The 57,671-nt window shown below is 33.3% G+C and carries 31 protein-coding genes (1 of these 31 running past the window's edge); 18 read left to right on the top strand and 13 right to left on the bottom strand.

What is annotated here, in order from left to right:
- Positions 1-294, bottom strand: the 5' portion of a protein-coding gene (locus RINTHH_RS09365) for an RluA family pseudouridine synthase (RefSeq protein ID WP_008235796.1). Its footprint begins 642 nt before the window's first position; only the first 294 of its 936 coding nucleotides appear in the window; its start codon is at positions 292-294; the stop codon falls past the left edge of the window.
- Positions 295-1,048: 754 nt separating this feature from the next.
- Between RINTHH_RS09365 and kdpA the strand changes: the two genes are divergently transcribed.
- From kdpA to RINTHH_RS09340, 5 genes are all read left to right on the top strand, one after another.
- Positions 1,049-2,740, top strand: a complete 1,692-nt coding sequence (gene kdpA, locus RINTHH_RS09360) for a potassium-transporting ATPase subunit KdpA (protein WP_044304982.1) — start codon at positions 1,049-1,051, stop codon at positions 2,738-2,740.
- Positions 2,741-2,802: 62 nt separating this feature from the next.
- Entirely contained in the window at positions 2,803-4,836 is a 2,034-nt protein-coding gene (gene kdpB, locus RINTHH_RS09355; protein WP_008235793.1) for a potassium-transporting ATPase subunit KdpB, read from the top strand.
- Between the two features lie 90 nt (positions 4,837-4,926).
- Positions 4,927-5,529: a K(+)-transporting ATPase subunit C gene (kdpC, locus tag RINTHH_RS09350; RefSeq protein WP_008235792.1), complete on the top strand. Its 603-nt coding sequence runs from the start codon at positions 4,927-4,929 to the stop codon at positions 5,527-5,529.
- A gap of 2,436 nt (positions 5,530-7,965) precedes the next feature.
- Positions 7,966-8,511, top strand: a complete 546-nt coding sequence (locus RINTHH_RS09345) for a LabA-like NYN domain-containing protein (protein ID WP_008235784.1) — start codon at positions 7,966-7,968, stop codon at positions 8,509-8,511.
- 84 nt (positions 8,512-8,595) lie between these two features.
- A complete protein-coding gene (locus RINTHH_RS09340) occupies positions 8,596-10,179 on the top strand; it encodes a 2-isopropylmalate synthase (protein ID WP_008235779.1) in 1,584 nt (527 codons plus the stop codon).
- 658 nt (positions 10,180-10,837) lie between these two features.
- Here the strand turns inward: RINTHH_RS09340 and RINTHH_RS09335 are convergent.
- On the bottom strand, positions 10,838-12,868 hold the full coding sequence (locus RINTHH_RS09335; RefSeq protein WP_008235777.1) for an NAD(P)/FAD-dependent oxidoreductase: 2,031 nt from the start codon (positions 12,866-12,868) through the stop codon (positions 10,838-10,840).
- 170 nt (positions 12,869-13,038) lie between these two features.
- Between RINTHH_RS09335 and RINTHH_RS09330 the strand changes: the two genes are divergently transcribed.
- Together RINTHH_RS09330 and clpS are read left to right on the top strand one after the other, a co-directional pair.
- Positions 13,039-13,272, top strand: coding sequence for a hypothetical protein (locus RINTHH_RS09330; RefSeq protein WP_008235774.1), 234 nt, complete (start codon positions 13,039-13,041; stop codon positions 13,270-13,272).
- A 254-nt stretch (positions 13,273-13,526) separates the two neighbouring features.
- Positions 13,527-13,853: an ATP-dependent Clp protease adapter ClpS gene (clpS, locus tag RINTHH_RS09325; protein ID WP_044304981.1), complete on the top strand. Its 327-nt coding sequence runs from the start codon at positions 13,527-13,529 to the stop codon at positions 13,851-13,853.
- A 1,531-nt stretch (positions 13,854-15,384) separates the two neighbouring features.
- Here the strand turns inward: clpS and RINTHH_RS09320 are convergent.
- On the bottom strand, positions 15,385-16,365 hold the full coding sequence (locus tag RINTHH_RS09320; protein ID WP_008235772.1) for a sucrase ferredoxin: 981 nt from the start codon (positions 16,363-16,365) through the stop codon (positions 15,385-15,387).
- Between the two features lie 2,920 nt (positions 16,366-19,285).
- Positions 19,286-22,543 (bottom strand): DNA polymerase III subunit gamma/tau, encoded by a 3,258-nt coding sequence (gene dnaX / locus RINTHH_RS09315; RefSeq protein ID WP_008235771.1) that lies wholly within the window; start codon positions 22,541-22,543, stop codon positions 19,286-19,288.
- A gap of 258 nt (positions 22,544-22,801) precedes the next feature.
- Between dnaX and RINTHH_RS09310 the strand changes: the two genes are divergently transcribed.
- The 3 genes from RINTHH_RS09310 to RINTHH_RS10910 all read left to right on the top strand — a co-directional run bounded on the left by RINTHH_RS09310 (position 22,802) and on the right by RINTHH_RS10910 (position 25,840).
- On the top strand, positions 22,802-23,518 hold the full coding sequence (locus RINTHH_RS09310) for a hypothetical protein (RefSeq protein WP_008235770.1): 717 nt from the start codon (positions 22,802-22,804) through the stop codon (positions 23,516-23,518).
- Between the two features lie 598 nt (positions 23,519-24,116).
- Complete coding sequence (locus tag RINTHH_RS10240; RefSeq protein ID WP_008235758.1) at positions 24,117-24,491, top strand: hypothetical protein; 375 nt, start codon at positions 24,117-24,119, stop codon at positions 24,489-24,491.
- A 1,181-nt stretch (positions 24,492-25,672) separates the two neighbouring features.
- Positions 25,673-25,840: a hypothetical protein gene (locus RINTHH_RS10910; protein WP_008235757.1), complete on the top strand. Its 168-nt coding sequence runs from the start codon at positions 25,673-25,675 to the stop codon at positions 25,838-25,840.
- A 1,007-nt stretch (positions 25,841-26,847) separates the two neighbouring features.
- On the opposite strand, the gene minE is transcribed toward RINTHH_RS10910, so the two are convergent.
- The 4 genes from minE to RINTHH_RS09285 all read right to left on the bottom strand — a co-directional run bounded on the left by minE (position 26,848) and on the right by RINTHH_RS09285 (position 30,699).
- The gene (minE, locus tag RINTHH_RS09300; RefSeq protein WP_008235755.1) at positions 26,848-27,183 is read right to left on the bottom strand and encodes a cell division topological specificity factor MinE; all 336 of its coding nucleotides are present in this window, start codon (positions 27,181-27,183) and stop codon (positions 26,848-26,850) included.
- Between the two features lie 33 nt (positions 27,184-27,216).
- Positions 27,217-28,029, bottom strand: coding sequence for a septum site-determining protein MinD (gene minD, locus RINTHH_RS09295; RefSeq protein ID WP_008235754.1), 813 nt, complete (start codon positions 28,027-28,029; stop codon positions 27,217-27,219).
- A 144-nt stretch (positions 28,030-28,173) separates the two neighbouring features.
- The gene (gene minC, locus RINTHH_RS09290) at positions 28,174-29,325 is read right to left on the bottom strand and encodes a septum site-determining protein MinC (RefSeq protein ID WP_008235753.1); all 1,152 of its coding nucleotides are present in this window, start codon (positions 29,323-29,325) and stop codon (positions 28,174-28,176) included.
- Positions 29,326-29,379: 54 nt separating this feature from the next.
- A complete protein-coding gene (locus tag RINTHH_RS09285) occupies positions 29,380-30,699 on the bottom strand; it encodes a four-carbon acid sugar kinase family protein (protein ID WP_044304997.1) in 1,320 nt (439 codons plus the stop codon).
- Positions 30,700-33,532: 2,833 nt separating this feature from the next.
- On the opposite strand from RINTHH_RS09285, the gene RINTHH_RS09280 reads away from it, so the two are divergent.
- Positions 33,533-34,285, top strand: coding sequence for a DUF3153 domain-containing protein (locus RINTHH_RS09280; RefSeq protein ID WP_231291185.1), 753 nt, complete (start codon positions 33,533-33,535; stop codon positions 34,283-34,285).
- A gap of 449 nt (positions 34,286-34,734) precedes the next feature.
- The gene (locus RINTHH_RS09275) at positions 34,735-35,670 is read left to right on the top strand and encodes a cation diffusion facilitator family transporter (RefSeq protein ID WP_008235746.1); all 936 of its coding nucleotides are present in this window, start codon (positions 34,735-34,737) and stop codon (positions 35,668-35,670) included.
- 265 nt (positions 35,671-35,935) lie between these two features.
- Here RINTHH_RS09275 and guaA read toward each other — a convergent pair whose 3' ends face one another.
- Positions 35,936-37,561, bottom strand: coding sequence for a glutamine-hydrolyzing GMP synthase (gene guaA / locus RINTHH_RS09270; protein WP_008235744.1), 1,626 nt, complete (start codon positions 37,559-37,561; stop codon positions 35,936-35,938).
- Between the two features lie 1,297 nt (positions 37,562-38,858).
- Between guaA and dapF the strand changes: the two genes are divergently transcribed.
- From dapF to rph, 3 genes are all read left to right on the top strand, one after another.
- Positions 38,859-39,701: a diaminopimelate epimerase gene (dapF, locus tag RINTHH_RS09265; RefSeq protein ID WP_008235743.1), complete on the top strand. Its 843-nt coding sequence runs from the start codon at positions 38,859-38,861 to the stop codon at positions 39,699-39,701.
- 1,122 nt (positions 39,702-40,823) lie between these two features.
- Positions 40,824-42,026, top strand: a complete 1,203-nt coding sequence (locus tag RINTHH_RS09260; protein ID WP_008235741.1) for an HhoA/HhoB/HtrA family serine endopeptidase — start codon at positions 40,824-40,826, stop codon at positions 42,024-42,026.
- Positions 42,027-42,579: 553 nt separating this feature from the next.
- Positions 42,580-43,329 (top strand): ribonuclease PH, encoded by a 750-nt coding sequence (rph, locus tag RINTHH_RS09255; RefSeq protein WP_008235739.1) that lies wholly within the window; start codon positions 42,580-42,582, stop codon positions 43,327-43,329.
- A 710-nt stretch (positions 43,330-44,039) separates the two neighbouring features.
- On the opposite strand, the gene RINTHH_RS11400 is transcribed toward rph, so the two are convergent.
- The 3 genes from RINTHH_RS11400 to topA all read right to left on the bottom strand — a co-directional run bounded on the left by RINTHH_RS11400 (position 44,040) and on the right by topA (position 49,286).
- On the bottom strand, positions 44,040-44,171 hold the full coding sequence (locus tag RINTHH_RS11400; RefSeq protein WP_008235738.1) for a hypothetical protein: 132 nt from the start codon (positions 44,169-44,171) through the stop codon (positions 44,040-44,042).
- Between the two features lie 4 nt (positions 44,172-44,175).
- On the bottom strand, positions 44,176-44,262 hold the full coding sequence (gene petN, locus RINTHH_RS10550) for a cytochrome b6-f complex subunit PetN (RefSeq protein ID WP_081606249.1): 87 nt from the start codon (positions 44,260-44,262) through the stop codon (positions 44,176-44,178).
- A gap of 2,366 nt (positions 44,263-46,628) precedes the next feature.
- Positions 46,629-49,286: a type I DNA topoisomerase gene (gene topA, locus RINTHH_RS09245; RefSeq protein WP_044304979.1), complete on the bottom strand. Its 2,658-nt coding sequence runs from the start codon at positions 49,284-49,286 to the stop codon at positions 46,629-46,631.
- A gap of 681 nt (positions 49,287-49,967) precedes the next feature.
- On the opposite strand from topA, the gene RINTHH_RS09240 reads away from it, so the two are divergent.
- Positions 49,968-50,282: an RNA recognition motif domain-containing protein gene (locus RINTHH_RS09240; protein ID WP_008235736.1), complete on the top strand. Its 315-nt coding sequence runs from the start codon at positions 49,968-49,970 to the stop codon at positions 50,280-50,282.
- Between the two features lie 357 nt (positions 50,283-50,639).
- Complete coding sequence (locus RINTHH_RS09235; protein WP_044304978.1) at positions 50,640-52,202, top strand: NAD(P)H-quinone oxidoreductase subunit N; 1,563 nt, start codon at positions 50,640-50,642, stop codon at positions 52,200-52,202.
- A gap of 1,102 nt (positions 52,203-53,304) precedes the next feature.
- Here RINTHH_RS09235 and RINTHH_RS09230 read toward each other — a convergent pair.
- Positions 53,305-54,828, bottom strand: a complete 1,524-nt coding sequence (locus RINTHH_RS09230) for a serine/threonine-protein kinase (protein ID WP_008235734.1) — start codon at positions 54,826-54,828, stop codon at positions 53,305-53,307.
- A gap of 854 nt (positions 54,829-55,682) precedes the next feature.
- Between RINTHH_RS09230 and RINTHH_RS09225 the strand changes: the two genes are divergently transcribed.
- The gene (locus tag RINTHH_RS09225; RefSeq protein WP_044304995.1) at positions 55,683-56,657 is read left to right on the top strand and encodes a ribose-phosphate pyrophosphokinase; all 975 of its coding nucleotides are present in this window, start codon (positions 55,683-55,685) and stop codon (positions 56,655-56,657) included.
- Positions 56,658-57,671: the final 1,014 nt, after the last annotated feature.

The following is a 57,671-nucleotide window of genomic DNA, read 5'->3' as shown; positions in this document are numbered from 1 at the left end:
CACCATATTTGCTGGTTTGTTAATAATGATTAGTTGTTTATCTTCATACAGGATATCTAAAGGTATATCCTGCGGCTCCAGTAACATGGCTGTAGGTGATGGAACTTCTATGGCAATTTGATCACCTACTTTGACAGTAATTTTTTTGGAAGTGCAAATCCAACCATTTAACTTGACTCTGCCTTGTTTAATTAACTGTTGAATGCGAGAACGAGATAAAAAACACAACTCTTGTGAAAGATAACGATCTAAACGTTCCCCTGTAATTTTGACTTTTAAGCTAATTGCATCCACTACATTTAGAATTAAGTATTATCAAATTTGCCATTGCATGGTGAATGTTAGATTAATCTCATGTTCAAATCTAAAAACTTTACTTTGGATATGTTTTAGAAAGAATAATTATTTAGCTGCAGATTAATAAATTCCTGTAGTCTTAAATATCTTTGCTTATTATACCATATAAAATCAGCCTCTGTAGTCATTGTAGTTAGTGTGAGAGGGTTATATTCATTAGATGAGAATATTACCGTTTGGAAGCTATGCGAAAAATAAAACCAAGCACTGTATACTTTTAGCACCCACATTGTAAATCTATATAATGACGTTTGCTAGCGCTATGGATTATTTGCTTTATATTATGGTAGGTCAAACCAGTAGGAAGTCTCTTAGCTCAACTATCAAGAAAGTTAGTTTTGATTTCTTTCCGAACTTACTAAATTAGTTGTTAAGACTTTAACTTCTAAGTGGTTAGTTGTAATAATTAAGTAATAACTAGGATATTAAGCAATAATTAAGATAAATTTGTATAATTCGAATTGTATTAATACTGTACTCAAAGCACAATAATAGACCAAAGAATTCATACTAAATATACAGATGTACTGAATAAGTTTATTGAAAACCAACTAAAACCAACTTAGCTAATGACATGATGAATTAAAAATCACAGATTAACTAAATACAATTAATATATTTATTGTTTTACAAATTTAATAGTTTTTAGCCATATTTGGCTGGAATAAAATCCTACAATAATTATTCATATATGGGACAGGGCTTCTTTCAAATTGGAATAACTATTTCTCTCATTATTGCCATTTCTCCTTTTTTAGGAAGATATATATTTGATGTATTCACCAAAAGTAAAAACATACTTCAATCATTCTTGAAGCCTCTAGAACAAGCAATATATCTTTTAGGGGGAATTTCTCCTGAATACAACATGACTGCTTGGCAATATATTAGAGCTTTAATAGGTATGAATTTATGCATGGCTGTTGCTGTGTATTTTATACTTGCTAATCAAAAAAATTTGCCTTGTAATCCCACAAACTTAGGGCCCCCCAGTTGGGATTTAACTTTACATACAACAATTTCATTTCTAACTAGTACAAATATCCAACACTATGCAGGTGAAAATACATTTAGCTATTTTAGTCAAATAGCTGGGTTGGGTTTCTTAATGTTTAGCTCTGCAGCTACAGGCTTAGCTGCAGGAATTGCTGTCATACGGGGGTTCACTGGTAGGCCTCTAGGCAATTTCTATGTGGACATTACTAAAGGTATTACCTATATATTCTTGCCAATATCGATAATAGGAGCGATTGCTTTAATAATTACTGGTGTTCCTCAAACTCTATCTCCTCCTGTAGTAGTCAGTACTTTAGAGGGGGAAACCCAATATATTGCTGTTGGACCTGTAGCCACATTTGAAATAATCAAAATGTTGGGAAATAATGGGGCAGGATTTTTTACAGCTAACTCTGCTCATCCTTTCGAGAACCCCAATGGGGCGTCAAATTTAATAGAAATACTAGCAATGGCGGCCATACCGAATGCCCTTATTCACACTTATGGCTTTTTTGCTAGAAATATTAAGCTAGCTTGGTTTTTATTCTGGATGATATTTATTATTTTTGTCGTAATGTTGGGAATCTCTTTAGTAGGTGAATATGAAGGTAATCCTCTCATTAATAATATTTTGGGAGGAAATGGAGGGACTCCAAATTTAGAAGGGAAAGAAGTCCGCTTTGGTATCAGTCAAACAATATTGTGGGCTATGCTCAGTACTGCAACTATGTGTGGTGCTATGAATGGCATACATAATTCTTTGTTACCAAATGGAGGTTTTGCTACTCTATTTAACTTGCTTTTGCAGAGTCCCTGGGGGGGAATTGGCACTGGGATTATTCATATGTTCATGTATCTAATTTTGGCAGCATTTTTAGCGGAATTACTGGTGGGTAACACTCCCACCTTTGCAGGTAAAAAAATTGAGTACAAGGAAATTTTATTAGTTGGCTTAGTTTTACTAATTCATCCTATGGCAATTTTGATTCCCAGTGCTATTACATTATTAAACCACATATCATTAATAGGAATTCCTAATCCTGATTTCCATATTTTTTCACAGGTGATTTATGAATATGCATCTGCTAGTAGTAACAACGCCAATACCTTTACTGAATTAAATAATAATAGTCTATGGTGGAATTTAAGTACTAGTTTAAGTATGATTATTGGACATTATGTACCAATTATTGCAATGCTTATAGTCGCTGCAAGTATGACAAATAAGCCAATCCTATCTCCAAGTTTTGACAATATCAAAATAGATTCCCTACTTTTTACTGGTTGGACTGCAGGATTAATGTTGGTCTTAACAACCTTAATTTTTTTACCAGTAATTCTCTTGGGTTCAATTGCTGAAGGAGTTAAATTAACTTCTGGTGGATAGAGCATAGTAATCACTGTCTAATGTATTTAAATTGATTTCATCCTCATGTTCTCCTTTTGCTTATGAAGCAGTCAAAACTCAATTCCCAGAAAATTTATTCCCAAGCTCTAATAGACGCTTTTTTACAACTCAATCCTCGTTCGGCAATTCAAAATCCAACATTCTTAATTGTATGGTTAGGAACAATTATTACTTTTTTGATAACAATCTTTCCTAATTTATTTGGAGAGCTTAATAACTCAAATTCTCATACTTTTAATGGTTTGGTAACACTGCTATTATTGTTGAATATTTATGGGGGTAATTTAGGGAAAGCGCTAGCCCAAGCTAAGTTAAAAGCAAAAGCAAAACGATTGCAATTACTACAATCGGGAACTATAAGCAAAAAGTTATCAGCAGATGGTGTAATTACAGAGGTACCATCTGCTAGTTTGCGTAGGGGTGATACAATATATGTTGTTGCTGGAGATATTATCCCTGCTGATGGGGAAGTAGTTTTAGGTGTAGGTTCAGTCGATGAATCCTTTATTACAGGAGAATCTACATTAGTAATTAAAGAATTGGGTTCTGAAGTGGCAAGTTCTGTAACTGAGGGTACACGAATCATTTCGGATGAATTGATAATTCGTGTGACAGCCAATCCTGGACAAGGACTTGTTGCCAGGATGATTAATGTAATGATAGGAAAGCGAGAATGTAAAAACTCCAACGAAATTGCCTTACAAATATTACTGTCAATCCTGACAATAATTTTCCTATGTGTGGTCATTACATTATCTTCATTTACTACTTATCTTGGAATGCCAATCAGTGTAACTTTCTTAGTTTCACTACTTGTATCCTTAATACCCGTTAATGTTGTAACATCACTGAGTACTATGAGCATTGCTACAATAGATAACATCACTAACGCAAATGTTATTGCAAGTAGTGACGATTTGGAACAATGTATTGGTGTTAATACATTAGTAGTAGATAAAACCGGCACAATTACCTTAGGTAACCGTCTGGCAGAAGACTTTATCCCTATTTGCAACCACTTAGGTTCCGAGGTGGCAGCAATGGCTATGGCGGCAAGTTTATTCGATGACACGTTGGAGGGTAAATCTATTTTTCGTCTAGCAGAACAATGGGGAGCAAAAATTGATTTTGAGCCCCAGCAGTGCGGAGCAGTTTATTTTTCTACCACCACCCGGATAAGCGGAACAAACCTACCCAACAATAGCAAAGTAAGAAAAGGTTCGTTAAGTGCAATTAGAGAATTTGTCGGTGCTCAATATCACAAATTCTCTTCAGAATTAAATACAGCTTGTGAACGTATTGCTCTCCAAGGTGGTACACCCTTGGTAGTTTGTCGTGACAATGAGATTTATGGGGTTATTTATCTTAAGGATGTTGTTAAACCAGGAATACGTGATCGCTTTTATAAATTAAAAAAGTTGGGTATTTATACCATTATGGTCACTGGAGATAATCAGATAACAGCTGGTGTCATTTCTAGGGAAGCAGGCATTGATGACTTTATTGCTGAAGCTACTCCAAACGACAAAATTGCTGTAATCCGCCAGCAACAATCACAAGGTAAGTTAGTAGCAATGACAGGAGAAGGCAATAATGATGTACCTGCATTATCACAAGCAGACATTAGTCTAGCAATGAATGCAGGTACTCAAGCAGCAAGACTTACTGCCAGGATTGTAGATTTAGACTCCGATCCTACTAAATTAATTGAAATAGTTGCTATTGGTAAGCAATTACTGATGACCAGTGGAGCACTAACTCTATTTTCCCTGACCAACAACATTGGTAAATACTTAGCAGTGTTACCAATGTTATTTACTCCATTAAATCTGGGAAGATTTAACTTCATACAACTTAGCAATACCAATTCTGCGGTGTTATCACTGCTTATTTATAATGTGATTGCCGTATTTGCATTTATACCCTTAGTTTTAAGGGGTATAAAGTTCCGCTCAATTGCAACCAATGAAATTTTTCAAATTAATATGTTGATTTATGGTTTAGGAGGATTATTTATACCACTTGTGACAATAAAATTGCTAGATATGGCAATAAAAAACATCGGGTTTGTATAAGAAAACAGAATCATAAAATAAGGGTAATCTGTAATAATTACCCCAGAAATAGATAAGTAGAACAAGTAATTTATTTTTTGGCAAGAAGTAATGATTTATATTCGAGAGACAAGCAGGATAATACGTATAGTATTAATCCTATGGTTGTTGTTGGCAATTATCTATCCTTTTGCTATTTTTGGTATAGGTCAAACTGTATTTAATTTCCAGGCTAATGGCAGCATAAGAACTAGCAATTTTAATGGTAAACCCATTGGTTCAGTTTTAATCGGTCAGCAATTTATTACAGATAAGTATTTTCATAGCCGTCCTAGTGTAATAAATTATGCCCAAGGTAATGCTGGAGAACCGAGAGGTATATCTGGGGGAAGTAACTTATCTCCTGGCGATAATAAATTAATACAGAGGATTAAAGAAGAATTGGAACTTCTACAAGAAGAGGACACAGCAATACTACCTGAATTAATTTATGCCTCCGGCTCTGGATTGGACCCTCATATTTCCCTTAATGCTGCTATAAAACAATTACCCAGAGTAGCTAGTAGTCGTAATATTAGGCCAGATGAAATATTTGTTTTACTTCAAAAGTATACAGACAAAAAGTTCTTAGGCATTTTTGGAGAGCCAGGAATAAATATCCTAAGGCTGAATTATGCTCTGGATGTACAAGATTTTAGCCGCCAACAAAATTAAGAGACATTAACCAGAAAAGTAATTATTTCAATTTTTTTAGTAGGGGCTACCTAACCTAACCAGAACTTAGAAAAAGGGTATTGGCCGTTTGTGTTGGTAATTACATTATAAAGTTACCTATAATATTCAAATTGGTTAACCAATACCATCTCTTATTAATTTTCATGGTCAAACTATTTACCATAAAAAACTTTTAAAGACAAGGTTTCCCTTATTTACAGATCCAGTGATAATATCGCAGATGAAGACTATATTATAGAGTTCACATAGTTACTCATAGTAAATAAAACTCTGCTTTCTCATATCAACTAACCAGATGTATTCAAAATATGGGTGTTAATTAGTAAATGGTTTTTATATACCACCCAAAAGTGAAAATAGGGTGATAGTAATTATGGCTAGGTATGTAGATCTGGATAATAGTTTATTAGATTTAGCAATACAACACTTAAGTTGAGGATATGGAGGTTAAGATAATAATGGAGCCTGGTGTACCAGTGATACTTTTTAAAAATCCCTAGTTATCTAATGATTAAAACAATAGTATTTTCAGTTGCTACTACCAAAACCTACTGGTAGGTAGTTGTTTGTTTATAATTATTGGGAAAAACTCATTCAGGATAGTTTATCTTATAAGCTTTTATTAGTAGATTTATTAGTTACTAACCCTAACCAAATGAACTGCAGTTACTATTTGTAATAACCAAAAATTTTTAACTCAAATATCTTAAGAAGTATTTTTAAGTTGGAACGGTAATCATAATCTTTACTTGACAAGTATATTATAAGCCTTGCTACTATTCACTCATACCCCATAAACAGATGAGATAGGGCTGAGTATGGTATTCAAAGAAATAAATACTTTATTACTATACTGGCAAAGATAAGAGATTCTTATAAACTTATATAGTGTTAAAACCATCAAAAGAATAAACCCTTTCAGGAATCCTGAGCGTGTACATTAGTACACTAGGTACTAATATACTAATAGTATCTTTGACTTTCAACTATATTTTTGCATCTGTCATGAGATAAAAATAATCTTTACTACCAATTAGATAATTTCTGATATGGATAAGATGATAATAAGTAGTAATTAACTTACAACCAATATAAAGTATGATTGCTACTGATAAAAGAATATTCTATGGTATGTATTGAATAGAAAAACTGGGTTCATCCAGATGATAAGATACAGAATTGTTAACTACTGATAGGGTATCGGCAAAAAAAACACCAGAAATTATAATATTTAGTAACAGATATTCATTAACTATAGAAGCATTAATATATTTCAGAGTGTTTGAATTTTGCTAATTTAACCACATAATACTAGAGTATACAATTTGAAACTTGCTAATTATTGATTCTAATAGGAAAAAGTTAGTATTGCTTGAGTAGTTTGTCTTCTTCTTTTATGATAAATACGAAGTATAAGCATATATAAAATAAAAATAAATAGCACTAATTTTCAACATATTATGGTTTCGGATTGAATGATGTTTTAAGTACTGCTTGGAGATACTAACTTGCTAAAATAAATTATTTCCTACAGATTGCCCTTTTAAATATCAGCATCCCAATATACTGCTACAATTAATTCATTTGCTTTGTAGTAATTTCTGTTAAAGCAAAATTATTAAGATAGCAATATTAACTTGCCAATTATTCATAAACCTATTACCTAAAAAAATCACTAAGTGATAAATCTTAAATAATTTGCTAGTTAATAATTATCCTATTTAGGAAACCAAGATGATACTAGAATTTAGGATATAGAAGAATACACAACTTATAATTGTGGACTAACTATAATCAAAAAATTAATTAATTTCTAAAAAGCAGTTTATCTGATATTTTCATATGAGAGTTAATTTCCTTATATGGATATTTAATTTAATATATGCATATATTTATGGCTGTATCTTAAAATATTTGACCCAAACATAATTTAAACTTAGATATAAATATGGAACGAAAAAATACCTGAGTTAATGATTAATAGTCAGAACAGTAAAGATTATCTTTGGCAAGTATATCTTTTACATTGAATAATAACATGTGAGATAATGAGATTTCTCATTGGCATATGTATTCATATTATATAAGGCTTGCTTATTTTATATAGTTTGAATATATTGCCACATTTTCTCTTAGAAATACATCATTAACTAAAAAGATACCATACCCCTTTCAGAACAAAAAAATTTGTTAAAAATAATGATTTTTATAGTCAATGAATAACAATGATTCATGTAAATTACTAATAACTATTGTCATATCCTTAATATAACTTAGATGCTTAAGTGTATCCTTTGACTTATGAATAGCAAACTGATATTCATAACCACGGCAATGGGAGTATTATATCACAACTTATAATTGCTATAATCTAGCACTAATCTAAAAAATATTTATTTATAGGTGTAAATTTATATGACTATTACCACCAACCGCCTGTCTATTTTTGTGGATGGGAATAATATGTTCTACGCTCAACAGAAAAATGGCTGGTTTTTTGACCCTAGAAGAGTCTTAGAATATTTTGCTTATGAACAGGCAGCGACAACATTAATTAATGCATTTTGGTATACTGGTTTAAAAGATCAACAAGACCAAAGAGGATTTAGGGATGCTCTTATTAGTTTAGGGTATACCGTTAGAACAAAAGTTCTAAAAGAATATTATGATGACTCATCTGGTCGTTATTCACAAAAAGCTAATTTAGACATAGAAATTGTCGTAGATATGTTTAATACAGTCGATCAATATGACAGGGTTATTTTATTTAGCGGAGATGGAGATTTTGAAAGGGCTATTGAATTATTACGTTCTAAAAATACTCATATCACTGTAGTATCAACAGAAGGGATGATAGCTAGGGAGTTGCGCAATGCTACTGATAGATATATTGATTTGACGAACATTAGAGAAAAAATAGAAAAATCAGAATCATCAACACCTTCTGAATGTCAAGCATAATATTATTTATATTAACTGGATATTATAAGAAAACCAGGCGATATTATCAACAGATAGTGACAGCAAGGAAGGCAAATTTTGGCAATGAATCAAGACTCCGAGTGCATCATTATTTTTGACACTACCCTGCGAGATGGGGAGCAATGTCCAGGAGCAACACTAAATATGGATGAAAAGTTGGCTATTGCTAAACAACTTGCACGTTTAGGAGTTGATGTCATCGAAGCTGGTTTTGCATTTGCCAGTCCTGGGGATTTTGAAGCAGTTAATATAATTGCCCAGACTGTGGGAACAGTAGATGGTCCGACAATTTGTAGTTTGGCAAGAGCCAGGAAGGAAGACATTAAGGCAGCTGCAGATGCAATTGCTCCGGCTGTTAAAGGGAGAATTCATACTTTTATTGCAACTTCTGATATTCACCTACAATATAAACTGCAGAAAACTAGGAATGAGGTGATTGCAATAGCAGAGGAAATGGTAGCTTATGCTAAGACTTTTACTAAGGATGTGGAGTTCTCTCCGGAAGATGCAGGGCGTTCCGACCCAGAATTTTTGTACCAGATATTAGAAAAAGTTATTGAAGCTGGGGCAACAACAGTAAATATTCCTGATACTGTTGGTTATACTACTCCCCTAGAATTTGGGGCTTTAATTAAAGGGATTAGTAATAATGTACCCAATATAAACCAAGCAATTATTTCTGTACACGGACATAACGATTTGGGCTTGGCTGTGGCTAACTTTCTGGAGGCAGTGAAAAATGGTGCTAGGCAGTTGGAATGTACTATTAATGGTATTGGGGAAAGAGCAGGTAATGCTGCATTGGAAGAATTAGTAATGGCTTTATATGTCCGTAAACAGTATTTTAATCCCTTTCTAGGGAGATCTGCAGATTCAGAGAAGCCCCTCACAAATGTTGATACCAGGCAAATTTATAAAACCTCCCGGTTAGTATCTAATTTAACGGGTTTATTGGTACAACCTAACAAAGCAATTGTTGGTACAAATGCTTTTGCCCACGAATCAGGAATTCACCAAGATGGGGTACTTAAAAATAAGCTCACCTATGAAATTATGGATGCCCAGTCAATTGGGTTAACAGATAATCAAATTGTTTTAGGTAAGCACTCTGGTAGAAATGCTTTTCGTACTAGGTTAGGTGAATTGGGTTATGAGTTAAAAGATAATGAGTTAAATAAAGCTTTTGTCCGTTTTAAAGATGTAGCTGACAAGAAAAAAGAAATTTCCGATTGGGATTTGGAAGCAATCGTTAATGATGAAATTCAACAAGCGCCAGATTTATTTAGATTAAATTTAGTGCAAGTTGTCTGTGGTTGCAATTCTAGAGCTACAGCAACTATTACTATTTACACACCTGAAGGCAAAGAACTGACGGATGCTGCTATTGGTACTGGCCCTGTAGACGCTGTGTACAAAGCAATTAATCGAGTTGTTAATGTACCCAATCAACTAGTTGAGTTCTCCGTAAAATCAGTAACAGCAGGAATTGATGCTATTGGGGAAGTTACAATCCGCCTGCGGTATGAAGACATGGTATTTTCAGGTCACTCTGCCAATACTGACATTATTGTGGCATCAGCGCAAGCATATATAAATTCACTAAATAGGTTGTATTCACATTTGTCAAATCAACGGAAACAAAGATAAACTACTGTGTATCCTAAATTGAAGCTGGAATATAGTTATTAAAACAAACAGAGAAAATAATACAAACTCCCAAGATAAGTTTTGAGCATATTACTCCTTTTGTAAAAAGCTGAGAAGCCAACTAATATTTAATTTGTAATTGATGTAACCTTATTTTTTTATGAGGTGTATTTTACGAAGCGATTAATATAAAGATTATATAATCTACTGGTTTTTACCATTAAAATGTTTACAGTAATTGCGTTATTTCCAAGCAATTTCCTTTTATCTATAGACTTTGACCTTACCCTAACCTCTTTAAGGAAAGAGCACAGAAACTTTGCAATGAAATCCGATAACCAATGAGAGTTAAATAGCACCATACAATCAATACCTGGCTAAACTAATCAAAATACATATATGCCATAAAATAATTTGTTGTTATATAGCGACCTCTATATATTTTTTATTGATGATTTATGTTATCTTCCATTTGCGTAAAATATCTGGAAAGTCTAGTGGGTTTTACTTCTCATTATTAAAACTTCAAGTTCTAGTTATTGCCGATAAATAAAATCTTATTCGAATAAACTTTCGGAGTTTGACCCTAATTATTTTTTCCATTCACTGGAATATTAGAGTAGTGGTTATAACTTCAAATTTTTGCCTTAAATTTCCGCTATCTCTTTGGTTTATTTGCATAAATAACATAGTTAATTGCCAATAATCGTAGCCATAAACCTGGGTTGTGTGGTTTTATTCTGGATTCTATATGTTTTAAGAATTGGGAAAACCAGCTATTTAATAAACCACTTATTATGGTATTACAAGTGAAATTAATATAATTGCGGCCCCAGCATAACATATCTTTTAGCCCTGCCATCTGATAAATCCACAGTAATAGAGCGGGATTCTTAAAAGCTGCCTTCAGTGCCAAACGGTTAAAAGTTAACCAACTAAATTTATCCTTAATAAAATCATCTGCTACTTCTGGAGGTTCATCTGCTAGTAGGCCAAAAAAGTTGTTTAATATAACATTAATTCTCTGGGGGGGCAAAAATTTTCCTGTCGGAACCATCATCCCTTTAGAAAATATCCAGGTAACAGCAGCGTTGCTTTGAAAAGCATGAATTTTATTTAAATGAGAAGCAGACAATAAATCATGTTTGAGGGCAACATTTAATAGAGTTGTTAGCCTTTCTAAATTACGCACTAAAGAGCCAAAGCCGGTGAAAACCAAGGGAGATTGCAGAGAGGCTGCATCACCAATCGTTAACAAACGCTCAGAAGCTACTATACGATCACTATCACTGGTACTAAAATGGCCAGGTATATAACCAAATGTTGGCTTCTTCCAAACTAATTTTTCCAAATTACACCTTCGATACTCTGGTAAAATAGTGAAAAAGTCTTCATACATTTCTAATAAAGAGCCAGGGTTATGGTAATTTACTTGATGATAATGGAATAGGTAAACTGTTAATTCTTCATTCTTTCCAGGGAATAGCTCCCAAATTAGCTGTCGTCCCCGAGATATATCGCCATGGCTGTTGAGAACGTCACCATATTGGGAATCCCATACTCCTGGCTCAAAGCCTCCATCAATAACTGCTCCTACTGTTGGACAAACGCTATCAAAAGTCCGGATACCATTTAGTTGCCACGCAATGGGGGAAGCCGTTCCCATAGCATCTACTAAAACCCTTCCACTTACGACTTTTTCTTGTTGACTAGGTATACCTTTTAAGGTCACGTCTACTTGTAATTTATCTATCTCTGCATGTATAAACTCTGTTTCATCTAGAATATCTCCTCCTGCCGCTTTGAGCTTAGCTCCACATAGTTGCAATAATTTTTCTGAGTCAAGAGCAATATTTAGAACCCTAGGTGTATATAAAATAGGCGCCCGCAAGTGGTTGGGATTATTCCCATCGAAGAACTTATTGAATCCATCTTTATATTCCCGGACAATAATGGACTCAACCTCTTGATTAGTAAGTAAACCCAGATTAATTAAACTTTGAATTTCATCACGGGAAATATTCCATTCCCTATTCATTCTCCCAAATGATAAACGTTCTACCAATAGAACCTTATAACCTAATCTTGCCATAACAGCAGCATGGATAACTCCTAGTGCCCCACCAATATAAATTAGGTCGTAGGATATCTGAGAATTAGGGCCTATTGATTGTTTACGCTCAAAAACCACTTGTTTGGGGTTTTGTGGATTCTTTACGCCTTTGCGCCACTGTTGTTCCCACCAATAGACCCGTTGTAGATCATACTCACCCCTAGGCATCTGCTGAAAATACTTGACTGTTAATGGATAGTAAGGTGATAATGCCTCAAAAATTGATTGTTTTGATAGTTCAATAACTGGTGGTTCTGAGTATTCATGGGGAAAGTGATTGTTTATTTCTGTAGTGAGCTGTCTAATAATTTCCTTTGCTCTAGGAAAGCGTATATGACCCCATTGAAATACTTTCAGATAAGTTGTACGCTGTACATACCAGACAAATATTGAGAGCTCGACTGGTAAACTTTCTGTAACGCCTATTTTTATATCTTTGAACTTAGCTGAAACCAAGCGAATACCTGAAGGAGTAGGTTTCTTTGTTAATTTGTCTATTTTGAAATCTTCTTGCAACCAATTAATAACACTTGTTATGTCCGAAGTAGGAATTTCTAAGTAAAGAAGTTCTTCCATAGTCCCCCCAACATATAATTACAATACCTGTGAAATATACTCACTGAGATAGGCTTAAATAACCATTAGGATAAGCTGGCTTCTGCAAGCAATCTAAAAATTGACGAACATTTATCCTCTCGTATTGTCTCACACTTCATGATCAATTACATTTGCTCTGAACACACACTATGAATTATCCTATTCCAAAAGAACCTCAGGAAATATTTGCTTTGCAGGATCAGCCAATAGATGAGGAACTAGTAGCTACGGCAATTGCAGGAGTAATTAAAATTGTTCGTTCACAAGGAAAATCCTTAGATGAATTAATATCTCAGGTGCTTGCAGAAGATAGCTTCTTAGATAAGCAGCAACGATACTGGCTTAGTCAAGTCATATCTCAAGCCTGGAAGAATTTATCTTAGGTAATATTAGGAATAGGGAATAGATTTTAACTTCTAAACCTATTCTCTATTCTATAAATAAATAATGTCAGCATAGTATTTAAAAAGTCCAGATGGCTTATAAAATGGAGGTTATACTTTTGTAGATTTTAGTTAGGGTTCGTCGTTGCCATATTTGTTTTTTATTTTCTTCCAAATTAACCACATACTGCCAACCATGAACTAAACTTATTATTTGTAGTACTATTGATGCAATTTTGCTTGTTAAATATTCTATGGTTACTAGGCTTACAGCCTCAGTTTATGGCATGGCAACGGCACCAACCGTAACTCCAAATGAAAAAAGTCAATTTAATCGCAAACTTTATCCCAACTACAAGGTGATTGTCTTAAATGATGATTTAAATACCTTTAAACATGTTGCTGAGTGTTTGATGAAATATATACCAGGGATGAACAGTGATCGTGCTTGGGATTTAACCAACCAGGTACATTATGAAGGTCAAGCAGTTGTTTGGATTGGGCCCCAGGAGCAAGCAGAACTTTATCACCAGCAATTATATCGGGCTGGTTTAACTATGGCTCCCCTAGAAGTTGCATAAAAATATAATTAAACCCTCAGCAGATATCCAGGTCAAATATGTTCGAAAGTGGTAAAAATTTTAGAATTATTCTATTCACCTCCCCAGCCTAATAAAACCTTTAGAGGTTATTTTCAAGCTAGAGGGGATTACCAAACTGTAAGACCAAGGTAATCAGACAGGTACAGAATTATTCTCCTCACTTAGAATTATGGATATCTGTTTTTTATCTAGGGGAATTAAGATAATTGCTGTTTTGGGTAAGATTTTATGGAGTTTACTTATAATAAAATTGTGGAACCGAAATTAAATACGAAATTGCAAAAATTGATTGAATGATTATAAAAAAATCAAATTGAAAATTCCACTGTATCAATCATAAACTTGCTTTATTAAATTGGAAGTCTTAGTGAGTTATTGAGCATTTAATTTGTTTGTAAATATAGGGTTGCTAGAAAATTTCTGACTAGGTAGAAAATATACTAAACGCCAATTAAAGTATTAGTAGAGTAAGAGTAACTTATTCTGATAATCAATAACAACTTAATTGAGTACGAAGGCATTTAAGTTCTTATGAATCATAATATTTTCTGTTAATAACTAACATGAGTTGATAATAAGAGAAAAAATTATATCCTGAAATTAGAATGTAAGGATTATTGTCCATTTTACCCATATCCAAATGTTGCTCTAAATTATAAATAGGAGATAATTTTACTTAAGCTTATTATTGTACACATTAACTCTGAGGACTTTTAAAATATAATATGGGTATATAAGATAGTACCATTCTTTCAAGACTCTAACATTTAGAAAAATAAAAATTGAGTTTTGCTATAATAAATTGAAGACATACTAGTAATCTATTTACAGCATCATATAAAAGCAAAATAATTTTGCTTTAAATAAGAATAAACTCGGAAAATACCCATAATATTTTCCATAACTCAGACAATGAAACTAGTATACTTAGTTATATTCTTATTTAAATAAATTTCAATTTTGCAGAATTACACAATTCAAGTAATAGCATTCTATCTAAATCTCTAACTGATTATAATAGTAATTCTTCTATGCTTACTACTACCAGATTGCCAAATATTTTTATGGTGGTATATAAAATTCTCATAAAGGCACAAGGTTAAAACATTTCAAATTAAATCTGATTGCCTCAGGGATAACTAATATAATATTTATATATTAGTTGAACCATTAGTAATCTGAGTTATCAACTATAAACAGAATTATTAGTAGAAGCATAATTGCTTACATCATCAAGTCGGGGGTTAAGCTTTACATAAGCTGATAATAAATAAACCTGTATAAATGTGAGAATATTCAGTTATGCAACCGACTGATCCCGAAATACTATTAGAAATATAGATTATAATACCTTCTGTTTAGGAATGTAAATTTCTTTTGAAGAATTAGACAATTTAACTAGAAAATATTTATCCATATTTTCAAAAATACAGAATAAGAGTGTGATCACTAATTAGGATTTATTAAAATTATATTTGCTTGAATAGAAAGCAAATTTATATTCTTATAATTAGGCTGTATGGTTGATTACTAATTGAGATTTAAGGTATAGATTTTCCACAATATATTTGTGGCAGATAAGCTCCTCTTTTGCATTACAAGAACTTTTGAGTTTAATAGATTTATACTCACTTCTAACTATAGAAGCATGATAATTATAAACATAGCCATAAGGCTCTTCTACGACAAATTCTACTTGTAACTTACTATTATCAGTATTTTTTTCAATAATCTTAGTTGCAACCTTATTGTCAAACCACTTCCAACCATGTTGAACCATCAATTCACTTTCTAAAACTTGTATAGGGGTTGATAAAATTCCCCATCCCCGATACATTTGACGCAAAACTTTAATATCACCTTTACGGGTTAAAATTGATGGGCATAATTCAGCAGAAATGTTACCATAGTAACGACCTTCTGGTAAATCAATCATAGTTGGTGCAAAGCGATGTCCACCAAAATGACTAGAACGCCAAAGGCGAATATTTTCTAGCCCTAAATTTGGAATCAATTTATCTTGAAGGTAGAAGTAAAGACGATTACCATACCTAGCACAGCATTGATCATGACTACCATGAGTACAAATCAATATGTCTCTTTTTCTTGGTATTTCTGGCTCAACATCACTGAGCTTAGACCATAACAATTTTCTTACAGTAGTTGCTACTTGTTCAATATTATCAAGCCTAAATTCTTGCTGACGAAAACCATTACTGATTCCTGACTTCTTTTGATAAATCAGAAGAGTTGTCTCATACTTTTTGTGAGAAATATCATTAGCAATTAGTAAGAAAGTTACTGATATCCTTGTACTTTTTATATCGGCAATTAATTGCCTTAAATTATCTGGTATTAAACGAGAATTAAGTGCCTGATTATGCCAGGGTGGTGAACATTCTATGAGAATATAAGTTTCACAGTTGCTTGCAGTACCAATGATTTCTTCTCCCAATTTACGAGAATTATCAGAACAAAAAAAAGTACTCATCTTAATTCAATCCACCACTCAATGACAATTACTAAATGATAATAATTTGCTTCTATTATTATCTAGATTAACTTAGTCAGTTATGACAACAATGCTGTTAGTTATACAATAAGGTTTTCATATGAATGAATAAAAAATTACTAAACAGAGTTTGATTAGAATCCTATCATATTAGTAAATATTCCTAATAAAATTTTTATAAACAGATCCCTCTCACATAAATATTTAATGTTTTATTTTATACAAAACTAAAAATATACATTATTTCCACTCGTAAGTTACTGTTGTAGATGGTTAATTACTAAATATTCTTAAATAAACTTATTCTGAAAATAATTACTTTACACGTATGTATTAACAGTAGCAACAATGTATTCAAAATTACTTTATATCAGTATTGTAGGACTCTTTTCAAGAGTAACGGAACTTGAAGTAAAATTCAAGTAATTGAGAATAATTATGATCTGAATATAAGTTAATAATCGCATTATTTTGAGAGACTAACAAGGTGGACTTATAAAAGTTAGAACTAGCTTTTCACATCAGGACCTGGTAGAGAAATAATAAATTATCTTAGCAAACAGAAAAGTTCATATCAACTAATACGAAACTGAAAAATAACAATTTCTATAAGGATCTAAATGAATATGATGCTAGCTGTAGCTTTTTTATGTCTTACGCTACTTCATATACGATATAAGTTTTCCTAATGAACTGTTGAAATAATATTATCCGTATGTATATTAAAATGAATGGCAAAATAGTTTTCTAAGGTTATTGTTATGAAACATATTCAATCATCAACTAATCAATCGTTTTAAGATATCTTGGTGAATCTAAACTATTAAAGTTCAAACCAAATAACTAATTATTTTTTAACTTCCCATTGTCTTCTTGCGTGCAGATATTGCTAGTATTACCCAATTTCCAGGATTGTTTGAACATCTTAGACGTATAGTTAGTAACTCATACTTGATGGAAAATGCAGAATGTACAACATTCCTTAAATATATAACTTCTCTAATAAACTTTTTGTAGAGCTTTCAATTCCTCACTACTTTTGCTTAGGCTTCTTTAGACCCTGAATTTTAAATTAAAATCTAGTTTTTAAACTACCCTTTATCTTTTTAATAATCAAAATATGCTGCTATTAATACTTAAAATTTGTTAGATTAAATACCTTATTAACTGCCTCATATAAGATATATATTTAGCCTTATATGGACGGTAAAGTATCAATCTGTAAAATATTAAATAGCAATAATAGACCTTGTTTTAACCTTAAATCTTTATTCACTGAATTTTATCTGAAGTTGGCATACTACAGTACAATTTTAAGTTTTAACTAAACTTATTCTAAATTAGTTAAGGATTAAAATACAGATATTACAACTCCAGAATATTATAAAACTTGATATTGTCACTCAAGGTATTTCTTCAGGAATCATACTAGCCTGCATCTGATGTATACAGGGTGATAGTACATTTGAAGTGATAGATAAAATAGAACAGCCAATAGTATATCAGATTTATAGTTATTCCTACAATTTTGTTTTAAATAGCACATTATCTATAAGATATCTGTAAATTAGGTAAACATAAAAATATGACACTTTGCGATAATGGAACTCTTAACACAAAGAAACTGCCTATTATCTGGGATATATAGGTTTTGTGTATTACGATATTTTTTAATGGGAATATACTTGACTAACAAGAAACTATACAACAGTAAAACACAAGCAATCATAGTTTTGTTTATTCAAAGTAAGTAATATCAATATGATCCAGAATGGTAATTAGGTGATTTTGATATTATAGGTTTATATTTGGATTCAAACTAATGTATGGCAAGATAAACATCAAGTAGTAGGTTTATATTGAAAGTTCACAGTATTACATTTGAAATCACAAATAAATTTGCTTTAATTAGTTATAAGAAATGATATAAATAGACTACCTAGAATAGGGAAAGTAAAAACTCTGGTAATATGCTAATAGATCTTGTTTACCTGAATGATTGAAATATAAAATAGTATCAGATAATTAGGGGCAATATAGTTTATTCTTATTGGTGAATTTATATACCCTTTCAATACAAGGATCTTGTAAGAAGATATTACAATTTATAATTAATGTCTTTTTAATTTATTTTTTCAGTAAATCAGTACATTAAATATCAATAAATAACTTAGTATTAGAATACTACAATTATGAATACATGCTCCTATAAATAACTATTTTTATTAGTAATAACTTATGTTAAGTTTAGTCTTTAGAAAATCATATTAATTCGTGTATAGTTTCAGCTTTGCAAGTGATTTATACGCCTGCGACAGATTTGAAAATAGGAGGAGAGCCGTTTACTAAGAAATGTTGTCAGAGTTTAAAGACTAACATGAGTAAATAACCCAAGTTAATTTAAATACTTTCTTGATTTAATATTCATTATAATTGACATGAAGTTATTATTTTTGTAACTTTCTATATTTTTTATATGGAACAATATCTGAGGGTGAGAATAGCTGTTAGCCTTTCACAGGAACTAAAACTATTTCCAACATAGAAGCAGCTATTCTCTATAGAGAATAGCTAGTAATACATGCAATTTGCTAATACATTAATGATTTTTATCATAATTAATATTTACAAAAATTAAGAGATTATTATCATTAAAATGTTAATGTGATTTTTTATGTAACTATTAATTACTTGGTAACTAATAGTATAAGTATCTTCATAAAAAAAGAGCTGTATAAATTATAACTAATTATAGATGTTTAGCATAAGTGAAAGATCAAATTTATGAATAAGCTAGAAGATTACAAAAGTACATATTATTATATATATAACTATGACAATATTCATCTAAATTTGATTACAATTATTCCTAATTTCTATTAAGAAGGAAAAACAGTTTTCAATCAAGTGAAATATTATTGTTATCTGTAATATCTTCGATAATTTCTAATTCTGTAAGTGTATCAGTTGATTGATTTAATTCATCTGTAAAACTTATTACCTGACCACCAAAAAAATGTGCCAGGCGTTGGGCTGCAACCCCTACTTCATGAGCATCCCAACTCTTTTTCTGCTCGCAATTATTTGATGTTTTAAAATAAGCTTGAGAATTAGATTTGAGGAGAACATCGTTGGTTTTGTTTAAGGATAACTTATTTCCATCGCCATTACTATTAACATTACTAGTCTTTGTCTTAGCAGTAATAATTTGTTGTGATTTTACCACTGACTGATTAGTGGTTGGTATTTCTGATTTGGGAAAACCTGGCTGTAATTTATTTATATTTGCTGATATTGGTGAAAATCTTGAGCTGTTTTTTGTAATTTCACTTTTCTCTTTCATCCAAATATATTGTGATTTTTGAGAAACCAATTTGACTTTTTGTTTTTCTTGGTAAACTTGGGAAAATGCCTTTTCCAGATCAGCCAATTTACCCTGAGTAAGTTTTACTAGTTTTGGTGTTATGCCAACAACCGCTTTTTCTTGGTCAATACTTAATAAATGCCCATGCTGCCTAAGTAAGGCTTGAGTTGGCTTAGGCATATTTGCTAATACTTGCTTCCATATTGCCCATAGAGATTCATCAGGTAATTGATGTACAGTAACTTGAGGATTTGTTTGTATTGGGAAGTCGTTATTTTTTGGAGTATCTAGGGTATTTTGTTGATTTGGTGTAGTTTGAAGTTCTTGAGGAGTAATATCTTTGTCGAGCTGTGAATTTGGTAGAGTTGTAAGTACTGGGTAAATATATGTACTATTATCAGTGTTTATTGGTAAAGCATTTTTGGGAGTTGAAATATGACGCTGTTGTAGTATACTTGCATCATATTTATTCTCTTGTATAGCATAATTATCTTTTTTTGCTTTTTTTTCGGTTTGATAAGGGTTTAAATCCTTTTCTTGTAAATCTTTGTGGGCTGAAGGCAATAGCCCAAGTAAAGTAACTTCTAACCATAGATGAGGTTGAAAAGTATTTTTTATTTGAACTTCGGCAGTACGGAGATATTGCTGTCCTTGTAAAATTTCATTTATATCTAATTGTTGGCTAATATTAGTTAGCAATTGCCATGTTTCTTGGGTATAAGCAACTAAGTCATGGCGATTAGGCGCTGCTTGGGCAATCAGTAAGTCTCGGTAAAAGGCAAGGAGGTTCTGTAGAATTACTAATGGTTCTCGTCCTGTATCTAAAATTTGCCTAATTGTATCTAAAACAGCTTCAGCATTATCAGTTATGATTGCATTTAATAGGTTAATTAAGTCTCTCTCCCCAACAGAACCCACTAAATCTAACACCCTTTCCGGGGTAACTTGTTCCGATAGTAAGCTTAATTGATCCAGAAGACTTTCGGCGTCCCGCAAACTACCTTGAGCAATCTGAGCTACTAGGTTAATGGCTTCTCGAGAAATATTAATATTTTCCCAACCAGCAATATTCCTTAAATGATAGGCCATATTAGGAAGAGGGATACGGCGAAAATCAAATCTTTGACAACGGGAGATAATTGTAGGTAGAACCCTTTGGGGATGAGTTGTAGCTAGAATAAATACAACATTTTGTGGTGGTTCTTCTAGAGTCTTGAGAAGGGCATTAAATGCTGGGGTACTCAGCATGTGACAGTTATGAACTAGAAGCCCATTGGATACAAAGTTATGATTGTCTTCCACTTCGATATCATAGACTTTTTCCATTCCAGCAAAGTGGACAGATTGTACAGTTTCCAAATTTGTAGCCCATGTCAAAGAAAGAATATTCTTACAAATTACATGGTTATCTTCTACTTCTAATTGTCCCCCCCCATTTATAATAGGGGATTTTACGGGTTTTATTTTTTGTTCAGGATTCTGTTTAAATCTGGTAATCAAATGTTGCTGCGAGCTAATTTGCAACGAGTTAACTTTCTGGATTATTTTGGTTGAGCTACCATCTTTATAAGGTTTTCCTATATTTGTTTGGTTTAGTGTTCTGAAAAACTGTCTGGATTTGAGGATAGCTGAGCATGTTAAATATGATTGATTTACCCCTATATCCTTCATTCTTTGTAATTTATACCTTTGGTTAAAAAACAGGGGATAATTATGTCTTATATTCCAAATGCCTATCCTTTTTTTGCCTGTTTGTCCATTCCAATTTATATTTGTTGGGTCAAATACTGGAACAGTCTCCCAATAGCTTTTTGCAAATGATTCCCATAGTTTGTTAATATAGCAATTTGGAACCGGATATAAACTTTTCCTACAGACTTTGTTCTTCCTTGCATATATGCTTTTTATAATAGTTTCTTTTACGTAGAAAGATTGAAGTAATAAGTCCTTCTCCATATGCATAAATATCGAAGAATATCTGGAATATTCCTGCTTATTCCAAGGTAAATAAAGTATTGCGTAATTTTTATTCAGAGGTATTACCTTACAATCTTTATTTTTTAATAAATCTTCTGGTGCTTTTATATGTGGTAAATTTGCATGTGAGGTTTCTATATTAGAATTCAATATGGGAGATATTATCCTCATTCCTGCTTTTAGATCTTTAGCTTGTATCCACCCTGTCTCAGATCTAATTAAATGGTTAAGTGTACAACGAATTTCACGGTTATTTGTCTTAACAATTAAAGTTGATTTTGTCCCTCGTTCTAAGTGACGTATAACTGTCTTATATTCCCAATTCCCTGTAGTCTCATTATAACTAAGAACTTTTTTCCCTTTTATTTTGGGGTTATCAATCCTGACTAAACCTTCAGCAGTGGAAATCAAAGAATCTCCTGTCAGACATTCATCAATGATATATACCTTATAGCGACACTGCACAGGAGCAAACTGTGCTCTTTCAATTACCTCACGAATATTATCTACCCCGGTGTTACTAGCAGCATCAATTTCAGTTACATCCAATGCATAATTTTTATTTATACCAATACAGACATCACATTTACCACATGGTTCGGCAGTAGGATGACTGCTAACCAAACAGTTGAGAGATTTTGCTAAAATTCGAGCACAGGAAGTTTTACCCGTTCCTCTCGGACCACTAAATAGGTAAGCAGGAGAAATTCTACAAGTGCTCATAGCATTGGTAAGGGTGGTAGCAACCACTTCTTGTCCTACTAATTCAGCAAAACGCTGAGGACGATATTTATGGTGTAGAGGTTCGTAAGACATAGTCAGAAAATGTCAACCCCTTTGGGGCTGTAAACATCTTGGAGAATGGGAGCTTTGCATAAGCTTTAAGTCTGAGGTGAAATAATTTTATATCTCAATTTATACAAATAAGCAGCAACTATTATAAATATTCAACAATACTAGATTTTGCATCTTTACATTTTTATTTACTGCTACAAGACCACTTGGTAATACTTTTTCAAGTAGACTTCATTAGAACCTTTAGAATAATGTCATAAGTTAATGGTGGTATAACAGATGCTAAGACGGCTAATTAAATGGATTAAGTGCTGTTTCCAGCGCCTATTTGGTAAACAGCAAGAATCATCACGGTTAGAGGGTAACATTCTGTTACAAAATCCTCCACTTCTTAATGACACTGATTTGGAATTTCTGTTTACTGAACTGTTGGAAGGAGTACATCAGGCAAAAGGCCAAAGTTGGGCAATTAAATGGCTTCAAAATATAGAGCACCGTATTCCTCTAGAACGGTGGTTACAGTGGTTAGAAGGCTTCCATGATATTTTAATGGCATCTACCTCACCGAATGATGAATTGGCATCTCGGATGGTGCAGTTGGGTGAATTGGATCTTGGGGATTTAAGTGACTATGCTCATACTATTGGTATGGATTTGTTAACTCGCAACCAAAAAGAATTAATCTGGGAATACGAGCCATCAGATTATTCTACCCAGAAGATGATCGGGAGTGTCAACGATTTTGAGTTTAGTAGGGACAATATATTCACATCAGAAGATACAATTAATAGTACTGTAAACATTGGTAAAGCAGATGAATATAAAAGCCTTTCGGAAGGTGAATATCAAACAGTAACTTTAGAAGAATTATTTTCTATGTTGCGGCAAGATAAAAAATTATGCCAGCAAATTTCTCAGCAACTTGGTATAGACAAAGAAGATCCTGAAAAGATTATTCAAGAATTGATTGATCAATTTAATGAGCAAAAGCAGTGAATTTTAGGTTGTGGATTATCATTCATGCAAGTACTGATTAACATGTGCATGAATTATATATAAAATAACAAGGAAAAAACCATGAACCAAGCTAAACCTTTAAGTTCCCATTGTAATTCTTAACTTTTCAATGTGAACAAGAATTTTTCCCTTTTTTTTAGAAGACTAGGTTTAGATTTATTTCAAGTATATTAATTTGTAAACTGCCATAAGACTGTTTGAACAAATTGATAAGATCTAATATTATTCCAATGCTATCTGAATAGTTTTCTTAGTAGTTTAACAGTATATCTAAAATATAATATTTATCGTCGAATGATTTTTGTCAAGAAAATCACGAACAATTATATGGCTTATTACACCATATATAATTCTTTAGAGGAGTAATTAAAATAATCTAGGAAATTATCCCAAAGTACAATATATATCAAACAACTATTACAATGCTTTCAGGCCCTATTTAGGTATTTATCTGAGGGTAGGTTGATTGCTCCGCATAAGGTTGTTGAGATAAGACAACTTCTACCACTAACTAATTCCGATTTATAATTTTTTTCACTCAGCTGCTAGAAGTCATATACCAAGAGTGTGGGGAAAGATGGGCATTAAATTATCTACAGCAGACCATCGTATTAGCAATGTGCGCTGGTTAGAATGGCTTCGGGCTTTTGCTAATCGCTTATTGATTTCTTACTTTCCCAATAATGATTTAGCTTATCGCTTATTACAGTTAGGCAAATTGAATATTGGCAAAATTAGCAACCTTGCTAGTGAAGTTAGCAATTATTTAATAATGCGGAATTTTAACAATTTGCTATTTTCTGGATTTACTACATCTCCAAATAGATTTGGTGTAAGGTGCTCAGGGAAAATTTTTTGGGATAATTCTGTTAAAAAAATCCAGGATGAGAAGTTTAGCAACAACCAAATAATAGATCTTCCTCCTCTATCAAAACCGCTACAAGTTTGGTAATCTTGCGTTTATGGTGTTCAGATATTATAACCATCTCAACTATTAACTCCAACACAGGTTTGGCAAGAAATAGTGAAGGGGCAATAGGAGAAAAAATAGAAAATTCCCCCATTATCTCCCTTGTCTCAGTTATATAAAACTATTGGGCTCAGGTGAAATTTTCCCTTGGAAAAGCAAAACTAAAAGCATCAATTACTTATCCAGGGTATAAGTAATTGATGCCTCAAAGAAAGTGAAAACCTTTTACAATAGCTTCCTTCTGGATAACAGAATCAAGGCTTAGAATCCCAAGATACACTTACAAATCAAAGTCAGCTTAAGACAGACAGTATGAAGAGGTGAGTAATTCTTATTACCAAGCCTTAGAAATTAAGTCAGATTATTAAAAAGTTTGTATGGACAGAGCAGAAGTTGTCGAAAAAGCCACCTCTTATTGATTAAACCAGAAGTTTGTAAATTCTTCCGCAATGTAGAATAGTTATCTCGTAACCGAAAGGAGTCATGATAGAAAGCCTGTTATAAGGAGAGCTTCAGATATGTTGACCAAAAGACCAATCCAGAATCTTGGGGCAGATTTTATTTGTCAACTAGTAATAGTTTATACGAACTAGGAAAAAAAGACGGCGCATACTGGGATTATTGATTGCGACCAATAATCCCAGTATGCGTTAGTTTTACAAACTCTAATACCACAAGAATTTTCCGAGTTCGAGTTAGATCTAGAAGTTTTGCAATCTCTCATCACAACTCTATTAGGTTTGGGGAAAATTCCCCAAGCCTAAAAACTACATGATCAGGGGATGAATATTTGGGGGTATTTACTAAATATAGGGCAATTTGACAAACTCACGTAAAAAGCAGTTATCTTTGAAAGTCGGTAGCTTAAGATAATTAGCAATAGATTTAGCAGTTAAATCTGGAGAACTTGTCTCAGCACTAGAAATTGCAGAGTAAGATAAGCTTGCCTTATCTAGCAGTTACATGATTGGTGTGAACAGATATATTCAGAAACTACTTAACCATAAATGTGCTGTTATTTGCTGGCATATAAGCTCCCACAGTATAAATACACTTGTAATTAAATATAAATATCCTGAGACAATACATATTTTGCCCCATATGTCTCAGTCATCAGAAAAATGAGAAAAAGGTAGATCTCCTCTACCAGAAGCAGTAAAAAATTGGCTGAATGGATTCAAGAGTGGGATTGGCAATATCAGGAATATCAAAAAATACCTAAAAATAACCATAGCCAAATAAATCATTCTTGGTATTTATTGATGGAGCAAAGACTGTTAAGTCTACAGGATATTTTAGGTATGATTATAAGTGTTGAGAAAGAAATATAGGGTATTAAGAAGCTGGTTTTAATTCCTCAGCAAGACTTACATCGATCATCGATTCCCCCTACAGTAAGTTATTTAAGCAAAGCCCACCCCGCATAATTATCTATCTACCAAGTATATAAATGGGATTAGCTCTAGGAATGGGGGAAATATAAAATTTAAAACTAAGATATCTCCTAAGTTCATCTTGATAACTTTAGAAGAAATGACTAGAGCTAAAGAGGGAATCAAAAGCAATTTATATAATAATTATAGTATCCTCGAATCTACTGACTGTAGTTTTAACAATTGTAAAAGCATCCATAAATCCGTATTACTAAAAGCTATATCTGAATATGTATGTTTAAATAGCTAGCTGGCTTTGAATTCAATTAGCTAATCATGTTATTACTTCCTTATGGAGTGTTGATTCAGTTATGACTACAATAATAATTGTGGGACTATACTGCAATAGCTACAAGTTATTACATCTAGAGAATTAATAAATTGGTACAAAAGCTTAATAAATTAGTGAAAATCAAATTAATAGATGAATTAGATAAAGCTGCTGAACCATATACTCCTCGAAATATCTCCATGGATAAATCTACCTCTGCTATTGGGTCATATTTATCATTTTAGGATGTTATTATGGGGCAGCTTTTAATTACTAATTATTAGCTTTCAACAGTACAATCAATTAAGGTTAATTACTTAAATACATCAGCTTTATAGTATAAGGCTAGTTGGTTTATCATCTATTTTGCAGCTGGTAACTGCATAAGGATTGAAAAAAAACTAATGCTCTGAAGTAGTTAAATAAATTTATCTGCAATGTAACTCTTACACTTACTTGATTCAATTATATTATTTAAAATGCCTGCTATCTATTTAATATAACTCCTCTGTACAGGTGAATTGAACTCTTATCTTTAAATTCATTCTCAGTTATTACAAAAGCAATTTAAAAATACATTTAGTATTATTCACTTTTTTATTACTGCTTGCTTTTATTCCTGATTATATCTTCTTTAACTAATAGTTGGTGGCAATATTTCAGAGGAGTTACTCTGAATTTCTTCGTCACTATATTTTATGTCAGGGTTTTTTACCCGGCGAATGGGCAAGTTAGCAATCAGGGCAGTCGTCCTTTGATCACTTTCCAGGGAAAATTCCAAGCCATCATTTTCTATTTCTACATAACGACAAACTATTTCCAAAATTTCCTGTCGCATTTTTTCCATCATCTGGGGGTTTAGGTCAGCACGATCATGGGATATTACTAATTGCAAACGTCGCTTGACTTCAGCACGGCTATTATCAAGACCACTACGAGAGAAAAGTTTTTCTAAAATTTCAAGAATCATTACTAGTAGATGTGCATGGAGTAAAGTGATAAGTTAAACAATCTTTGTCCATAATAGTTTGCGTAAACGATCAAAGATACTATCTGCGGGTGCATTTAAGTCCATGAATTCTATTGCTTCTCCTTCTAGTCTCCGGGCAATATGTTCAAAAGCAATAGCAGCAAGAGAAGCATTATCTTTTTCTGCTAAGACTAAAGGCTCACCACGATTTGTGGAAACAATTACACGCTCATCATCAGGAATGACACCAATTAAAGGTATTGCTAATAACTCTTGAACATCCTCTACTGATATCATGTCATTTGCCTTGACCATGGCTGGTCTAATTCGATTAATTATTAGGTGAGTACGCCTAATTCCCTGTGCTTCCAGTAAGCCTACTACGCGATCTGCATCCCTTACAGAGGAAATTTCTGGGGTAGAAACAATTAAGGCTTCTTTAGCAGGGGCTATCGCATTTTTAAATCCGTTTTCAATACCTGCAGGACTATCAATAATTACATACTGATATTTCTGGGCTAGTGCATTAACTAGCAATTTCATTTGATCGGGAGTTATAGCATCCTTAGTCCGATTTTGGGCTGCTGGTAACAAAACCAAATTGGGGTGCCGTTTATCTTTCACCAAAGCTTGTTCTAAACGACACTCCCGTGTTAGAACTTCTATCGCAGTATAAACAATGCGATTTTCTAGTCCTAACAACAAGTCCAAATTTCTCAGACCAAAGTCCGCGTCTACCAAGGCTACCTGGCGGCCGATTTTAGCTAAAGCCATGGCCAAATTTGCAGAAACTGTGGTTTTACCCACCCCTCCTTTACCGGAGGTGATAACAATAATGCGAGTCATGATAGAAACGCGCTCTCAATAGGGATGAGGACAGAAAATACATGAAAATATTGCATGAAAATATTGACAGAAGGATAAACTGTCAAATACAAAGTGCAAAGTAGCAATTATGATTTTTTACTGTACACCAAATAATATACTTATTCATCCTAAGTCAGACAAATTCGGATTACTTAATTGGAGTCTTGATAGTTCGGTGGTTTTAGTGATTCGGATTGTTTCTTTTATGATGTAGGCTACTTCTGGATAAAATTGGGTTACTTGTTTTTCTGGTGCTCGAGCTAAGGCATTAGCAATACGCAATTGGGTGGGTTCCATTTGCAAAGCCATAATCATACATTGACGATTTCCCCCGGCACCAGCATGAGCAATCCCACGTAGGCGACCCCAAATTAGAATATCGCCATCTGCTACTACAATACCACCAGGATTTACATCTCCCAAAATAATAATGCTTCCCGGATGGCGGATTTCAATTCCAGAGCGCACAGTCATCTCTAGATAAAGACTGTCAGTTGGGAAGTTATCATTATACTGTTGTTTGGTCAGTATTGGCTCTACTTTTACTTGTTCTACAGAATAACCCGCAGTGGCAGAAGCGATTGCTGTTTGACGACGACTTGTAGATACGGATTTGAGTAGCATTTGATGCTCTCCTAACATTTTTGCCAATTCCTGTAATTGTCTTACATCTAGTAAGTGGTTACCGGCAATTAAATGTACTAAAGTATTATCAGATTGCAAACGTTCACTTGCATTTAGGAGTAATTGAAGTTGTTGCCAAATTTCTGACGAACTCACTTCAGAACTTGGTAATTTCGATTCTGTAGGTAAAATTAATAATAACTTGTCATCTTCCTTCTTAAAACGGACTTGCTGGTTTGGATATACCACTGAAGGCATATCTCCAAGTTGTGAGGATGAAAGGGAATTGCCCGAATTTCTATCTTCATTAGCTATTATTTGGTTCATCTTACTATCTTGAGTGGGGACTGCTTGGTATTCGTTCATATCCCCATTAGTATTAGTTGTATTTGTACCCATATATTCAGATATAGTAGCTTCAGTATAACTATCAGTATTACTACTAAGAGAGCTATAAATGTATCCTCTCTTAGTGGAAATTTTAGGGATAGCTGATGATTGTTGACAATCATCCATTGCAACCTTGTTTGAATTTAGGTAGAGAATTACAGAATCAACTTCTGCATCTGGGAGTATAGGATTATCATCTAGCTCTTCAGATGTGGAGGCAGAGTTAATATTAACTTTGGGGTTGCTAGAATCATAATTCATACTGTAATGGCCAAAATAAGTTAAATAGGCAAGTTATTCTTTTTTTAAAGCTTTCTAGTGTTTAATCAACTGTTGATAAACACTGGCTAAAGCATCTGAACTACCAACATTACCGGGAAATAATACAATTGGTAAATTAGGAAAAGTAGAATGATCATCAGGGGTAATTACTACAGAACAGCCAGCTAAGATTTGACCAAGTAATTGTACAGAAGTCAAGTCTAAACCTTTACTTAAAATGTCATTAGAAGTAATACCACCTTTACTAATCAAAAAGCCAATATCATGAGGTAGTCTTCGGACAATTTTTGTAAGTACATTAGACACCTGGCTACCAAATTCTAAACGTGCTTCCACACCAGGAAAAGTTAATTCTCTACGACTTGTATATATCACAGAGGTTTTACCTTCTGCATGTGCTTGGTAAACCATAGCTAAGGTTAATTCTATAAGGTCTTTTAGTATATTCTCCCCATTGAGTAATTTGGATACATCAACTTCAATGCCACATAATCCTTCAGCTTGCAGCAATTTTTCTAATTGTTGGTTTGTGTTTCTAACATAAGAGCCAACAATTATCACTCCTGTGCTGCCTTGTCGCACGTATACCGCCATTTTTTCTGCAGCTATTTTTTGGGGTGGTAAAGCTGCTAAAGCAGTTAAAATACTAGCAGCAGAGCGGAAAAGAAATTTTTTCCCACGACTGGCTGTGGCAAGAACATCACGGGCAAACATATCCAAATCTTTTTGGATTTCTCCATCCACCACACAACATTGATTATTAGTTAGTTTCATTAGTCTTGCTTGACTATCACTACGGATATCTGCAAGTAAAAATCTTTCTATTGACTTTTCCGGAATACATCCATTAGTTTTTTCTTCCACATATTTGGGTAAATAACTGTAGCGATAGCCAAATACTGAATCTTTTGCAAACTCCGTTTCACTAACTGGGGTAGGAACACCATCAATTATTAAATAATGAACGCTGTCACGTGTAATACGTCCTCCTTCAAAGAAAGCTGGAACCAAAAAATGGGCGTCAAAATTTCCTAATTCTTGGGCGATCACATCAGTCTCTATCGGATAATGTCCCCGTAGGGTAGAGTCAGAGCGGCTAACAACTAGAAAATCCTCAATTGCTTCTGTATTAAGGGCTAATTTCAGGTTCTGGCAGACTTCTTTGGTAACTGCATTTGCAGCTTCTGGAGGTAATGCCCTAGTATTTGTAAGAATAAAGAAAATCGGTGCTGTGTCTCGTAATCCCAAACATAAAGTACTCACATCCCATCTCATTAATAGTAAACAGCTATGGACTGTTTGGGAGCCAGTGGGATCATCATCAATAACTATAATTTTTGGTTTTCTGCTCATACCAAAATTAAATCCTCCTGGAGATACAAACATGGAAATAACATCGATAAGTCCACTAAATACAAGAATGACAGAAATTACTATCTAGTTGAACAAAAATTAAATTATTTGACTTCTATAATTACACTGGGATTTATTTTGTAATATTTAATATTTATAAGGAATAAACAAATTAAATTGAAACAGTTTTTGATATGATTTAGCTGACTTTTTTATAATTCATATAAAGTCCTAAGGGCAAACCCTTAGATTACATTCCAATAAATCTTGTTGAGATGAATAAACCAAAGGGTTTAATCGCTGCCTATAAAATATAAAAAAAGAATGGACAACAAAGGTAACTTTTAATGTTCTGAACAGTTTGGAATTATCAATTGACTATTGTACTTTGATTCCAGACTAACTTCATGGTTGCTTTAGCCTGGGTTATCCCCCTAAAGGTAATATGAATTGAATCACATTGCTAGGGTTATAGTTTGAATAATTTATGATAGCTTTCCGATAGTGGAAAGCTTTAAGTATATCCAGTATAGCTATCATTATTTCCTGCAAAATCATACTAATAGTCAAGGATAAGGCGTTAAAAATAAAGTTTCAGAAGTCTTACTAAAATAAGTATAAATTTTCTAGTAGAAGGAAATGAAACTTTCTGCCTCAATCTCTTGTATCAAAAAACCTCAAGTATAACAATAATATTCACATAGAATATAATGAGAATTCACATAAATTCAATTAATACTAAAAGTTGACTATTCACCTCTTTTATTATTTGTTATCTTAACTTCATTATGTAAGATCGGAAGTTCAAACCTCTCTGTGGATTTACGACTTATATATCCTGTTCTAAGTCTTGCTTGTCATAATATATTAGTTATATTAGCTCATGATTTTTATCTCCTGATACTGATAATAAATATCACATTTGATTCTCATGAATCTGTAGAAATCCTGTCATGATATTCCCAAGTTCCAATAAAAACTAAATTGATTATAATTTAGATAACATTTAAGTTAAATAGTTACCATTATTTTCAGAATTATGGTAACTATTTCTATAAGTTTCTTCTGGATTTGCATTATTCTGAACTAATACTATCTTCTAAAAAGAATAAATGCTTGTATGTAATACTTTGCTGACTATATGATTTACTATGTTCTGATGATGCACATCTTGTCTTAAGCATATTATGTAAATCATATCTATAATATTCATTCAATAGACTTGAGTATATTCCATATCTAAATTAGAAGCTATACTAAATCAAATCTAAATCAAATATTCAGTAGTAATAGTATGTTTTATATACTGTTCAAGTAGTTTATCTAGGAGTAACAGAATTAACTTGTTTTGCTTGCTATTCAGTAAGAATAACAAGCAAAACCTCCTACACAGACTATTTTCCGAGTACGCCAATTACCTTTGCTTAAATTACTGCCAAATTCATAACCTAACATTTGTTATCCTAAATCATTTAGCAGTCTTCTATAAAATCACTTCTTGTTTCCAAACAAACCCAATGATTTGCATTTATTCATAGCATCCTTACCCATCTCTAAATATTGGCATATCTATGGAAAAAATCTTTTTGTTCTGAATACTATGTCTATAATGAAGTTTGAGAATCATATTAAGTTATAGTGACTATAACTTTTATAATAGTATTAACACTATTAAGTATCAAATTAGGAATAGATGAGGATGAAATAATAAGGGAAATTCCAACAGTTCTTGAAGGTTTTAGTATTGCTATCGTCAAATGGTTTACATAAGTAGTTATAAAAATTTTTATTGTTTAACTGCATGATAGGTTTTCTATTTTAACTAGAATTTGCTTTCATGAAGAATAAAAGTATTAATGTAAAATGAACTCAGTAGTCTTAATCAACAGTTCTCAGATAGTATCCTGAACAGATTATCATTTAGAAGTTAGAAATATTAAAATGCCCGTAAATCATTGTTAAGTTGATATTCCTCAGATTTTTCTAGGTATGGATTTCCTAGTGAATATGCGAAATCAGATTGCAGAAAATTAGAATTTACCCAATAACTATCTAAAATGTGGGACTGCTAGCTGTGAGTCTAGAAAGTTTAGAAGTGGCTAAAAATTGTTATAAATGTGGAAAGATTGCCCTTGATAATGGAGATTATCAGAAAGCCATAAAAGATTGAAGAGGCTAGTACTGTGCTGCGCTGCCTCCTAAAACGAGATTAGCTGGTGATGTAAAAGCTTTGCTGGTGACAGCTTATAAAGCTATAAGGAAAAATGAGGATTCAGTTACTTTGTGTAAAATCCTAAAAAGCCACCTTCTCCTTGAAACTAGTAGGAAGGTGAAGTATTTACATTACATTCTAATTGTACATAGGTTAATACATCCTCAGAAATAGATGGTAAAATACCAGATATTTCCAATACTTCAGAGAATAAACCTCAGTTAGGTTTTACTATTACAAAGCCCTCATTCTCTCAGAGGTAAATTTCAGCTTATGAAGGAGCTTTGGATTTGAACAAAGTAAATACTAAATAATTGGTTTATTTGCTTTGACTCAGTTATGATTGTACTAATTTTAGGTGTTTTATTGTGGTGGGGTTTATAAAGAGGGGTTCATATGCTTACACAATATCACCGCATAACACCATATATTTTTACTAGATTAGGAAGAGTAATAGCAATGAATCGGTTGCCAGAATTTCAGGGTCGATTGTTTATAATTACTCAATATATAAAAATAATAACTTGTATTACAATAATTATAAATAATAGATATAAGAATCTTTTTCAATCATTCTCTCTTTCTGTAAATGTTATCCAGTCTATAATAATCTTTTCTTTCATGTCCCTGCTGTTATCTGGGTGTGTAAAGTATGATGTGAACCTAACATTTAATCATTCTAACAGCGGGGAATTTTTGCAGCATATTCATTTAGGGGAAAGGATAACTAGTTTTGGTGGTGAAACTTTTTATGGATGGTTCAATAGTATTGAACGCAGTGCCAACAAATTAGAGGGTAAAGTAAATCGGATTTCTAGAGAGGAAATAATTATAAGGATACCCTTTAGTAATGGAAAAGAATTACAAAATAAATTTAATAGTTTTTTTAGCTCTAAAAGCAATCCAATCAGTCAAACAAATCAGAATAATACTGATTCTGAAACTAAACCTTCAGAAATACCCCCATTAAAGTCAATATTAAACCTAAAGCAGAACAACTTTATTCTTATAGAAAGGAATCATCTAGTATACAATTTAGACTTACGATCACTTACCCCTATCTCCAGTAGGGATAGCATATCATCTAATATCCAACCAATCCTGAATTTGGAGTTCAGCTTAAAAGTACCTTGGGGAATCAATAGTATTGCCATTATGGAAGACTCACTCCGACCTGACAGAATTGGTAATCGACTGGTATGGTGTTTACAAACAGGAAGGATTAATCACATAGAGGTAGCATTTTGGCTTCCTAACTTTTTAGGTATTGGCTCATTATTTATTATCTTTTTAGTTTTGGGAGGAATTTATTTGCGATATTACTATATGACTCCTCCCAAAATAGAAATTTCTTTTAAAAACCCTATAACTTAAATATATTAATAGGCTTTCCGCCAACATATATGGTAAATGTATTCGGCTTGCACCATAAAATATAATATCTCACAATTATTTTCTTGAAACTTCCTATTATTCTGATGATTAAAAAATCATAATGTATTTATTACAGGCAATATAGTAAAAATGCTGATGGGGTAAGCACCACCCCAGATTTTTCTAGAGCATGCTTTCCTTCAGCATGCTAAATGGTAGAGTCCCTATTTCAAATAATTATAAAAGTAATTGAAAATAAAACACTCGACATGTCAGTAAGGACAATACAAAATAAGTGGTCAATCATATCATATAGATAGCTTAAATTACTTGAAAATTACCTGACTAATATGGACTCTAGTTCAGCTTACTAAATTGAATATTTAGTAAGCTGAACTAAACGACTTTAATATGGTTAATATTTTTTGTTTTCTCAAGCTCTACAGTGTATGTCTAAAAACCTAGTCCGAAGAGTCTCTATCATTACTGACAAAACTACTAAAGTCAGAAAGGTTTTAATTACTACTCTAGTATTGAATATATTCGTCATGATATTAAAGGTAGTCATTGCTTGGTGGACGGGTTCCTTAAGTTTATTGGCTGATGTTCTTCATAGTCTTACTGACAGCGCTAGCAATGTTTTAGGATTAATTACTACTTACTTCTCCTCACCATATCCAGATCGGGAACATCCCTATGGACATCTTAAATTTGAAGCAGTGGGGGCTTTAGGAATAGCTGCTTTTTTGGGAATTGCTTGCTTTGAAATTTTACAAGGAGCATTAGAACGTATCTTTAAAGGTGGCAGTGGTGTAAAAATATCTGTATCAGAACTATGGTTGTTATTGATTGTTCTGGGTGTAAATATTTTTGTGGCATTTTATGAGCGTCATGTGGGCAAAAGAGTTAGCAGTCCTATCCTGATTGCTGATGCAAAACATACTATGAGTGATGTTTGGGTAACTATTACCATCATTTTTGGTTTAATTGGGGTTTGGTTAGGCTACTGGTGGTTAGATATATTACTGGCTTTTCCTATAGCTTTTTTAGTATTTTGGAGCAGTTGTTTAGTTTTAAAGGACAATGTACCTTGGCTAGTTGATGAAGTAGCCATTGCACCAGAATCAATTCATGACATTGCAACTTCTATAGGGGGCATACTTGGCTGCTATGACATATCTTCAAGGGGTGTAATTGGCCGTCAAGTATTTATTGAGATGCGGCTAATTGTAAATGTATATGACATAGGAACTGCTCACCAAATTACAGAAGAGTTAGAAAGGATTTTAGAAGAGCGTTTTGGTCCTGCACGTATTTTCATTCATGTCGAACCACCGGTCCATGAATTAGAGCAAATCAACTTTGATTCAGATGAATCTGAATAAGGCTGGTAAAAGCTATTTAAATTGATAGAACAATGGTGCTTATTATTTCTAAAATTCCCAATTTGTCCAACAACTAACTTACTGATGTCAGGGTAGGCTCGAAAGATTATGACCTTATAAATTAGACTATACCCATAATGAAAAAGTAAATAATATTTAAAGTGGTTAATATTAATTACTCTATTAATTATGTTGCATAAACTAAAATCATATCTTCCAAACCTATGGAGAGATTACTTGACCATATAATCATTAGTAAATCATGTTACTCCCACTCAATAGTTCCCGGTGGCTTAGAAGTAATATCTAATAACACCCGATTTACTCCTTTGACTTCATTAACGATGCGGTTAGACATTACTTCCAAAACATGATGTGGAACTCGTGCCCAATCAGCAGTCATACCATCTTCGCTAGTCACAACACGTAGAACTATAGGATAGGCGTAAGTACGTTGATCACCCATGACTCCCACACTACGAATTGGTAATAATACGGCAAATGCCTGCCAATAGTCGTGGTAAAGTCCATGATGTTTAATTTCCTGGCGTACAATCAGGTCAGCATCTCGCAGTATATTTAGCCGTTCTGCTGTTACTTCACCAATAATGCGGATAGCTAATCCTGGACCTGGAAAGGGATGACGATTAACAATTTCTTCCGGTAAACCAACTGAACGTCCAACTTGACGAACTTCATCCTTAAATAATTTCTGTAATGGTTCAACTAACTTAAATATTAAATCTCTTGGCAAACCACCTACATTGTGATGACTCTTAATTTTTACTGCCACTCGTTCCCCAGTTTGAGGATCGATACTTGTATTTGCAGATTCAATTACATCTGGATACAATGTGCCTTGAGCTAAATAATCAAATGGTCCAAACTCCTTGGATGCTTCCTCAAAAGCATGGATAAATTCATGACCAATAATTCGCCTTTTCTCCTCTGGATCTGTTATCCCAGTTAGGGCCCTAAGAAATCGATCACGGACACTCACATGTTCTACCGGAATATGAAACTGTTCTTGAAATAATTTCACTAGTCTTTCTGGCTCATACTTGCGCATAAAGCCTTGATCAATAAATACACAGGTTAGTTGATCTCCAATAGCTTTATGAAGCAAAAAAGCTAAGGTTGAGGAATCTACCCCACCAGATAATGCTAATAGGACACGCTTTTTAGCAACCTTTACTCTTATTTCTTGGATGGATTCTTCTACAAATGTTGCAGTTGTCCAAGTTGGTTTGCAATTGCAAATATGGTAGACAAAGTTGCGGATTAATGGTGGTCCACCAATTGAATTTACTACCTCCGGATGAAATTGTACCCCATAGAGCTTCCTATCATGATCGGCGATTACAGCACAGGATGTATTATCTGTATGCGCGATTAATTCAAATCCTTTAGGCATTTGTTGAACCGAATCACTATGACTCATCCACATAATTGAACCACTATCGATGTTCGCTAGCAAATCTGTAGGATTATCTATAAATAAGGCCGCCTTGCCATATTCACCATGCTCTGACCTGGTTACATGTCCTCCCAATTCATCTACCATTAATTGCATCCCATAACACACTCCCAAAATGGGAATGCCTATATCCCAAAGTTCTGGGTTGCAACGGGGGGCACCATTATCATAAACGGAACTAGGACCACCAGAAAGAATAATACCATTGGGATTTAGTTGCCGAATTTGTTCGGCCGTGGTTCGATAGGAGAGGATTTCAGAATAAACTTGAGCCTCGCGAATCCGTCGAGCAATCAATTCAGAGTACTGAGAGCCAAAGTCCAGAATTATAATCATAGCGTGGCGAATCTGCCCTAATTGTTGCTCTTGTCTGAAGTCTGATTGGTTTTTTGGTAGAGTCACCGTTGTATTCATGGTGGTGAGTATTTGATAATATATTATGAATGATTTTTCCTAATTTAATTCAATACTAATTTAGGGGAAATAACGAACATGAGAAAATGATACAAAAGTAACCAAGTTTACTACTTTTGATCAATCGATGGTAGAATAATAATTCAAATTAAAAACACAAGTCTATTCTAATATAGGTATAATAACTAGTTTTTTGATTATGAGCCTTTATTATTTTCCATATCAAGCTAACACAATTTTGCTATCAGGAATATGAGCACTTAGTGCTTCTATGAGGATTTGTATTCTTAATTCCCAAAAAATATCGAGAGTTTGTAACATCTACTATATAGTTGGTTCGTTTCTCCATGAATTTTATGAAATTCGTTTATTAGATAGTATGGTGAATAGCAACTTAATATAATTACCTCAAATAGTGAGGAGATAATATTTGTATTTTAATTCCATTATCTTGATTAAGAATATTTAAGTATTATTGTTCATGGCAATGATAATGGAAATCCTTTGAAAGTCTATAGCTAATGGTTCCAAGATGATTATCACCGCTACAGGTTGAAGTCTATTTGAAAATAACTACCTAATTCTTACAGTTGGCATAGACAATTAGACATATACCAGATTTGCTCCTAAAGTGAGAGATAAAAAGTCAGTACAGGTGTTATGAAAGCCATTAATCAAGCCTAATAATGGGGTAAAACTCACTTCAAGCATGTCAAGATTATTGTGTCGAAAAGACTAAGGTAATGATTTTAGAATAAACAGGTATTTACAATGGTAGTCAACAATGCTGATGGGGAAAAATATCGATAAACCCTACACTTTAGTAGCCTTTATATTCTAGCTCAATTCAAAATGTATTTTGACTATTACTTAATTACAATTATTCATTACGTGCAAATAGCTGGTACACATAACCATATCACAACTTTATTTTATAAATATAGGGTTTCATGCAAGTGATGACCGATGTTCCAAATATGAAATTATTTTGTTGACTATTATTACTTGCCAGTGAGATATGTTCGGTCCCCTACCAGACAATATTTGCAGGTATAAGACATCTATGGTAAGCAGTTCTACTTGCACTGCATATTTATATTTGTATTTAATCAGGTCTTATAGCTCATCAATCCTAAACAGTTTGGTTGTAAATTTATATAGTAGGAGTCTTTAAGATAATATTGATGTAAGTATTGTTCACCAAGTTACTGTTAGCGATTTAAAAGCTTTTAAATCGCTAACAGTAAGATTCTAATAAGCAATAGCTCTTAACTATTAAAAATTTATCCCTAGAAAAATGTCAATAGAGTTTACTAAGTATCATGGCTTGGGTAATGATTTTATCCTGATAGACAACAGGTTCAGTAGAATTCCTATAATATCTTCAGAACAAGTAATCAAAATTTGTGATCGCCATTTTGGTATTGGTGCTGATGGTGTAATTTTTGCCTTGCCTGGAGTAAATGGTAGTGACTATACCATGCGTATTTTTAATTCTGATGGTTCTGAAGCGGAAATGTGTGGTAATGGAATTCGTTGTTTGGCAAGGTTTATTGCTCATTTAGAGCTTGAATGTAAAAACCAGGACCAATATCGTATTCATACTCTGGCTGGAATAGTTGTAACCCAACTCATGCCTGATGGGCAAGTCAAGGTAGAAATGGGTTCGCCACGACTTATGGCTGGGGAAATTCCTACTAATTTATCTACAACAGAGAAGAGAATAATCAATCAACCATTAAGGGTAGGAGAGAAATCGTGGAATATAACCTGTGTCAGTATGGGTAACCCTCATTGTATTACCTTTGTAAATGATGTGGAAAATATTCCCCTAGAAGAAATTGGGCCTAAATTTGAGGATAACCTTGCATTTCCCCAAAAAACCAACACCGAATTTGTCCAAGTTGTTGCTAGAGATTATTTGAAAGTAAGAGTATGGGAAAGAGGAGCAGGAATTACTTTAGCTTGTGGCACTGGTGCTTGTGCCTCCCTGGTAGCTGGTGTACTTAATGACAAGTGTGATCGAATTGCTACTGTCAAGCTTCCTGGCGGGAATTTATATGTTGAATGGTCAAAAGTTAATGGGCAAATTTATATGACTGGACCTGCAACCATGGCTTTCACTGGCAAATTACCGTAAAATTAATTTTTAATGTCTAGGGAAAAAAGAGTAAATAAAGTATCTTGAAAAGATTACTTGTGCTTATCTATATATAGTAAATATAAAAATGAGGTTTTTTCTTATCTATAGTCTATGAAGTTTTCTAGAGTATTAATGATGTTTAAGAAAAAACCCTTTTAAGGTTGCATTACAGAATAATACCTGTTAATACCATAAGAGCACCAAGCGCACACTATTTTATTTCAAGTGTCACCCAAAATTTGATTGATGTATATATTACTGTTGACGTTGAAATTAGTTATATCTTAGTAAGAGGGGATTACCAAAATAGAAGTTAAGTAGCATGGTTAAGGGAATTTAATGTATTTCTAATAAATTTGGAAGATTTCTGGTTCATAGAGTACAAAGTTGGAATTGGTAACAAGCAAAAAAAATCAACTTTTTATGCTTAAAAGCAAAGACACACTTGAAATTAATTTAGTACTACCATATAAGAGATATAGATTTTATTTAGTTTTAATTAAGGCAAAACCAGAGATTCATAGCAGAAAACTGTCAATATCTATGAAGATATAGCAACAGGATTAACTGAAAACTTAAAGAGCACTATTTTTCAATTTTGGACTTATCAAAATTGAAAAATAGTGCAATAATATTCCTAATATATCATATGAAGCATAAATACACCTAATTGATTTAAGAGTAAGAAGATAAAAATTAGAATCAAGGTAAATCAAGCTTTATTGTTAGGATCTTATCATGGTAAAACTAAATTTGAGAGATTTTAAGTCAAGCCTCCTAGGAGTTCAGAGAGGCCAGACTCAAAAGAGCACAAAAGTGTTTATTTTAGTCTAAACAGTACAAATATTAAGTTTCATTAACGTATATGGTCAGCATTCATATGGGACAACCCGAACAAAGTATGGGCAAATCCCCATAATTGTTTATTTTAAATATTTTTACTAAATTTAAAATAAATAGTAAAAGATAAGGGAAATTTTCAAGCTCTAAATTCATTTTTGTCAACAGACAATTATGAATTTAGAATCTCATAACAGTAAAAACATTAATTGAATTTCTCAGTGAATGGTTTTTATACTTGAATCCCTAAATTATTAATTGACTATGTAATTCTATCAAATGTACCATTCAATACTTCAGTTCTCCACCCATATAATCGCAATTTTACTAGGTGCTATATTCACTTTTACTTCATTGAAAGTATCTCCTTTAAAAGCAGAACCTGCACCTGTTTACAGTAATCTAACACAGCAAGTATTAATACAAAAGCCATCTACATCTCCAATTGTTGCAAGTAATAGTAGTTTTGTTACCTATGCCGTTAATCGAGTAGGACCTGCAGTAGTCAGGATTGATACGGAACGTACGGTCACCCGTAATATTCCTGATCCCTTTACGGATGACCCATTCTTCCGACGCTTTTTTGGCGATGGGTTTTCCCAGCAAGTGCCTCAAAGACAATTGCGTGGTCTGGGGTCAGGTGTTATTTTTGACCCGAGTGGTCTAATCTTAACTAATGCCCATGTGGTTGATAAAGCTGATCGCGTAAAGGTACGTTTAAAAGATGGACGTACTTTTGATGGACAAGTTAAAGGAGTAGATGAAGTTACAGATTTAGCTGTAGTTAAAATTAATGCTAGAAACTTACCCATTGCACCATTAGGAAATTCTAGTCAGATACAGGTAGGAGATTGGGCAATTGCAGTAGGAAACCCTTTAGGATTTGATAATACAGTAACCTTGGGAATTATTAGCACTCTTAAGCGTCCTAGTTCACAGGTAGGGATTTCTGAAAAGCGTTTAGACTTTATTCAAACTGATGCAGCTATTAACCCTGGTAATTCCGGAGGACCATTAGTCAATAGTCAAGGCGAGGTAATTGGTATTAATACTGCTATCCGTGCTGATGCTATGGGTATTGGTTTTGCCATCCCCATTGACAAAGCTAAAAATATAGCTGGCCAACTACAACGTAATGGTAAAGTAGTACACCCCTATTTAGGAATACAAATGGTGACTCTTACCCCAGATTTAGCAAGGCAAAATAATCGCGACCCAAATTCCTCAATTATGCTTCCCGAAGTTGATGGTGTTTTGGTAGTGCAAGTTATACCAAATTCACCAGCAGCTAGTTCCGGTATCCGCCGTGGGGATGTAATTCTGCAAATTGATGGCCAATCTATTAAAACTGCGGAACAATTACAGGAGGTTGTAGAAAATAGTTATATCAGACAAATCCTACAATTAAAAATACAGCGTAGCGGGCAAGCCCAACAAATATCTATCCGCACAGGCGAATTAAAAAACACCTCTTTAAATTAGCTATAGAAAGTTAATAGCAATAAATCTTACTATAAATTGCTTAGTCTTTATCCATTAAGGATTATATCCATTCATGCAAAGGCATTAGTAATTTTGGCAATTGGGATCTAGACTACATAAAATTAGAGCCTGAATCCTACTTCAATCAATGATCAAATATATAGTATGTTTGTCAAACACATACTATATAGTATGTATACTCTAAATGTTTTTAAAACTTCATTTTGCATAATGCTATGAAAGAATATTGGCCTCAGACAATACGCAATTATCTTCTGTAGACTAAATAATGCGGGTATGAAGTTTTTATTTTTTACTAAAAGGTGAAAATTACCTAGCATATAATTTTTAGAATTCCTGACATCAGCAATTTAGGTAAAAAAATTTGGTGATGAATAGCAGCAATTATCTAGCTGGTAGATTCAGTGATAAAGTCAAATAAGGCACATAAGTAGTGCTCTTCCTCATTTACGTACTAGGAAGGGATGCACTATATTTAATTGTGAGATAATGACTTGATGACTGTATATTAAGAGTTCTTGAGGGTAATTGAATGGTTTGGCAACGTCCAGATGGTCGTAAAGCAGATTTGCTTCGTCCTGTAACCTTTAAACAGGGGTTCACTAATTTTGCTCTTGGTTCTGTATTAGCAAAATGTGGTGATACTCATGTGCTTTGTACCGTAAGTTTGGATGATAAAGTGCCCAAGTTTTTGGTTGATAGTGGCAAGGGTTGGTTAAGCGCTGAGTATAGAATGTTACCATCAGCAACTCAACAACGACAGCCCAGGGAATTATTAACATTATCAGGGAGAACTCAAGAAATTCAAAGACTCATTGGACGAAGTTTAAGAGCTGTGCTGGATTTAGAAATACTCGGAGAACGCACCATAATTATAGATACAGATGTTCTCCAGGCAGATGCAGGTACTCGAACAACTGCAATTACAGGTAGCTTTGTTGCCTTGACTGGAGCAATTGAGCAATTACTACATCAGGGTGTTTTAGAAAAGTCGCCAATTATTGGACAAGTTGCAGCAATTTCTGTGGGTCTACTAGGTGGAAAGCCCTATTTAGATTTAAACTATGTTGAAGATGTAGCTGCAACTGTAGATTTTAATGTGGTAATGAACCAGGATTTAGATATTATTGAAATTCAAGGAACAGCGGAGAAAGACAGTTTTAAACGTTCTCAGTTAAATGAACTCCTAAACTACGCAGAAAAAGGTATTCAAGAATTACTATCAGCTCAACAAGCAATAATAAAAGAATGGCGAAAAGAGATTCATGAGGAGAAGGATTAAGATGTCATAGTATAGTATGTAGACAGATAGTTTTGATTACATAGTCCAGAGTTTAAAACCTAAAAAAATATTTGAAAAGTTATCAGACATAAAAACTTGCACCAAACTACTTTATGAAAACATGGATAAATTATAGCTATGTTAAAAATCTCTTATATTCTCGGCAATAATTCACACTTCCAGACTAGTTACCTATATTCCATAAACTAATCAAAAAGAAGTCCTACTACTGATATTTTTGAGAAATACAAGACAAGCTTATTGAAGTCCTAAGGTAATTTAGATATTCCAATAATAATAAAATACTACTCTCTATTAATAGAAACAAAGTTTCATCGAAGTTGAGATCTCTTGAATTTTATGGGATTTTGTCACTGGTAATTTATCACCTATCTAAGAAATTATTAATTATAATTATTGGGTCTATAGATACGTCTCTTTCTAGCTTAAGTAAGACTCATAGCGGTCAAAACTATAGTCCTGAATACCCACATTTTAGATGGGTTTACTTTAATCTTCTACATAAGAAAAAGATACCGAAGGGCTATACAGCCCCTTCTGATGCCAGCATTAACTACTACATAAAAATAACAGCAGGGAGATAATAAATTTAAGGGCCAAGCCCATATTTATAAGAAAGCCCTACTGCCAAGTAAAAATCATTGAATTATCTGGAATTACTACCTTTTAGGGGTATTTTCCTGCAAGTCTTATTTTTCTTGTTCTTGGCGGCGGCGATAGTTCCAAGCAACCAAGGTGAGATAAAAGACACCACCTGTAACTACAATAATTAAAATGAAAGCTACTAGGGCCAAAACATTGAGTAATGGAGTTCCCAACATGCTTTTACAGTCCGTTACGTCCCCAAACTACCATAGCAATTGACCATGTGAAAATAGTTAGTAGGGAAACCCAACCTAGTGTCAGAATCATAGTAGTATTTTTGTGTAAATGTACAAAACGACTTCCATTTTAATCATACTGGTTATATTTGAATGTTTTACACAATTCGAAATTTAGAACCTCCAGTTACCTAATTTGAGGCCAAATAAGATAAATACAATAATATCTTTCCATATCCTTTATTATTAGAGGTTGGTATTTGATATTTAATCAAATTTACTTACAATTGTTCTTACAGAATACTTTCAGTATTATCTCAATATTAATATTAATTATACTATCGTTAAACAAAAAAATATTTACCATTTGTCTATATACCACTCAGTGAGACTATATTTTAATCGTAAAAAATTAGATAAATAGATATTATTATTTGAACTATTTCAGCCTCTAAGCATTTTAAATATTTGATGACAATAGATACTTAAAGATTCTTCTGCTGTTATATGATGCTAGTACTTTTAATTTAGATAAATACGAGAATAATAGCGTAACAGCAAAAAATCTTTTCTGCTAACTAAAAATTTAAAGATTCACCATGTTAAATTGTACATAAGTATTTTATAAGAATCTGTATATTTCCTACATATTAAAAAATTATCAGGTACGAGTAAATGCTAAACCCTAATTCCAATGTAATGATAACAATGTTATGATGCTATTTATATGATGACTTTATAAATTTATAGTGCAAAATCAAGATTATAGGCTCTAAACTAGAGTATTCTAGCTCAGACTAATACCATATTCATTTGCTAAACAAATCCCCTAGGCCTTTAATTAATTTTAGACAATCTTCAAGACTACTCTTCATCAACAAAAAACTCAGCATTGTTGATATTATTGCTCTGTGTATAAACGCCAATATTCCAAAAGAGTTGTATTATCTCCATACTTATTATACCAGTACTAGAACTCAATGCTATTAGTATCCCAAATGGGATTTTAATGGATTGTAAATTAAAAAAACTCAGGGACACAAGCGTGTAGTTTTGAACTGATACAATAGCTATCAATACTATCCAGAAAGCTATAATTATAGATGTAATTATATTAGTAATGGTCATCATTAAAATTTTACTCATCAAACACCTCTTAGATTAATAAGATATTAGAAGTAAAGCATAAGAAATGATATCCTTTCCAATCAGAATATTATCTGTAATTACCAGTATTTCTTAACCAATATAAAAAGTAACTATATGTTAAAAGTATCAGTCCTTAGAAGTATTAGTTTGTAGTTATTAATAAAACAGTCATATAGAGATGAGAAGGTTAGCTCTTGTGTTTAGGTTTTAGAATTTTTTCCAATTTTTAGCTTGATAAATACACCAATGGATTGATTGAGGAATAACTCAGGGTTTAATTTGACACTCTGTAGTTTTACTTATCATGTAAAGTTTAGTTTCAAATTTCGTCAAATTAAAGTTTGATAACCTAATTATAGAAGTCATCAGATGGATCACTAAAGCTTCCTATCTACCTGTGATTAACTTTTCTTTTATTCACATAAATATGGGATTTTAGTCCCTAAAAAACATTCTCATAAATTAAATTTGATTAACTCAACTATCAATTCTTAATTATCAGATAAAATTAACTTTAATTATTTCTCTTATGGGGCATGATAATCTTATCATAACTATGATGAAGGCCTAGAAAATTTTAAGATCTGTAAAAATTCTGTACTAATTAACTAATACTTTCTGATCCAGATTAGCATTGACAACAAATTCTTAAAAATTCTCAATTGATTTTTTTACTTTGAGATAAACCAATTCTTTGACTATATAATAAGGGTGATTTAGGTTTTCCTAAACTAATTTTTATCGAAAAGCATTATATTACTTACATTAAGATGCAGTTATATAATGCTTTTCACTGGTGCCGGTGTTCAGACTTTTTGATTTTCAAGCAGGCAAATTTCCCTTGACCTATTAATGAACCTTAGTCAATATTATTTATCTATCTTTGACTATGAAGTAATTGCCCCCTTTATATAATAAAATACTGATAAATGGTAATTATTCAAACAATACAATTTTAACTAAAATGATTAGAAATCCAAGAAAATAGCTCAGACTGTAAAAAAAACATCAAAATTTGCAGAACTACTAGTAAGTAAATAATATCTGCTGCTATACAAATCAAAAATTTAAGAATTATAGATTATATCGATACTTTTCCAATTATTTGATTTAGTAATAAGCCATTCAAAATCAGCAAAAAAACAGGCGCATTTTGTCTAAGCACCTAAAATTTTACATTATCCTTGGCATCTAGATTCTAAGTTCCAATTACTCTTAGAGAGATTGACTTAAACACTTAGAATTCAGTTTAAACTTTAGTAATGAGATGTACTTGCATTGAACTTTTATGTGATTTACTGACTAGCTTTACTTGGTAGTTTTTGTTTTCTTATTAGAAGTTTTATCTGATTTGGGATTTGCAGTAGTTGAAGATTTGATTTTCCTACGCGTATTTTTTTGCGTTGGAGTTTTATTAGCTAACAATTCTAAAGCTTTGGCTAAACTAACCTCCTCAATAGTTTGTCCTTCTGGAATACTGACATTAATCTTGCCGTGCTTAATATAAGGTCCATAGGGACCATCGTAAATGTTAATTATTTCTCCATCTTCTGGATGGGCTCCTAACTCCCGCAATGCAGTTTTAGATTTACTATTACTTCGGGTCTTTTTTGGCTCAGATAATAGTTCTAGTGCCCTTTCCAGGGTAACCGTTAACACATTATCTTCCCCTTTCAAAGAGCGATAGTCTGGCTTTCCTTCAACACCTTTTTTATTGACCACATATGGACCAAATCTTCCTAAACTTGCTTGAATAGAGGCACCTGTTTTTGGGTGATTGCCCAATGTTCGAGGAAGAGATAACAAACCCATAGCAATTTCCAGGGTAATATTTTCAGGGGTTACACCTTTAGGAAGAGAAGTTTGTTTTGGCTTTGGATTTTCCTCAGTTTTTTCTCCTAACTGTACATAAGGACCATAGGGCCCAATAAGTACATAAATAGGTTCTCCCATATCTGGATGTTTACCTATTTCATCAGGACCAGCTGTTTTCTGCTTGAGAAGAGTTTCCACTTTTTGGGGATCAAGCTCCGAAGGAGTTAAATCTTTTGGGATAGAAGCTGTAACAACTTCCCCACCATTATCCTTTTCTATATAAGCTCCATATTTGCCAATTCGGACTTTTGCATCTAGATTTTCTAGTAAAACGGTCCTAGCTATATTTCCATCAATTTGACTTTTTTGTTCTTTAACTAACGGCTCTAAGCCTTTCTCGCCTAGGTAAAAGTCTTTTAAATAAGGCAACCAGGGAACTGCCCCCGTAGCAATATCATCTAGGGTTTGCTCCATTTGGGAAGTAAAACTAGGACTAACAATATCTGGAAAATATTTTTCTAGTAAGTTACTAACAGCAAAGGCTGTGAAAGAAGGCACTAGCGCATTATTAACTAACTGAGCATAACCTTTATCAGTAATAGTGCCAATAATACTAGCATAAGTGCTAGGACGACCAATACCCTCTTTCTCCAAAGTCTTCACTAATGCTGCCTCTGTGTATCTGGCAGGGGGTTGAGTTTCATGTCCTACTGCTTCTAAAATATTACATTGGGGATTTTCACCAATGGTTAGAGGAGGCAAAATAACTTCTTGATCTTCTATTGCAGCTTCGGGATCATCAGAACCTTCCACATAAGCTCGTAGGAATCCTGGAAAATCAATCCGCTTACCAGAAGAGCGGAAACCAGCATTCCCCACATCTAATTGAACAGAAATAGTGGTTTGTCGCGAATCAGCCATTTGACAGGCTACTGTACGCTTCCAAATCAGTTCATAAATCTTCAATTCTCTGCCATTTAATTTAGTTTCTTGAGGCGTACGAAAAGTGCTACCTGCAGGTCGAATAGCTTCATGTGCCTCCTGTACACCTTTAGATTTAGTCGTATATTGCCTTACCTTAGTACTTAAATATTCCTTGCCATATAGTTGTTTAACACAACTGCGTGCTGCCGTAATTGCTTGTTCTGACAAATTTACTGAGTCTGTCCGCATATACGTAATATAACCCTGCTCATATAAACTCTGGGCAATTCGCATAGTATCCCTAGCAGACAAGCGTAGTTTACGGTTGGATTCCTGTTGCAGAGTGGATGTAGTAAATGGTGGAGCCGGTTTACGGACAACTGGACGCTCATCAATCTCTTTGACAGTCCAAGTTTGGTCTTGTAGATCATCTTTTAGTGCTTTTGCTTCGCTTTCAGAGAGCAAAACTACATTATTTCCAGCAACTATTTTTCCAGTTTTGGGGTCAAAATCATTGCCAGTTGACAATCTTATCCCTTCTAAAGTTACTAACTGGGACTCAAAAAACTGACTGGAATTATTTTGTTGATTGGTAGTAAATAATGTTGCTTTTAAATCCCAGTAAGAACCTTGATGGAAACTACACCTTTGTATTTCCCGTTTTACCAGTAATTGTACTGCGACTGATTGAACTCGCCCTGCAGATAATCCCCAGGCAATTTTTTCCCATAATAGTGGTGAGAGAGTATAACCTACCAAGCGATCTAAAATACGTCTAGTTTCTTGAGCACGCACTAACTTCTCATCAATATCACGGCAATTATTTAAGGCCTTAGTGATCGCATCTTTGGTAATTTCATGGAATACCATACGTTTTGTAGGAATTTTGGGTTTGAGGAGTTGATACAAATGCCAACTTATGCTCTCACCTTCTCGATCTTCATCAGTTGCTAGAATCAATTCTGAAGCTGTTTTCAATGCTTCTTTCAATTGGGCAACAATTTTCTTTTTATCCTTGGGTATAACATACAGTGGCTCAAAATCTGATTCCACATTAACTCCCAATTTTGCCCATTTCTTCCCTTTTATACTGCTGGGAATATCACCAGCCGATTGGGGCAGATCACGGACATGCCCCATGGAAGCTTCTACTTGATAGTCTTTGGGCAAGTAGTTGCGAATGGTACGAGCTTTGGTGGGAGATTCGACAATGACGAGAGTTGGCATGGAAGTTTTAGAAAAAATAGCAGCTAGACTCAAAATTGGATTTTGAGATTTATAGGGGTAATTACAATGGCTAAGCGTTGGAAACAAAGAAATATGATTTTATCCTGACATGAATATCACCACTGTTTGAATCCAGTTTATATCCATCCATGGATAGGTCATCAACTAAGTTTTATACTATATCTAAAAGATTTTGCGTTGATTTAGAGTTTAAATCGTAGATACTAGGTATTTCCATAACAGTCAGCATAAGAAATAAAAGTATTTTGAAAGTAGAATTAGGAACACAACTATAATTTCTATTTCCAAATAAATATTTCAATCTTTAACTTATACCAATCATATTAATTTGCGGCTACTAGATAAAAATTTCCTTTTTATCTCAATACAAATATATTGGTTTTAAGCAATTTTGGAAGCAACACTAATTTGAGAAAATTTAATTTTGACTTTTAGACTTTTTCAAGCAGATATTATGGTATTCGTTAAGTAAAAAATGTATCTTAAAGTTCCAATTTACAAAGCTGTTTACAGACAATTACATTAGAACTCCCTTCCCTAAAACTTGTGCTAGGATAGGGCATAGAGAATTAAGTTCGGCAGTAATGTTCTTGTTTTGTTTAAGATTGCAAGCGTCTCTCCGGATCAACGTCTCTGCATCATCAAATTCTGGAGAGTTTCATGTCAATTTACGTGGGTAATATATCCTACCAAGTTACAGAAGAAGATTTAAATGAAGTATTTTCCGATTATGGTAAAGTTAAAAGAGTACAAGTCCCAATGGATAGAGAAACTGGTCGCCAACGTGGCTTTGCCTTTGTAGAAATGGAAACGGAAGAAGAAGAAACTGCTGCCATCGCAGCTTTAGATGGTGCTGACTGGATGGGTCGCACTATGAAGGTCAACAAAGCAAGACCCCGTGAAAATAAGAACAACCGCTCAGGCAACGGAAACTGGGGAGACTCGGGGAATAGTAGATTCTCTAGGAGTTACTAGTATTTTCAGTAAAATTCAGTAAGCAATGTAGTATCTTAAACCTCCTTGATAATAATAACTTATCAGTGCAAAATTGAAACAGTTACAGCGTACCAGTAGAAAATTGCTCTACTAATTTGCAAGCAGGCAGGTCAGTAGATAACCTCTCTGCTTGTTGCTTCATATTTTTAAAGACTGTACTTATTAATCCTGGGCACCTGTGTTTCTTGATATCTCTACCAAGTTTCAGTGTTTTATTTTGCCGAGAGTAAATATTATCTTCCTGATAAAAAGAATAATATATTCGCAGAAGTTTCGAAAGAAGCAATAAAATTAACTCAGCTAGTCTGAATATCCAATAGCCAAAACCTATATTTCATGGATTTCGCCAATTTTGCCTCCCAACTGAATACAGGGACAATTTTGCCAGAGGGTATAGTAATTATTACTCTCCTGGGGGTTTTAACTATAGACCTAATTGTAGGAAGTACATCCTCACGCTGGATTGGGTATTTAGCGGTAACAGGTTTGTTTGCAGCAATTGTGGCTCTATATTTTCAATGGGATAACACTAATCCTATCTCCTTTGGTGGTTCTTTCAATGCAGACAACTTCGGCATTATTTTTCGAGGTATTGTAGCTTTGTCTGCTGCTATCACAGTTCTAATCTCTATTAGTTACATTGAACAAAGTAAAACAGCATTAGCAGAATTCATTGCACTTTTGCTAACTGCTACTGTAGGAGGAATGTTTGTCTCCGGAGCTACAGATCTGGTGATGATTTTTATCTCTCTAGAGACTTTGAGTATTTCCTCTTACTTGATGACTGGTTATACCAAAGGCGATAACCGTTCCAACGAAGCTGCGTTAAAATATCTACTAATTGGGGCTGCTAGCACCGGAGTATTTCTTTACGGAGTATCTCTACTTTATGGTCTATCTGGAGGAAAAACTCAACTAGATGCGATTGCATATGGCATTTCCAATGGTCATTTAGGTCAATCCTTAGCTATTGTTATTGCCTTAGTATTTATGACTGCAGGCATCGGTTTCAAAATTTCTGCTGCACCTTTCCACCAGTGGACACCAGACGTTTATGAGGGTGCACCCACACCAGTAATTGCCTTTTTGTCTGTAGGCTCTAAAGCAGCAGGATTTGCCCTCGCCATTCGAATCTTAACTAATGTGTTTCCGTCGTTAGTAGAGGAATGGGAGCTTGTATTTACTACCCTCGCCGTATTAAGTATGATTTTGGGTAATGTGGTTGCCCTTGCACAAACCAGTATGAAACGTATGCTGGCTTATTCATCTATTGCCCAAGCAGGATTTGTAATGATTGGCCTAGTTGCAGGCACAGAAACAGGATATGCCAGTATGGTATTTTATCTTCTGGTTTACTTATTTATGAATCTGTGTGCTTTTACCTGTGTAATTTTGTTCTCCCTACGCACAGGAACAGACCAAATTTCTGAATACTCTGGCTTATATCAGAAAGATCCAACTCTAACCTTCGGTCTAAGTATTTCTCTATTATCCTTAGGTGGTATTCCTCCACTTGCTGGTTTCTTTGGAAAAATTTACTTATTCTGGGCTGGCTGGCAAGCAGAGCTTTATGGCTTAGTTGTGTTGGGATTAATTACCAGCGTTGTCTCCATATACTACTACATTCGTGTGGTCAAAATGATGGTAGTAAAGGAACCCCAGGAAATGTCGGAAGTGGTTAAGAATTATCCAAAAATCACCTGGAATCTCCCAGGATTTAGACCTTTGCAGATTGTACTAATAGTAACTTTGATTGCTACTTCCATTGCTGGGATTTTATCAAATCCCTTGTTTACTTTGGCAAGTAATTCCATTACCCATACTTCTATGTTCCCAAATAGTATGGTGGAAATAACTCAACTTGGTGGAATTGGGCCAAGTACTACAGAGGAATTATAAGTCTATTAACTAGAGGATATTAACTTAAGGGGAGGTGATCACATCACCTCCCCTCCACTTTCATAGCTCTGAGGTATTTTCTTAGAGATTTGTCTTATAGCTATAAGCGTTATGGAGTAAGTGTATACAAGTTGGCTGGGGTTGCTCAATATCACGATACTTTTCCAGTATAATCTAAAAAAATAGAGATAGTATTAAATATAGCTAGTCGATTATAAACATGAAACCATCAACATAATTCCAATGATGCTTTTTCAGATGTCTTAAGTTATCGGCTAACTAAAGTTATTAAGCCAAATAGAAAGCATTTTAAGAAAGAAGTTAAGCACTTACAATATTAAAATCTCTATGAAATAAATAACAGCTTTTAGTTGAGAAAGTCATACAAGGATTAAAAACAAATCATACAGAAACATTGTATGATAGGAAGGGTAGATTTGATTTTTTCAGAAAATAGTTTATATTAATAGATACAGTTTAAAATAATTTTTCATTATTATAGTAGTCTCTAAGTTTAATACTATTCCAATATTTCTTGTCAATAGTGCTTTATAGTTATATAACTTTTAGGTTTTTACTAATTAGATTTATTGCTAACTAGGAAGTACTTTTTATGAGTTCCAAAAATACATGGTTGACTTTGAGTTAACTCAATCACACAATAGCCAATATGTTAATGGTCAATTCTTATGGGTTTGTTTAGCAAAGTCATTATTACAAATAGCTATTTTTCTTGAGAATAAATCTGAACTATATTTTCTCGCAGAGAATTATCCAGCCATTACTTAAGAAGTTAATATCTTTATTTTTTAGGCTTTTTACAGTGTACTTAAGTCAAGTCACAATTTAATCCAAAGTCAATCATTGGTCTTTGATTAACTAAATGTATATGCTCTGCTTAAGACCTTGCTAGTAGCTATACTCTATTTTGGATACTCATCAAAAAAACCTTTTTAATATACCTTATGTATTGAAATATATAAAAAAACTAGGAATTATCTTGTACCTGTTTTGAGGTGGGAGCAGTAACAGAAACTGTCAAAATAGAAGTGGAAATAAGAGCTAATGATGCAGAGGGAACATCTGGGAGTCTTGGTATAAGTTAAGAAATATCTGTAGAAGTATCATTAGTCACAGGTTGAGTGATAGCTTCTATTCCTACATAAAGACTGTAATCACTTTCATCGACCTGCAGCGATGTAGTTACATCAATTTTATATTCACCATCAACAGGTAATATTCCTTGGTAAAAAGAGGAATTTTCAGATGTATTCTCTATTAGCTGATCATTTGGAGCTAAAAAATTAAAGTGTACTCCGCTTTCTTGTGCCAACATTACTGTGATTTGCTGTCCTGTTTGACCTTGAAAGGTATAACGAATCAGTTGATTCAATGTGATGCTACCATTGTCTTTAGCTGTATTAGAAGAATTGAAAATAAGACGCTTGAACTTCTTCTCAATGGGTGGTTGTTTCACAATTATAGGGGTTGGTGTAAAACTTTTACTAATACTAGGTAAGGAAGAAGTTTGGAGTGGTTTATCACTAATAGGTTGATTATTTTTTTGAGTGCGGATTGAGTGTACCAAAGCCCAAGAGCTCAATCCTGACAGAACTACTATAGTTGCACCAAAAGCCCCAAGTATCAGGGGGGTATTTAAAATAGAAGTTAAGGAAGCAGGAATAACTGTATTATCTCTAGCTAGAGGATTTAATCTCACACGATTAGGTTTACGATTTGTGACACTGGATTGAATCTCAGATATATTCATATTGATTATAGATATTTCCTCCACTACTTCTATTATTTCTGCTAGCTCTACTACATTTTGATAGCGTTCACATTGATGATAACTCAACATCCGATTCAGCAATTGGGAAAACTTTGGATTTAAGGTAACCAAATCTTGCCAGTTGTAAGTTAATTTCTGCTCATCAAAAAGTTCTGGAGGTTCTTTCCCTGTTAATAATACAATTGCTGTCATAGCCAAGGAATATAAATCGCTACTGGGGTATACTTTTCCCATCTGAATTTGTTCTCTAGGAGAATAACCTAATTTACCTATATAGGCATTACAGCTTGTGGTAATAGGATATTGTAAGCGACTAGCTAATTTCTTCACCAATCCAAAATCAATTAATACTGGTAATTGATCACTATCACGTAGGACAATATTTTCTGGTGAAATATCCTGATGAATAATACCTTTTCCATGAATATAAGCCAGTACTGGCAAAAGTGACTTCATCAGATGAATTGCTTCAGTTTGTGTGAATACACTACTATTAGCCTGACGTTTGTCTAATAAAGTTCGGTATGTTTTCCCCTCAATATATTCATTTACGAAAAATAACCGTTGGTCTTGTTCAAATTGTTCCCGTAATTGTGGTAGCTGGGTATGTTTTATTTGATGTAAAACCTCAGCCTCTCTACAAAATAAATCTCGTGCCTTTTGCCAACTGGAAGCACTTATCGTGGTGAGAATTAATTCTTTGAGGATACATAATTCATTAAGTCGCCTTTGGTCTTCTATCAGATAAGTTCTTCCAAAACTACCCTGACCAAGAGTTTTGATGATTCGGTAACGATTCTGGAAAATTGTGCCAGTGGTAATTGGTGATTGCATTTTTGATTGATTGTAATAATCTAGAGGGAGGCAAACAACTAACCGGAAAAATTTTTCTTTTTTCTAAAAATCAGTCAAACTCAAATTATCTTATTGACATTTTGTGAGTAGAAATGAATCAAATAAACCTTTATAACAATAGCTTAAAAGCTCAAAATAATCCTTGCATCTTTATCAAATCTAATCTAGTGAAATCTTTTAATCATAGGCTTATTGCGGCAAGTTTATGCTATTCCACAAAATTCTTCATTTTTTGAAAAGTCAGGCTTCATCTAGGTCAATTACTTCATGATGTTATTTCAGATATAAATAGAATATTTATACATTTTTTAAAAGCTAAGGCTAGGTATCCGATTGTACATATATAATTTATCTTGTCTTTAATAGTTTCTCAATTAATATAAAATTAACTATTAGTTAGTATTGAGTTCCCCTTTTCATTTTCTATTGTAGTCATTTTTACTTACAGGGAGTATAGTTATTTTTTATGATGACACAATAAGTGCTGAAGTCTCAGTTGCTAGTTCATCTGATTAGAGTGGGTGAGGGTAATTTTCCTATCATCCATATCAATAGGCTTACAAACCTAAATCTGTATTTTAAAACTCTAATAATCTCATTAGGGTTTGTATTTATCAGTTGAGATATCTAGAAACTTAGCATAAGGTATTTATCCAAAGCTCATGTAAAGAAAATTAATTAGTCGTATGGAGAAATGTTGCAAATTTTTATGAAAGCTTCAATAGAATATATAAAAAGTATGACCAGATTATTCCGGTTCAACCTGTCAGGTGTTTAATGAGAAGATTGCCACGAATGCACATCGAGGATATGCTGTGCTAAATTCTGCAACTATGAAAATGCCATCAGCAGCAACAGGACTGACAGAGAAACACCGCCTGAGGCTTTTTTCTGGCTCTGCCAACATGCAACTTTCTCAAGAAGTTGCTCGTTATCTGGGTCTTGATTTAGGGCCAATGATTCGCAAGCGATTTGCAGATGGGGAACTGTATGTTCAAATCCAGGAATCAATCCGTGGTTGTGATGTTTATTTGATTCAGCCAAGTTGTAATCCTGTGAATGGCAACTTAATGGAGTTGTTGATTATGATTGATGCCTGTCGTCGTGCTTCTGCAAGGCAGGTGACGGCTGTACTACCATATTATGGTTACGCCCGTGCTGATCGCAAAACTGCTGGAAGGGAATCAATTACGGCCAAATTGGTAGCGAATCTTATTACCCAAGCTGGAGCTAATCGAATTTTAGCAATGGATTTACACTCTTCCCAAATTCAAGGGTATTTTGATATACCGTTAGATCATGTTTATGGTTCGCCAGTAATAATTAATTATTTGGCAAGTAAAAAACTTTCTGACATTGTAGTTGTATCTCCGGATGTTGGCGGTGTAGCTAGGGCTAGAGCATTTGCTAAAAAGCTTGATGATGCCCCTCTAGCCATTATTGATAAACGTCGTCAGACTCATAATGTTGCTGAAGTGTTAAATGTCATTGGCGATGTTAGAGGCAAAACAGCTGTACTCGTCGATGATATGATTGATACTGGTGGAACTATTACAGCAGGAGCTAAGTTATTGCGGGAACATGAAGCGCGACAAGTCTATGCTTGTGCCACCCATGCAGTATTTTCTCCTCCAGCAATTGAACGTTTATCTAGTGGTGTTTTTGAGGAAGTGATTGTCACAAATACTATTCCCCTTCTAGAACGTAAGCATTTTACACAATTAACAGTACTTTCTGTGGCGAATTTATTGGGGGAAACTATCTGGCGAATTCATGAAGATAGTTCTGTAAGTAGTATGTTTCGTTAGTCAATTAATAAATACTATTTTCTAATTTGAGGGGTTAAGGGTTAGGTATGGTAAGGCTTGTCCAGCCCCTTTTCTCATTTAAAATGAGTGATTAATTGGTTCTGACAGTGACTTACTAGTATCTAAAGTTGTAGGTATTAAGACGATTGTGGATGTTGACATAAAATTCTATTGCTTAGAAACAAAATAACCAAATTAACCGTTATTTTCCTGAATCTATTAGGTAAATTTAATTAAATCATCTATAGGGATGAAGGTAATAGTATTCCTAATAATAGTAATATGACTAGGGTCTGATTTTATCAATTAAACTTCCTTATCAAATAGAGATATTGCATATATATATATCAATGTGTAGATAAAATAATTATATTCGTGAGTATAGTATTCAAGCAACTATAAAATTACTTAAATACCTAACAATGCTTATTTATAAGCTACTTGAATATAAACCACCAACATTTAATTTTATTCAATCATAATTACTATTTAAGAGAATATACAATCTAAATTTTTATCTCTTCCAAAATTAGATTTATTATTTGGGATTACGAAAAATTTATTTTTTTTCAACTATCATAATTTTTATAATTTGTTAGGTTATAATTTTCTCCTTATTATACACCACGAAAAAATTTATTTTTTCTATCTTTATATTATTACCTATGATTATATATATTCTTTTCATAGGTAATAATATATGAGTTGGGCTAAGCATTTGGTTTTGATTCTTCGTTAAAATTTTAAATTAGTGTTTGATTTCTTATCATTTCTTATACATAAATATATTTTTTATAATTTTTTTTAGACCAGATTGATGTAATTATCACTTGTATTTTCTAATTACATTTTTTTCCTACCATATAGCTGTTTTCTCTGAGTCTTTACTAATTTCTTCAAATAAAACTGCTAAACAGTCTTCAAACATGGAATTGTATAAATATATTCATTTTCTCAATTAAGAAATATTTAGTATAATTCTATTTTTAGAAAAAATAATATACTTAAGCTTAA

It is taken from the genome of Richelia intracellularis HH01, assembly GCF_000350105.1.
Classification (GTDB): domain Bacteria; phylum Cyanobacteriota; class Cyanobacteriia; order Cyanobacteriales; family Nostocaceae; genus Richelia; species Richelia intracellularis.
Note: the sequence above shows the minus strand (reverse complement) of the source record. Positions and strands in the feature narration are given on the sequence as shown.

Bases quoted from the DNA above. Each gene is read 5' to 3' on its own strand.
- RINTHH_RS09235 (WP_044304978.1), top strand. From the start codon at position 50,640: ATGGATTTCGCCAATTTTGCCTCCCAACTGAATACAGGGACAATTTTG.
- kdpB (WP_008235793.1), top strand. From the start codon at position 2,803: ATGAAGCAGTCAAAACTCAATTCCCAGAAAATTTATTCCCAAGCTCTA.
- guaA (WP_008235744.1), bottom strand. From the start codon at position 37,561: ATGAATACAACGGTGACTCTACCAAAAAACCAATCAGACTTCAGACAA.
- dnaX (WP_008235771.1), bottom strand. From the start codon at position 22,543: ATGTCTTACGAACCTCTACACCATAAATATCGTCCTCAGCGTTTTGCT.
- RINTHH_RS09335 (WP_008235777.1), bottom strand. From the start codon at position 12,868: ATGGAAGAACTTCTTTACTTAGAAATTCCTACTTCGGACATAACAAGT.
- RINTHH_RS11400 (WP_008235738.1), bottom strand. From the start codon at position 44,171: ATGTTGGGAACTCCATTACTCAATGTTTTGGCCCTAGTAGCTTTCATT.
- kdpA (WP_044304982.1), top strand. From the start codon at position 1,049: ATGGGACAGGGCTTCTTTCAAATTGGAATAACTATTTCTCTCATTATT.
- topA (WP_044304979.1), bottom strand. From the start codon at position 49,286: ATGCCAACTCTCGTCATTGTCGAATCTCCCACCAAAGCTCGTACCATT.
- RINTHH_RS09340 (WP_008235779.1), top strand. From the start codon at position 8,596: ATGAATCAAGACTCCGAGTGCATCATTATTTTTGACACTACCCTGCGA.
- RINTHH_RS09345 (WP_008235784.1), top strand. From the start codon at position 7,966: ATGACTATTACCACCAACCGCCTGTCTATTTTTGTGGATGGGAATAAT.
- RINTHH_RS10240 (WP_008235758.1), top strand. From the start codon at position 24,117: ATGGGCATTAAATTATCTACAGCAGACCATCGTATTAGCAATGTGCGC.
- RINTHH_RS09280 (WP_231291185.1), top strand. From the start codon at position 33,533: ATGTCCCTGCTGTTATCTGGGTGTGTAAAGTATGATGTGAACCTAACA.
- rph (WP_008235739.1), top strand. From the start codon at position 42,580: ATGGTTTGGCAACGTCCAGATGGTCGTAAAGCAGATTTGCTTCGTCCT.
- RINTHH_RS09285 (WP_044304997.1), bottom strand. From the start codon at position 30,699: ATGAGCAGAAAACCAAAAATTATAGTTATTGATGATGATCCCACTGGC.
- kdpC (WP_008235792.1), top strand. From the start codon at position 4,927: ATGATTTATATTCGAGAGACAAGCAGGATAATACGTATAGTATTAATC.
- RINTHH_RS09240 (WP_008235736.1), top strand. From the start codon at position 49,968: ATGTCAATTTACGTGGGTAATATATCCTACCAAGTTACAGAAGAAGAT.
- RINTHH_RS09225 (WP_044304995.1), top strand. From the start codon at position 55,683: ATGAAAATGCCATCAGCAGCAACAGGACTGACAGAGAAACACCGCCTG.
- RINTHH_RS09275 (WP_008235746.1), top strand. From the start codon at position 34,735: ATGTCTAAAAACCTAGTCCGAAGAGTCTCTATCATTACTGACAAAACT.
- RINTHH_RS09320 (WP_008235772.1), bottom strand. From the start codon at position 16,365: ATGAGTACTTTTTTTTGTTCTGATAATTCTCGTAAATTGGGAGAAGAA.
- minC (WP_008235753.1), bottom strand. From the start codon at position 29,325: ATGAATTATGATTCTAGCAACCCCAAAGTTAATATTAACTCTGCCTCC.
- petN (WP_081606249.1), bottom strand. From the start codon at position 44,262: ATGATTCTGACACTAGGTTGGGTTTCCCTACTAACTATTTTCACATGG.
- RINTHH_RS09330 (WP_008235774.1), top strand. From the start codon at position 13,039: ATGAATTATCCTATTCCAAAAGAACCTCAGGAAATATTTGCTTTGCAG.
- minD (WP_008235754.1), bottom strand. From the start codon at position 28,029: ATGACTCGCATTATTGTTATCACCTCCGGTAAAGGAGGGGTGGGTAAA.
- clpS (WP_044304981.1), top strand. From the start codon at position 13,527: ATGGTTACTAGGCTTACAGCCTCAGTTTATGGCATGGCAACGGCACCA.
- dapF (WP_008235743.1), top strand. From the start codon at position 38,859: ATGTCAATAGAGTTTACTAAGTATCATGGCTTGGGTAATGATTTTATC.
- RINTHH_RS09230 (WP_008235734.1), bottom strand. From the start codon at position 54,828: ATGCAATCACCAATTACCACTGGCACAATTTTCCAGAATCGTTACCGA.
- minE (WP_008235755.1), bottom strand. From the start codon at position 27,183: ATGATTCTTGAAATTTTAGAAAAACTTTTCTCTCGTAGTGGTCTTGAT.
- RINTHH_RS09310 (WP_008235770.1), top strand. From the start codon at position 22,802: ATGCTAAGACGGCTAATTAAATGGATTAAGTGCTGTTTCCAGCGCCTA.
- RINTHH_RS09260 (WP_008235741.1), top strand. From the start codon at position 40,824: ATGTACCATTCAATACTTCAGTTCTCCACCCATATAATCGCAATTTTA.